Annotated in this window: 38 protein-coding genes (2 of these 38 running past the window's edge); 14 read left to right on the forward strand and 24 right to left on the reverse strand. The window is 69.9% G+C overall.

The features are described from left to right. Positions 1-800, reverse strand: partial view of a penicillin acylase family protein gene (locus AC099J_RS06295; RefSeq protein ID WP_479614363.1) — the 5' end (the start) only. The gene continues 1,525 nt to the left of window position 1, outside the view; 800 of the gene's 2,325 nt are visible here — the first part of the coding sequence; its start codon is at positions 798-800; the stop codon falls past the left edge of the window. A 40-nt stretch (positions 801-840) separates the two neighbouring features. Here AC099J_RS06295 and AC099J_RS06300 point away from each other — a divergent pair, with 40 nt between their 5' ends. Then, positions 841-1,623, forward strand: coding sequence for a GntR family transcriptional regulator (locus tag AC099J_RS06300; RefSeq protein ID WP_479614364.1), 783 nt, complete (start codon positions 841-843; stop codon positions 1,621-1,623). A gap of 7 nt (positions 1,624-1,630) precedes the next feature. Here AC099J_RS06300 and AC099J_RS06305 read toward each other — a convergent pair whose 3' ends face one another. The 6 genes from AC099J_RS06305 to AC099J_RS06330 form a co-directional block, all read right to left on the reverse strand. Then, a complete protein-coding gene (locus tag AC099J_RS06305) occupies positions 1,631-2,620 on the reverse strand; it encodes a transketolase family protein (RefSeq protein WP_479614365.1) in 990 nt (329 codons plus the stop codon). Position 2,621: 1 nt separating this feature from the next. Next, positions 2,622-3,488 (reverse strand): transketolase, encoded by an 867-nt coding sequence (locus tag AC099J_RS06310; protein ID WP_479614366.1) that lies wholly within the window; start codon positions 3,486-3,488, stop codon positions 2,622-2,624. Positions 3,489-3,502: 14 nt separating this feature from the next. Next, positions 3,503-4,144 (reverse strand): class II aldolase/adducin family protein, encoded by a 642-nt coding sequence (locus tag AC099J_RS06315; RefSeq protein WP_479614367.1) that lies wholly within the window; start codon positions 4,142-4,144, stop codon positions 3,503-3,505. Then, positions 4,141-5,445 (reverse strand): 3-oxo-tetronate kinase, encoded by a 1,305-nt coding sequence (gene otnK, locus AC099J_RS06320; protein WP_479614368.1) that lies wholly within the window; start codon positions 5,443-5,445, stop codon positions 4,141-4,143. The genes AC099J_RS06315 and otnK overlap by 4 nt, the downstream gene beginning before the upstream one ends. A 273-nt stretch (positions 5,446-5,718) precedes the next feature. After that, positions 5,719-8,067 carry a cytochrome P450 gene (locus tag AC099J_RS06325; RefSeq protein ID WP_479614369.1) on the reverse strand — a complete coding sequence of 783 codons (2,349 nt, stop codon included), beginning with the start codon at positions 8,065-8,067 and terminating at the stop codon, positions 5,719-5,721. Positions 8,068-8,177: 110 nt separating this feature from the next. Next, a complete protein-coding gene (locus AC099J_RS06330; RefSeq protein WP_479614370.1) occupies positions 8,178-9,149 on the reverse strand; it encodes a Bug family tripartite tricarboxylate transporter substrate binding protein in 972 nt (323 codons plus the stop codon). Positions 9,150-9,271: 122 nt separating this feature from the next. On the opposite strand from AC099J_RS06330, the gene AC099J_RS06335 reads away from it, so the two are divergent. Then, entirely contained in the window at positions 9,272-10,102 is an 831-nt protein-coding gene (locus AC099J_RS06335) for an IclR family transcriptional regulator (RefSeq protein ID WP_479614371.1), read from the forward strand. 25 nt (positions 10,103-10,127) lie between these two features. Here AC099J_RS06335 and AC099J_RS06340 read toward each other — a convergent pair whose 3' ends face one another. The 9 genes from AC099J_RS06340 to AC099J_RS06380 form a co-directional block, all read right to left on the reverse strand. Beyond that, positions 10,128-11,012 carry an alpha/beta hydrolase gene (locus AC099J_RS06340; RefSeq protein ID WP_479614424.1) on the reverse strand — a complete coding sequence of 295 codons (885 nt, stop codon included), beginning with the start codon at positions 11,010-11,012 and terminating at the stop codon, positions 10,128-10,130. A 181-nt stretch (positions 11,013-11,193) separates the two neighbouring features. Further along, complete coding sequence (locus tag AC099J_RS06345) at positions 11,194-11,673, reverse strand: septal ring lytic transglycosylase RlpA family protein (RefSeq protein ID WP_479614372.1); 480 nt, start codon at positions 11,671-11,673, stop codon at positions 11,194-11,196. 106 nt (positions 11,674-11,779) lie between these two features. Next, positions 11,780-13,549, reverse strand: coding sequence for an ABC transporter ATP-binding protein (locus AC099J_RS06350; protein ID WP_479614373.1), 1,770 nt, complete (start codon positions 13,547-13,549; stop codon positions 11,780-11,782). A 75-nt stretch (positions 13,550-13,624) separates the two neighbouring features. Beyond that, on the reverse strand, positions 13,625-15,274 hold the full coding sequence (locus AC099J_RS06355; RefSeq protein WP_479614374.1) for a GMC family oxidoreductase: 1,650 nt from the start codon (positions 15,272-15,274) through the stop codon (positions 13,625-13,627). 116 nt (positions 15,275-15,390) lie between these two features. Continuing rightward, positions 15,391-15,906: a TspO/MBR family protein gene (locus tag AC099J_RS06360; protein ID WP_479614375.1), complete on the reverse strand. Its 516-nt coding sequence runs from the start codon at positions 15,904-15,906 to the stop codon at positions 15,391-15,393. Between the two features lie 49 nt (positions 15,907-15,955). Further along, on the reverse strand, positions 15,956-16,363 hold the full coding sequence (locus tag AC099J_RS06365) for a PaaI family thioesterase (RefSeq protein WP_479614376.1): 408 nt from the start codon (positions 16,361-16,363) through the stop codon (positions 15,956-15,958). Positions 16,364-16,387: 24 nt separating this feature from the next. Then, positions 16,388-17,170, reverse strand: coding sequence for an SDR family oxidoreductase (locus AC099J_RS06370; protein ID WP_479614377.1), 783 nt, complete (start codon positions 17,168-17,170; stop codon positions 16,388-16,390). Positions 17,171-17,318: 148 nt separating this feature from the next. Beyond that, positions 17,319-18,290 carry an aldo/keto reductase gene (locus AC099J_RS06375; RefSeq protein WP_479614378.1) on the reverse strand — a complete coding sequence of 324 codons (972 nt, stop codon included), beginning with the start codon at positions 18,288-18,290 and terminating at the stop codon, positions 17,319-17,321. 9 nt (positions 18,291-18,299) lie between these two features. Continuing rightward, the gene (locus AC099J_RS06380) at positions 18,300-19,292 is read right to left on the reverse strand and encodes an SMP-30/gluconolactonase/LRE family protein (protein ID WP_479614425.1); all 993 of its coding nucleotides are present in this window, start codon (positions 19,290-19,292) and stop codon (positions 18,300-18,302) included. A gap of 454 nt (positions 19,293-19,746) precedes the next feature. On the opposite strand from AC099J_RS06380, the gene AC099J_RS06385 reads away from it, so the two are divergent. The 6 genes from AC099J_RS06385 to AC099J_RS06410 all read left to right on the forward strand — a co-directional run bounded on the left by AC099J_RS06385 (position 19,747) and on the right by AC099J_RS06410 (position 25,761). Further along, entirely contained in the window at positions 19,747-20,541 is a 795-nt protein-coding gene (locus tag AC099J_RS06385) for a DUF2189 domain-containing protein (RefSeq protein ID WP_479614379.1), read from the forward strand. Positions 20,542-20,660: 119 nt separating this feature from the next. Next, positions 20,661-22,007, forward strand: coding sequence for a replication-associated recombination protein A (locus tag AC099J_RS06390; RefSeq protein WP_479614380.1), 1,347 nt, complete (start codon positions 20,661-20,663; stop codon positions 22,005-22,007). Positions 22,008-22,134: 127 nt separating this feature from the next. Continuing rightward, positions 22,135-23,064 (forward strand): branched-chain amino acid ABC transporter permease, encoded by a 930-nt coding sequence (locus AC099J_RS06395; RefSeq protein WP_479614381.1) that lies wholly within the window; start codon positions 22,135-22,137, stop codon positions 23,062-23,064. A gap of 13 nt (positions 23,065-23,077) precedes the next feature. Then, a complete protein-coding gene (locus tag AC099J_RS06400) occupies positions 23,078-24,259 on the forward strand; it encodes a branched-chain amino acid ABC transporter permease (RefSeq protein ID WP_479614382.1) in 1,182 nt (393 codons plus the stop codon). Between the two features lie 18 nt (positions 24,260-24,277). Then, positions 24,278-25,048, forward strand: a complete 771-nt coding sequence (locus AC099J_RS06405) for an ABC transporter ATP-binding protein (RefSeq protein ID WP_479614383.1) — start codon at positions 24,278-24,280, stop codon at positions 25,046-25,048. After that, positions 25,048-25,761 carry an ABC transporter ATP-binding protein gene (locus AC099J_RS06410; protein ID WP_479614384.1) on the forward strand — a complete coding sequence of 238 codons (714 nt, stop codon included), beginning with the start codon at positions 25,048-25,050 and terminating at the stop codon, positions 25,759-25,761. The genes AC099J_RS06405 and AC099J_RS06410 overlap by 1 nt, the downstream gene beginning before the upstream one ends. 84 nt (positions 25,762-25,845) lie before the next feature. Here the strand turns inward: AC099J_RS06410 and AC099J_RS06415 are convergent, their stop codons facing one another. The 3 genes from AC099J_RS06415 to AC099J_RS06425 form a co-directional block, all read right to left on the reverse strand. Then, positions 25,846-26,394: an NUDIX hydrolase gene (locus AC099J_RS06415; RefSeq protein WP_479614385.1), complete on the reverse strand. Its 549-nt coding sequence runs from the start codon at positions 26,392-26,394 to the stop codon at positions 25,846-25,848. A gap of 36 nt (positions 26,395-26,430) precedes the next feature. After that, positions 26,431-27,129, reverse strand: a complete 699-nt coding sequence (locus tag AC099J_RS06420; protein ID WP_479614386.1) for a fumarylacetoacetate hydrolase family protein — start codon at positions 27,127-27,129, stop codon at positions 26,431-26,433. Between the two features lie 193 nt (positions 27,130-27,322). Next, positions 27,323-28,666: an FAD-dependent oxidoreductase gene (locus AC099J_RS06425; protein ID WP_479614387.1), complete on the reverse strand. Its 1,344-nt coding sequence runs from the start codon at positions 28,664-28,666 to the stop codon at positions 27,323-27,325. A gap of 128 nt (positions 28,667-28,794) precedes the next feature. Here AC099J_RS06425 and AC099J_RS06430 point away from each other — a divergent pair, with 128 nt between their 5' ends. The 6 genes from AC099J_RS06430 (at position 28,795) to AC099J_RS06455 (ending at position 38,157) form a co-directional block, all read left to right on the forward strand. Then, positions 28,795-29,451: a YiaD family glycine zipper/OmpA-like lipoprotein gene (locus AC099J_RS06430; RefSeq protein ID WP_479614388.1), complete on the forward strand. Its 657-nt coding sequence runs from the start codon at positions 28,795-28,797 to the stop codon at positions 29,449-29,451. A 143-nt stretch (positions 29,452-29,594) separates the two neighbouring features. Continuing rightward, positions 29,595-30,248 (forward strand): maleylacetoacetate isomerase, encoded by a 654-nt coding sequence (gene maiA, locus AC099J_RS06435; protein WP_479614389.1) that lies wholly within the window; start codon positions 29,595-29,597, stop codon positions 30,246-30,248. Positions 30,249-30,252: 4 nt separating this feature from the next. After that, the gene (gene pgeF / locus AC099J_RS06440) at positions 30,253-31,029 is read left to right on the forward strand and encodes a peptidoglycan editing factor PgeF (RefSeq protein WP_479614390.1); all 777 of its coding nucleotides are present in this window, start codon (positions 30,253-30,255) and stop codon (positions 31,027-31,029) included. A 347-nt stretch (positions 31,030-31,376) separates the two neighbouring features. Next, positions 31,377-33,086 carry a class I poly(R)-hydroxyalkanoic acid synthase gene (gene phaC, locus AC099J_RS06445; protein ID WP_479614391.1) on the forward strand — a complete coding sequence of 570 codons (1,710 nt, stop codon included), beginning with the start codon at positions 31,377-31,379 and terminating at the stop codon, positions 33,084-33,086. Between the two features lie 23 nt (positions 33,087-33,109). Next, positions 33,110-34,288: an acetyl-CoA C-acetyltransferase gene (locus tag AC099J_RS06450; protein ID WP_479614392.1), complete on the forward strand. Its 1,179-nt coding sequence runs from the start codon at positions 33,110-33,112 to the stop codon at positions 34,286-34,288. Positions 34,289-34,485: 197 nt separating this feature from the next. Then, positions 34,486-38,157, forward strand: a complete 3,672-nt coding sequence (locus tag AC099J_RS06455; RefSeq protein WP_479614393.1) for a P-loop domain-containing protein — start codon at positions 34,486-34,488, stop codon at positions 38,155-38,157. A 76-nt stretch (positions 38,158-38,233) separates the two neighbouring features. Here the strand turns inward: AC099J_RS06455 and AC099J_RS06460 are convergent, their stop codons facing one another. From AC099J_RS06460 to AC099J_RS06480, 5 genes are all read right to left on the reverse strand, one after another. Continuing rightward, entirely contained in the window at positions 38,234-39,685 is a 1,452-nt protein-coding gene (locus AC099J_RS06460; protein WP_479614394.1) for a flavin monoamine oxidase family protein, read from the reverse strand. Positions 39,686-39,829: 144 nt separating this feature from the next. Next, entirely contained in the window at positions 39,830-41,398 is a 1,569-nt protein-coding gene (locus tag AC099J_RS06465; protein WP_479614395.1) for a GGDEF domain-containing protein, read from the reverse strand. Beyond that, positions 41,395-55,374, reverse strand: coding sequence for a cadherin domain-containing protein (locus AC099J_RS06470; RefSeq protein ID WP_479614396.1), 13,980 nt, complete (start codon positions 55,372-55,374; stop codon positions 41,395-41,397). Before AC099J_RS06470 ends, AC099J_RS06465 begins: the two co-directional genes overlap by 4 nt. Before the next feature lie 16 nt (positions 55,375-55,390). Next, on the reverse strand, positions 55,391-56,305 hold the full coding sequence (locus tag AC099J_RS06475) for an efflux RND transporter periplasmic adaptor subunit (RefSeq protein ID WP_479614397.1): 915 nt from the start codon (positions 56,303-56,305) through the stop codon (positions 55,391-55,393). A 31-nt stretch (positions 56,306-56,336) separates the two neighbouring features. Beyond that, positions 56,337-57,671, reverse strand: partial view of a preprotein translocase subunit SecA gene (locus AC099J_RS06480; RefSeq protein ID WP_479614398.1) — the 3' portion only. The gene runs 669 nt beyond the window's last position; 1,335 of the gene's 2,004 nt are visible here — the last part of the coding sequence; its start codon lies beyond the right edge, outside the window; it ends in the stop codon at positions 56,337-56,339.

Genomic DNA, 57,671 nt, shown 5'->3' on the forward strand with positions numbered 1-57,671 from the left:
TTCTGGATGTACATGCCCGGCATCTCGAACTGCCGGTGCGGGTCGCCCGCCAGCAGCGGCCGGCCGGTGGCCGTGCGCGTGGGCCCGACCACCCAGTTGTTGCTGCCGCCGCCGGTCGCGTCCGGCGCGCCCAGGCCGGCCAGGGCTTCGATGGCGGGCGCCAGGTCCTGCAGCGTGGCGATCCAGCGCTCGGCCTCGACGCCGGGCGGGATGCACAACAGGTCGCCGCCGCCGTCGTCGTAGCGCAGCTTGGCGATCTGCTCCGGGCCGATCGCGTTCAGCGCTGCGGCGCGCCAGAGCTTGAACCAGACCGAGCCCATCAGAAAGCCGCGCCAGCGCATGACCGCGATGCAGTGCCAGGGCTCCCAAGCCTCGGGCGCGGTGCCGAGCAACGCGTATTCCATCGGCAGCGGCCGGCCTTCGGCCAGGAAGGCGTTCACGCCGTCGGTGTAGGCCTGCAGCATCTGCCGCGCTGCATCGCCAAGGGCTGCGTGGTCGCGCTGCGAGGCCGCGCTGCCGCCCAGGCGCCGTGCGAGCGTGTCGCCGGCCACGGCCGAGGGGCCTGCCCACTCGGCCCAGCGGCCCGCCATGCGCAGGCGGCAGGCATCCATCTGCCACAGACGGTCTTGCGCATGCACATAGCCCTGGGCGAAAAACGCGTCATGGTCGCTGCGCGCGCGCAGGTGCGGGATGCCCCAGGCATCGCGGTGCACGGTCACCACATGCTGCAGGCCGGCCACGGTCAAATCGGCTTGGCTCGCAGGCGATGCAGAGTCTGAAAACGCTTTGGCTTGATGCATGATATATCTCCCATTTGGACAACAACAACGGACCGCCGCCATGGCAACTTCTCCCGGCCTGTCGTCACCGCAGGTTCGCTCGATCGGGCGCGAGAGCCTGACGACCAAGGTCTACGACGAACTGCGTGCAGGTCTCATGGAGGGCCGCTACTGGCCCGGCTACCGCTTCAAGATCCGCGACCTGGCGGCCGCGATGAACGTCTCGGAAACGCCGTGCCGCGAGGCGCTGATGCAGCTCGTGCGCGAACGTGTGCTGGACATGGACGCAGGCCGCTCGATCTCGGCCGCGCCCTTGAGCCTGGCCCAGTACCTGGAGCTGCGCGGCATCCGCCTGCAGCTCGAGGGCATGGCCGCCGAGGCCGCGGCCAAGCACATCACGCCGGCCCAGCTGCGCCGGCTCGAAGAGCTGCACAAGGCGCTGATGAAAGCCACGGCGCAGGCCGACTGGCCGGCTGCGGTGCGGGTCAACTGGCAGTTCCACCACGGGGTCTACTCGGCCGCGCGCATGCCCGAACTGCTGGCGCTGATCGAAGGCATCTGGCTGCGCAACGGCCCCATGCTGAACCTGCAGTACCCCGATGCCGCGCCGAGCTACGACGGCGAGCACCAGCACCTGGCCGTGATCGAAGGGCTGCGCCAACGCGACCCGGCCAAGGTGCGCCAGGCGATCCAGGACGACACCATCGAAGGCGGCCGCAGCTTCGTCGCGCTGCTCGAGCGCATCGACCGCGGCGAGGTGCCGTACCCTGAGCACGGGGTCGAGCCCGCCGCGCCCACCCCGGCGGCGGCGGCGCGCAAGCGCAGCGCGGCGCCACGCCGCTGACACTGGCTCAGCCGCGCCGCGCATGCGCGCGGTGAAAGGCCGCCACGATGGCCGGCACATCGAGCCCGTATCGTGCCAGCAGGTAGGGCGTGGAGCCGCCTTCGGCAAACACATCCCGCACGCCCACGCGCTCGAAACCCACGCGCACGCCGGCCTCCAGCAGGCATTCCGCCACGGCCGATCCCAGCCCGCCGATCACCGAATGGTTCTCGGCCGTGACCACGGTGCCGCAGCGTGCGGCCAGTGCCTTGACGCCGGCCTCGTCCAGCGGCTTGAGCGTGGACACGTTGGCCACGGCGACCGACAGGCCCTGCCCGGCCAACTGCTGCGCCGCAGCCTGGGCGGCGGCGCACATCAGCCCGCACGCGAAGATCACGCCGTCCTGCCCGCCCTGCAGCAGGTCGAGCTGGCCCCGCACAAGCGGCGTGGGCTGCAGCGGCTCGGGCGGCGGGCCCTCGGGCCGGCGCAGGCGCAGGTAGACCGGGCCGTCGTGCGCGGCAGCGGCCTGCACGGCAGCCGGCACCTGGCGTATGTCCGCCGGCTCGATGATGGTCATGTTGGGCAGCGCGCGCATGAGCGCGATGTCGTCGATGGCCTGGTGGCTCGCGCCCAGCATGGTGGTCAGGCCCGGGATGAAGCCGACGATCTTGACGTTGCTGCGCGGGTAGGCCAGCTGCATCGCGATCTGGTCGTAGCAGCGGCGCGTAGCGAAGACGCTGAACGTGTGCACGAAGGGAATGTCGCCCTGGCGTGCCATGCCGCCGGCGATGCCGATCATGTTGGCCTCCGCGATGCCGACCTGGAAGAAGCGCGCGGGCAGTGTGTCGCGGAACAGATCGGTCTCGGTGGCGGCCGTGAGGTCGGCGCTGAGCACGACGATGCGCGCGTCGTCGCGGGCGGCCTGCAGCAGGGCCTCGCCGTAGACGCGGCGGATCGGGCCGGGGGCGTTGCGGGTGTTGAAGTCGCCGACCTTCAGGTCCTGGGCGGTGGTGGTCATCTCAAGCATCTCCCTGCAGTTCGGCCAGTGCGCGCTCGGCCATGGCCGGCGGCAGCTTCATGGTGTGGCCCAGCACGCCCTCCAGGCTGGGTGCGCCCTTGCCGGCCAGCGTGCGGGCGATGATGCAGGTGGGCTTGTCGGTGGTGGCGCGCGCCCGGTCCAGCGCGGCGAGCAGGGCGTCCATGTCGTTGCCGTCGATGGTCTCGACATGCCAGTGGAAGGCCCGCCATTTCGCGTCGACCGGCTCCATGGCCAGCACCTGGTCCACATGGCCCTCGACCTGCATGGCGTTCCAGTCGATCAGCATGCACAGATTGGAGAGGCCATAGCTGCCGGCGGCCAGCGCGGCTTCCCAGACCTGGCCCTCTTGCAGCTCGCCATCGCCGAGCACCACGTAGACGCGCGACGCGCGCCCGTGCCGCCGTGCGGCCAGCGCCATGCCGACGCCCACCGACAGGCCCTGGCCCAGCGAGCCGCAAGTGGCCTCGACCATGGGGCCGACGCGCTCGGACGCGTTGATCTCCAGCACCGAGCCGTCGTGGCAGTAGGTGGCCAGCAGCGCCGGGTCGATCAGGCCGCGCGCCGCCAGCGTGGCGTAGAAGATCGCCGTGTTGTGGGCCGTGGACAGCAGGAAGCGGTCGCGCGCCAGCCAGCGCGGGTCGGCAGGGTCGAGCCGCATCTCGGCGAAGTACAGCGCCGTGAACAGGTCGGCCGCGCCCAGGCCTTGCTGCACATAGCCCTGGCCGGTGGGCGCCACCAAGCGGATGACCTGGCGGCGCAGTTCGCGTGCGATGCGGCGCAGCTCGGCCACATCGCGTATGCGCGGTGCGGCCTGGTCGGCAAGAGGGGGCGTGACGGGGTGTGACATCGTGGGGAACTCCTTCATCCGGCCATGCGCGCGCGGCCGTAGTGCTGGTAGCGGGTGGCGACCTCTTGCATCTCTACGTCGGACAGCAGCACGGGCGGGCCGAGCTGCCGCGTCATCCAGTAGTGGCGGGCCAGGGTTTCGAGCTTGATGGCCGTGAGCACGGCTGCGGGCAGGTCGCGCCCGCGGGCCAGCATGCCGTGGTTGGCCAGCAGGCAGGCGCTGCGGTCCTGCAATGCTTGCGCTGCCGCATGGGCCAGCGCGGCCGTGCCGAAGGTGGCGTAGGGCGCGCAGCGGATGTCGTTGCCACCGTACCCCGCCACCATGTAGTGGAAGGCCGGGATGCCCTCGCGCTGGCAGGACACGGCCACGCAGGCGTCGGCATGCGTGTGGACCACGGCGTGGGTTTCCGGAAAGCGGCGGTAGATCTCGGCATGCATCTGCCATTCGCTGGAGGGGATGCCATCGCCGCGCGCGCTGCCGTCCAGGCCGAGCTCGACGATGCTCTCGGCCGTGATGCGCGCAGCGTCGATGCCGGTCGGCGAGATCAACAGCCCGTCCGCGCCACTGCGCACGCTGACGTTGCCGCTGCTGCCGCGGTTCAGGCCCTCGCGGTCCAGCCGCGTGTAGGCGTCGACGATTTGTTCGCGGGGCGTCATGGCCGAGCGCCCGGGCCTGGGGCCGGCGGGCTGCCGGTGGCCATGCGGTCCAGCGCCACGGCGAACGCGTCCAGGCCGGCAAGCTTGCCCGACTTGAGGCACAGCACCAGCGGGTCGGACGGGTCGCGCGTGTCCAGCGCCAGTGGCAGCGAGGGGCCGGCGAACGGCCCCACCTGCAGCCGCGTGACGCCCAGGTGCGACAGCACGGCGCCGGAGGTTTCGCCGCCTGCGACCACGAAGCGCCGCACACCGGCTTCTCGCAGTCCGTTGGCGATGCGGCCGAGCAGCTCCTCGGCCAGCGCGGCGACGCCGCCCACGCCCAGGCGCGACTGGATCTGGGCCACCTCGTCCGGTGTGGCGGCGGTCGACAGCGCGACGGGCCCTGTGTAGATGCGCGAGCGTGCCCAGTCCAGCGCCATGGCCACCACGTCGTCACCGCGTGCATAGGCTTGCACGTCGAGCGCCATCACGGGGTGGGTGCGTCCGAATTCGGCGAGTTGTCGGCGCGTTTGCTCGGCACAGCTGCCGACCAGCACCACGCCGGGGCCGCACACGGGCCGCAGCGCTGCCGGGGCTGTGCCGTGGCCAAGCCAGCCGCGCGCGCGCCACAAGGGCGGGTAGTGCGCTGCCAGCGACGAGCCACCGGTCATGAGCGGCCAGTCCACTGTGGCGTCGGCCAGGTGCGCCAGGTCCTCGTGCACGGCGGCATCGGCGATTGCGCACTGCACGCCCTCGGCCGCCAGGGCCGCGACGCGCCGGACGATCGCGGCGGCACCGGCCCGCACATCGGCCTGAGCGATGAGGCCGACCCGCTGCGTCGTCTGCCGCTGCAGCACGCGCACGAGGTCGGGGTCGCGCATGGGCGTGACCGGGTCGTCGCGCTTGGGCGATTCGCTGACGAGCCGGTCGCCGACGAACAGATGGCCCTGGAACACGGCGCGCTGGTATTCGGGGAATGTCGGGCAGCAGGCCGTGAACGTGCTGCCGGTGCGTGCGGACAGCACCTCGATGCAGGGGCCGATGTTGCCGGCGTCGGTGGAATCGAAGGTGGCGCAGTACTTGAAGAACAGCTGGCGCGCGCCGTGGGCCAGCAGCACGGCTGCGCCCGCATCGAAGCAGGCGCGCGCTTCGGCCGAAGGCGCGATGCGCGTCTTCTGCGCAATGACGACGGCGGCGGCACCGCCGACTGCATCCGCCGCGTCGGCCGATGTCGCCAACAGGGTCGGCACGCCTTCGGCCACGAGCATGGCGGCCAGCTCCAGCCCGCCCGTCAGGTCGTCGGCAAGTCCTCCAAGGATCATGGCTCTGCTCCAGTCGGTGACGGCGCGCAGCGAAGAGATCGCCTGCGGTCCGTGCTGAAAGACTATATATCATATAACGTGAATCGGGACGAAAGCGGGCCTGCTTGCGCTGTGCGGCCCGTCCTCGCGCTGAGGCAGCGGCGCTGCCGGCTGGCACCCGATCAGCGTCCGGCCGACGGCGCCGTGGTCAGCCAGGCAGCGTGCCGCTCAGGCGATGGCGCCGGTCACGGGGGTGTGCGGGGCGGGGTCAGACGGCGGCGCCGTCGCGGCCACTCAGAGCTCCAGCACCACCCGCTGCCCGCGCGCACGCGAGCAGCAGCTCATCATGCGCTGGCCGGCATCGCGCTCGCTGCGCGTGAGCACCATGTCGCGGTGGTCCACGGCGCCGTCCAGCACCCGTACCTCGCACGAGCCACACAGGCCTTCTTCGCAGTCGCTCTGGATGTCGATGTTGGCGGCGCGCAGTGCGGCCAGCAGGGTCTGGTCGGCGCGCACCGCAATGAGCAGGCCGGAGTCCTTCAGCTCGGCCTCGAAGGCATGCTCCTTGGCCGGGTCCAGCGTGCCCAGCGTGGACTCGAAGTGCTCCACGCGCAGCGTGTCGTCGGGCCAGTGGGCGCAGGCCGATTCCAGCGCCTGCAGCATGCGCAGCGGGCCGCAGGCGTAGACCTGGGTGCCGGCCTCGGGCTGGGCCAGCAGGGCCGGCACGTCCAGCCGAGTTCCCTCGTCGCTCAGGTGCAGGTGCAGGCGCTCGTCGTGCCGGGCCTGCAGCTCGTCGACCAACGCCAGCGCGGCGCGGCTGCGGCCGCAGTAGTGCAGCTGGTAGTCGATGCCCAGTTCGCGTGCGCGGCGGGCCATGGCCGCGATCGGCGTGATGCCGATGCCGCCGGCCACGAAGATCACCTTGCCCGCGTCCTCGTCCAGCCGGAAGTGGTTGCGCGGGCCGCGGATGCGCAACCGCTCGCCGGCCCGCAGGTGGTCGTGCAGCCAGGCCGAGCCGCCGCGGCTGTGCGGGTCGCGCAGGACGGCGATCTCCAGCACCGAGGCCTCGGCCGGGTCGCCGCACAGCGAATACTGGCGCGACAGGCCGGTGTCGCCGCATTCGACGTCGATGTGCGCGCCCGGCGCCCAGCGCGGCGCGGGCTGGCCGTCGGGCGTGGCCAGGCGCACGCGCACGATGCCCTGCGCGACGGGCGTGACGCTCTGCACCACCATGGGTCGCGTGATGGCGTGCGCCGAGGGCTCGCCGATGCGCACGGCGGCACGGGCCTCGCTGCGCAGCGCCGGGGTGTGGCGCTCGGGATTCAGGGCCGGGTCCCACTGCACCCACAGGTGCTCGGGCCCGCGGAACGAGGTGTTGGGCACGTAGCTGAAGGTCTGCGGCGCCAGCGTCATGTGCGGCAACCGGCGCGTGAACTCTTCCAGGAACACCTGCATCTCCATGCGCGCCAGGTTCTTGCCCATGCACTGGTGCGAGCCGTAGCCGAAGGTCAGGTGGTCGCTGGCGTTGTCGCGGCGGATGTCGAACAAGTCGGCATCGGCAAAGTGCCGCTCGTCGTGGTTGGCCGACGAGGTGACGATCAGGATCTTGCCGCCGGCCGGGATGGCGACACCGCCCACCGACACGTCGCGCGTGGCGATGCGCCGCCAGGCTGCCACCGAGCCGTTGTGGCGCAGGCATTCCTCCACGGCGTTGGGGATCAGGGCCGGGTCGTCGCAGATGTCGCGCCAGGCCGTGGGGTGCTGCAGCAGCAGCTTCATGGCGTTGGCCGTGGCGTTGGCCGTGGTCTCGTGCGCGGCCACGATGCCGGCCATCATCATCGAGTGCAGGTACGAATCGGTGACGACCTCGGGCAGCTCCTGCTGCTTGCGAATGCCGTATTGCATCCAGCCGGGTGCGTCCGGCTCCAGCCGCAACTTGGCCAGCACCTGGCCTGCGTACTGCCAGAAGTTGCCCACTGCATGCGCCACCGCCACCTGCTCGTCGGGCCGGGGCCGGCCCCAGGTGTTGACGGTGTGGGCAATGCTGTACTGGCGCAGCGTATCCATGTCTTCCTCGGGCACGCCGAGGAAGTGCAGGGCGACGGTGAGCGGCACCTCCCACAGCATCTGGTCGACCAGGTCGGCGCGGCCGTCGTCGATGAAGCGGTCCAGGTACTCGCGCGCCAGCTGGCGCACCAGCGGCTCGTGGTGCTTCAGCGCCTCGGGCGTGAAGGGCTCCATCAGCGCGCGGCGGCGCGGCATGTGGGCCGGCTCGTCCTCGTTGACCAGCGTGCGGTTCAGCGCGAAGCCGTAGGAGGCGAGCACCGCGTTCGCCTCGTCGCCGGTGGGCGTGATCTTCTCCAGCGCGATCGAGGGGCTGAAGGTGATGTTGTCGCGGAAGATGGCCTTGATGTCGGCAAAGCGCGTGACCACCCAGTAGCCCAGCTGCGGGCTGTAGAACACCGGCTCCTGCTCGCGCGCCCAGCGCACGTAGTCGGGCGGGTCTTGCTGGTAGCCGTCGCTGAAGGGGTCGAAGGCGGCGGCACCGGCGCTGATCGGGCAGCCGGTGGGCGACAGCGCAGCGGGTGGCCCGCCATGGGCGAACGGGCAACCGGCGGCGGTGGGCGGTGATGCAGTGGTCATGGGGTTCCTTCGGCTTCGCCTGCGGTGCGAGCGTCTTCGGGCGGCGGGCGCCACGTATGCGGGCGCCGGCCATGTGCGAGGGCCGGGCCCGCGCCGGGCCCGTTCGCAGGTCAGTCGAGCGTGATGTTCAGGTCGCGGATCAGCTTGTGCCAGCGCACGGTCTCGCTCCTCAGCAGTTCAGCGAACTGGGCCGGGCTGTTGCCCACGGGCTCGACGCCGAAGTCGACCAGCTTCTTGTGCACCTCGGGCGCGTGGATGGCGGCCACCACCTGCTTGTTCAGCGCGGCCACCACATCGGCCGGCGTGGCGGCGGGAACCACCATGCCCACGAGCGCGGCCGCTTCCACGTTCTTGATGCCCAGCTCGGCGAAGGTCGGCACGTCGGGCAGCTGCGGCAGGCGCCTGGCGTTGGCCACCGCCAGCGGGCGCACCTTGCCGCCCTTGATGAAGCCGGCCCCGGCCGCCATGTCGACCATCATGGCCGGCACCTGGCCGCCGGCCACGTCGGCCAGGGCGGGCGCCGCGCCACGGTAGGGCGCGTGCGTCATCTTCAGGCCGGCTTCGGTCTTGAGCAGTTCCATGGCCAGGTGGTGCGGGCTGCCGGCGCCGGCCGAGGCGTAGTTGATGCCATCCGCCATGGCCTTGACCTCGGCGATGAACTCGACGGCGCCCTTGGCCTTCACGGCCGGGCTGACCACCAGGATCATGGGGAAGCGGCCCATCAGCGTGACAGGCTTGAGGTCTTTGGTGGGGCTGTAGCTCAGGCTCTTGTAGAGCGCCGGGTTGAACACCATGGTGCCGTTGTCGGCCGAGAGCACGGTGGCCCCGTCGGCCGCAGCGCGCGCCACCTCGGACGCGGCGATGGCCGTGTTGCCACCGGGCTTGTTGTCCACAACGACCGGCTGGCCGATCTGGGTTGAGAGCTGCTGGCCGATGGTGCGGGCCAGGAAATCCGAGCCACCGCCGGCCGGATAGGGCACCAGCCAGCGCACCGGCTTGGCCTGCGTGGCCTGCGCGTGGGCCAGGGGCGCAGCGGCCAGCAGCGGCAGGGCAGCGATGCAGGCAGCGATCAACTTGTTCATCGTGGGTCCTTGCGTTAGATCAGAGGGAATTCATGCATTGCGTAAGTTTCATCCGCAATGCGTAATGCCAACATCCGGGCTAACCCGGCCACAATCCGCTGCATTTTTTGCGTCCTGCCCTGATGTCACCTGCCGACCACACCACCCCAAAGCCGCGCCCGCGCGAGCGCCGCCAGCGTGTGCAGGCGGCTGAAACCGGCATGGCCGTGCTCAAGGGGCTGGCCACCCTGGGCGGGCGTGCCAGCCTGACGGCGTTGTCGGCCCAGGTGGGCGAGGCGCCGGCCAAGGTCCATCGCTACCTGGCCAGCCTGAGCGAGCAGGGCCTGGTGGCGCAGGACGCCGGCTCGCAGCAGTACTTCCTGGGGCCGCAGGCCATCCGCATCGGCGTGGCCGCCATGCGCCAGGCCGACCCGATCCGCCAGGCCGAGCCGGCGCTGGTGCGCCTGCGCGAGGCGCTGGAGGTGACCTGCTTCATCGCCGTCATGGGCAACAAGGGCCCGACCATCGTGCGCTTCGAAGAGCCCGGCTTGCCGGTCACGGTCAACGTGCGCGTGGGCTCGGTGCTGTCGCTGCTGTGGTCGGCGACCGGCCAGGCCTTTCTGGCCTATCTGGACGACCGCGCCCTGCGGGCCATGGCAGAGCAAGAGCTGGCCGCGGCCTCGGCCGATCTGCGCGCGGTGCTGGCGCCACAGGACCCGATCGACACGCTGCGCCGCCAGGTGCGCGCGGCGCGCTGCGCCTGCGTGCGCGACACGAACCTGCGCGGCATCAGCGCCGTCTCGGCGCCGCTGTTCGACCACGCCGGCAAGGTGTGCGCCGTCATCACCGCCTTGGGCGCGACGGGTGGATTCGATGCCGACGTGGATGGCCCCATTGCGAAGGCGGTGCGGCGCGAGGCGGATGGGCTGAGCGCGGCGTTGGGGTTCGGCGGGGATAATGTCGCAACAAGGTGATTGACGATGCGGTGGCGCCTCCCGCTCAACGCGCCCCAGGCTGCGCCTCGATGAACGCCTGCACATCGTCCAGCACCGGTGCTACCCAGCGCAGCGGCCACGCGAACGCGCCGATCAAGGTGGTGTGCGAGGCGCCGCCGTAGAACTTCAGCGTCACCGGCACGCCCGCCGCCTGCAGCTTGCCGGCCAGTTGGCGGGTGCTGCGTTCAGGGCTGACCAGCGGGTCTTTCACCGGCGCGGCGAGAAAGCTGCGCGGTGCGTCTGGCGGCGTGAACTCGATGGGCTGCGCCTGCGCGGGGTAGTTCGGGTGGAAGAAAACAGGCTGCGCGTCGGGGTTGCCGGTCGGGAAGAAATCGTACGGCCCGGCCAGGCCGATCCAACCGGCCAGCTCGCGCGGTGCATGGCCGGTGGCCTGCAGCCAGCGTGGGTCCAGCGCCAGCATCGCCGCGTTGTAGCCGCCGGCACTGTGGCCCATGACGAACACACGCTGTGCATCGCCGCCCAGCCGCGTGGCGTGCGCAAGGCCGTAGGCCAGCGCCTGCGCGCTGTCGTGCAGGAAGTCGGGAAAGCGCACCTCGGGGTACAGCCGGTAGTCGGCCACCAGCGTCAGCACACCACGCGCGGCCAGCGCCTCGCCGACGAAGCGGTAGTCGCCGCGTGCGCCGGTGTTCCAGGAGCCGCCGTAGAAGAACACCACCACCGGCCAGCCCTTGGCGGGCGCGGCGGTGCCCGGGGTGTAGATGTCCAGCCGCTGGCGTGGCAGCGGGCCGTAGGCGATCCCGGTCGTCGCGGTGTTGCCGCTGGCGGCGCTCAAGACATTCAGCATGCCGGTGGCGGAACAGCCGGCCAGCAGCCCGGCCAGTGCCAGCACGGCGGCAAATGGGGTCAGACGGCGGAGCAGAAGAGGGATGGGCAAACGGACCTCGTGGAATCGCCCGCAGGCCCGGGCTGACGGCAGGCCACGGATACACGCCGCCTTGGGTGACTACGCAACCGGCGGCGTGTCGGATGCAGCCGCGCGCGAGGTGCCGTTCCTCGGGCGTCGGCCCTCAAGCGCCGGCGCGCACGCGTCTGCGCTCACGCGTCTGCGCTCAAGCGCCGGGGCGGGGTCGGGCCGATCCGTCGCTGTCGGTGCCGACCACTTCGAAACGGGCCTTCACGACGCCGGCGCCCAACATCTTCAGCCGCCGCGCGGCGGCATGCGACACGTCGGCCAGGCGGCTGCGGACGGCGGGGCCGCGGTCGTTCACGCGCACCACCACACTGCGCTGGTTGGCCAGGTTCGTCACCTTGACGAGAGTGCCGAAGGGCAGGGTCTTGTGCGCCATCGTCAAGTCGTCCGGATCGAAGCGCTCGCCACTGGCCGTCTTGCGGCCTCTGAAATTGGCACCGTAGTAGGCCAGCCGCCCCTCGGTGGATTTGGTGCTGGGCGCGTCCAGGGTCGGGGCGGGTGCAGGAGCTGCGGCAGCCGCCGCCGGCTCGGCGGGCGTGGGCGCCTCTTGCTGGGCCACGGCCGTCATGGCACAGGTCAGCAAGAAGATGGCGGCCGCGATGGTGCAACGGACGGACATGGTGTGCTCCAGAGGGTGTGTGTTGTTGGGCTGCAGGAACGGGCCGGGCGCCAAGCGCGGGGGCCGCGCGCATTGTGGCGCGCCAGGCCGGTCGGGTGCGTGCCCTTCAGGGCGGGGCGGCCGGGCGTTGGGCGGCGGCCTGTGCCAGCTGCGGCTGGCGCGCCAGCACGGCGTCGCGTGGGCCGGCGTCGCGCACGCGGCCGTCCTGCATCAGCACCACCGTGTCGAAGTGCGACAGCAACGCCATGCGGTGGATGGAGGCGACCACGCAGGCCTGTGGAAAACGCGCGGCGATGCGGTCCAGCACGCGGGCTTCGGTGGCCGGGTCCAGCGCGCTGGTGGGCTCGTCCAGCAGCAGCAGCGAGCTGCCTTGCGCGGCCAGCACGCCGCGCGCCAGGCACAGCCGCTGGCGCTGCCCGCCCGAGAGGTTGAAGCCGCGCTCGGCAAGGGGCGTGTCCAGGTCGCCCTGCATGGCGACCAGCACCTCGTCGAAGGCGCTGGCATGCACGGCGGCCAGCAGCGCGGCCTCGTCGTGCGGGCGGCCGAACGAAAGGTTCTCGCGCACGCTGGCCTCGAACACTTCGGTTTCCTGCGGGATCAGCGTGGCCAGCCGGCGCAGCGCAGCGGCGCTTTGGACCTGGCCGTCCAGCAGCACCTGGCCGCTGGCGGGCAGGTACAGCCCGGCCAGCACGCGCAAGAGCGTGCTCTTGCCGCCACCGCTGGGGCCGACGAGGGCCACGCGCTGGCCGCGCATCAGGCGCAACGTCACGTCGCGCAGGCCGCCGCCACGCGTGGTGTCGGCGTAGGCCCAGTGCAGATCGCGCAGCTCCAGTTGCTGCCAGCGGGCATCTGCATCCAGCGCCTCGGCCGCTTCGTCGGCGCGCTGTGGCGCGGCCAAGAGCGGCTCGGCGCTGCGGTAGTCGGTGTGCATGCGCGCAAAGCTCTGGAAATTGCCGGCCATGGAGCCGATCACAAGGGCCGTCTGCTGCGCGTACTGGTAGACCATGAACACGCCGCCCAGCATCACGGCCTGGCCGGGCGTGCGCGTCTGCCATACGTACAGCACCACCAGGCCCCAGGTCAGGCCCAGGCCCATGATGTCTACCGCAAACCACTTGCCTTCGCCCACCAGCGTGGCCCTCTTGAGCGGCAGCGACACGGCGCGCATGCGCCCGCGCATCAACGCACGCGAGGCCGAGGCCAGGCGCAGGCCGATCACGGTCGAGGCGTTGCCGATGAAGTCCACCAGCGCGGCCACATAGCGGCGGTCGGCGTCGTTCTCCTGGCGGGCCAGCAGCATCAGCGCGCGGTCGAAGCGCAGCACCACGATGGCGATCAGCACATAGCCGCCCAGCGCCAGCCCGCCGCTGGTGCGCGACAGCAGCGTCAGCGCGATCAGCGGGCCGAAGAAGTTGACGAAGTTCTGCAGGTAGACGAACTGGTTCTGCGCAAAGTCCGCCAGCGCGCGGCTGGCCTGGTGCACGCGGTGCTGCAACTCGCCGGAGTGGTGGCCGCCGTGCCAGGCCAGTGGCGCACCGGCGATGCGCGCGTACAGCCGGTCGGCCAGCGTCTCGCGCACGTGCACGGCGACGTTGCGCTCCAGGATGCGGCCCGGCCCGTGCATCAGCCAGGACACGAGGTAGACGCCCATCAGCGCCGCGATCCAACGGGCTGAGCCCTCGAGTTCTCCGCGCTGCAATGCGTTGATGGCCTGGGCCGCCAGCCAGGGCATGGAAAGGCGCACCAGCTGCGCGCCGCCGAGCAAGGCGATGGCCCCGGTGAGCTGGCCGCGCGCGCCCTCGGCATGGCGCCACAGGGCTGCGTACAGCTCGCGCGCGGCGTGGGCGGGGGTGCTGGGGGTGGGTGGGGGCGTCAACGCGCAGGGCCGGGCAGAGGGGGCGGCGCGCAGTATCGCGCAGGCGCGCACGCGTTTCGCCCGCCCCGTGCGCCGCTACGCTGCCGCGTCCGCGATCACCCAGGCGGCAGCCTTCTCGGCCATCATCAGCGTCGGGCTGTTGGTGTTGCCGCTGGTGATGGTGGGCATGGCGCCGGCATCGACCACGCGCAGGCCGGCAATCAGGCCGCCCTGGCCATCGCGCACGCGCAGCCGGCTGTCCAGCACCGCCTGCGGGTCGCCGTCGCGGCCCATCGCCGTGGTGCCCACGGGGTGGAAGATGGTGGTGGCGATGTCGCCTGCCAGGCGCGCCAGGTCTTCATCGGTCTGGTACTGCGGGCCCGGCTTGTATTCCTCGGGCCGGTAGGGCGCCAGGGCTGGCTGGGCGGCGATGCGGCGCGTCACCCGCAGTGAATCGGCGGCCACCTGCCGGTCCTCGGGCGTGCTGAGGTAGTTGGGCGCGATGGCCGGCGCATCGGCAAAGCGCGGGCTCTTGATGCGCACGCTGCCACGGCTGGTGGGGTTCAGGTTGCAGACGCTGGCGGTGAACGCCGGAAAGCTGTGCAGCGGCTCGCCGAACGCATCGAGCGACAGCGGCTGCACGTGGTATTCGATGTTGGCGTAGGGCTGGCCCGGGTCGCTGCGCGTGAAGGCGCCGAGCTGCGAGGGCGCCATGCTCATCGGCCCGCTGCGCGCGACCAGGTATTCCAGGCCGATGCGCGCCTTGCCGAACAGCGTGGAGGCCAGCACATTGAGCGTGGGGGCGCCGTCGATCTTGTAGACGGCGCGGATCTGCAGGTGGTCCTGCAGGTTGGCGCCCACGCCCGGCAGATCGGCCTGCACGGCGATGCCGTGCTGCTGCAGCAGCCCCGCCGGGCCGATGCCCGAGAGCTGCAGGATCTGCGGCGAGCCAATGGCGCCGGCGCACAGCAGCACCTCTTGCGCTGCTTGCACGGTGACCATTTCGCCGCCCGTCCAGACCTCGGCGCCGGTGCAGCGCAGGCTGCCGTCGGGCTGCCTCGCCAGCAGCAGCCGGGCAACCTGGGCGCCCGTCCACAGTTCGAAATTGGGCCGGCCGAAGCAGGTGGGCCGTAGAAAGGCCTTGGCCGTGTTCCAGCGCCAGCCGGCCTTCTGGTTGACCTGAAAGTAACCCACGCCCTCGTTGTCGCCACGGTTGAAGTCGGTGGAGTGCGGCACGCCGGCCTGCTGCGCGGCGGCGGCGAAGGCGTCCAGAATGTCCCAGCGCAGGCGCTGCTTTTCCACGCGCCATTCGCCGCCGGCGCCGTGCATGGCGTCGGCGCCCAGGTAGTAGTCCTCGTGCTGTTTGAAGGCGGGCAGCACGTGGTCCCACTGCCAGGTGTCATCGCCGGTGGCCTGCGCCCAGCTGGCGTAGTCGCGTGCCTGGCCGCGCATGTAGATCATGCCGTTAATGCTGGAGCAGCCGCCCAGCGTCTTGCCGCGCGGGTAGCGCAGCGTGCGGCCGTTCAGGCCGGCGTCGGGCTCGGTCTGGTAGAGCCAGTCGGTGCGCGGGTTGCCGATGCAATACAGGTAGCCCACCGGAATGTGAATCCAGTGGTAGTCGTCCTTGCCGCCGGCCTCGATCAGCAGCACGCGCTGGCGCGGGTCTTTGCTGAGCCGGTTGGCCATCAGGCTGCCGGCCGTGCCGGCGCCGATGACGATGTAGTCGAACCGGTGGTCTCTGCTCACTTGCGCCAATCTGGTCTCCTGGTGGTGTGCCAGACCTGCGGTCTGGTTGCGTGGACGCGAGTGTGCCGTGTGCCCGCAGCCACGACGCGATGCGCTTGTCTCAAGTACTCGCGTTGTCAGCCCAGCAGCGCAGGGTTCATCCGCCACAGCGCGGCGTTGAGCGCGGTGGCAAAGCTGACCCAGGCCAGGTAGGGCAGCAGCAGCACGGCAGCGCCCCGGTGCAGGCGCCAGAACGCGACGATGGTCGCGGCGATCAGCAGCCACATCAGCACCACGTCCACCAGCGCAGCGGCGCCCATCTGCCAGCCGAAGAACAGCCAGCTCCACAGCGCGTTGACGGCCAGCTGCACGCAGAACAGTGTCAGCGCCTTGCCGGCCCCGGCCCAGCCATGGCGGCGCCAGACCAGCCAGGCGGAGAGCGCCATCAGCGTGAAGAGCAGGGACCATGCGGGCCCGAACACCCAGGGCGGCGGCGCCCACGCAGGCTGCACCAGCTGACCATAAAACGACGGGGCGTTGACCGAGGCCAGCCCCCCCAGCGCTGCGGTGGCGTAACACAGCACCGCCCAGCCCAGCAGGCCGAGGACTTGTGCAAGAAGCGAGAGCGGGCGCGATCGAGGTAGTGAGGACATGGTGCGGGAGTATCGGCGCGCCGACCGTCGGCCGGCGCGCGGCTGGCCCTCAGCCGGCCGCCAACACCAGCTGCGTCTGCGTGACCTGGGCGCACAGCCGGCCCTCGGCGTTGCGAATGCTGGTCTGCCAGACCATGGTCGTGCGGCCGCGGTGCAAGGCCACGCTTTCGCCGGTGACCACGGTGTCGACCTTCGCGCCGGCCATGAACTTGGTGCTCGAATCCGTTGTCGTCGTGCGCTGGCCGGGCGCCAGCTGGATGAAGGTGCCGATGGCACCCAGCGTGTCCGCGAATGCCATGTAGGCGCCGCCGTGCAGGATGCTGCCGGCCGTGCACAGGTCGGGCCGCACACGCATCTCGGCGACCACGCGGTCGGGCGCTAGCGCTGTCAGGCGCACGCCCATCAGGCCGGGGAACAGGGGGTCGAGTCGGGCCTGGACGGCGGCGAGGTCGGGCATGGCTTAGTTCCTTCGCAACGTTGTTCAGCTGTTGGCCATGTGCCGCGCGTGCATCTTCTGCATGCCGCCCAGCCAGCGCTCGTAATCTTGTGCCTTGTTCAGGAAGTACTTCGCCACCTCGGGGTGCGGCAGCACCAGGAAGTGCCCGTCGTGCATGGCCTGCATCACGTCGCCAGCCACCTGGTCGGGCGAAAGAATGCCGTCGTGCGCGGCCGAGCTGTCCTGCTCGCCGGAGGTCATCGCCGTCTGCACCGACTGCGGGCACAGGCACGACACGCGGACGCCGCGCCGGCCGTAGGCAATGCGCAGCCATTCGGCAAAGGCCACGGCCGCATGCTTGGTGACGGCGTATGGCGCCGATTCGACGATGCTGAGCAGCCCGGCGGCCGAGGCCGTGACGAGGAAGAAGCCTTCGCCGCGCTCGACCATCTCGGGCACCACAGCGCGCGCAGCCCACACATGCGCCATGCCGTGGATCTGCCACATCGCGTCCCACAGCGGGTCTTCCAGCTCGATGCCGCCCTTGCGGCCCAGGATGCCGGCGTTGGAGAAGTAGGCGTCGACCTGGCCATGGCGTTCGCGCGCGGTGGCCACCAGGGCTTGGATGTCGGCCTCCTGGCTCACATCGCAGCGCATCGCCTGGCCGACGCCGCCGGGCAGCGCGCGCGCCACCTCTTCGGCCGCGGCCAGTTGCACGTCGGCGACCAGCACGGCGCGCGCGCCATCGGCTGCGCAACGCTGGGCCAGGCTGCGGCCGATGCCGCTGGCGCCGCCGGTGACGATGGCGACCTTGCCTTGGATGTCCATGGATCTTTCCTCCTTCGTGTCGGGTGTCGGAGCCGCGCTCTGCGGCGGTGCGGGCGACCATACGCGCAACGCGGCGCGCTGCGGGCGAGGGCTATCCCCAGGGCGACAAGGCGATGGCCTGCGAACGGCCCCTACGGTACCTAGGCCCCTACGGCACCGGCGCACCGCGCGCGGCGGTTAGCAGCGCATACCACTCCTCGCGCGACAACGCGACAGCGTCGGCCTGGCAGCAGGCCGCCAACCGCGCGGCATCGGTGGTGCCCACCACGGGCTGCAGGCCCGCCGGGTGGCGCAGCAGCCAGGCCAGCTGGATGGCTTCGGGCGCCACGCCTTTCGCGTCGGCCATCTGCTGCAGCAGCCGCGCGGTCTCCTGCACCGCCGGGCTGGCCGAAGCGGCAGGCGCGGCCAGGCGGCCACCGGCCAGCGGCGACCAGGCCTGCACGCGGATGTCGTGCAGGCGGCAATAGTCCAGCGTGCCGGCGTCGCCTCGGGCATCGTCCCGGTTGGCGGTGATACCGGCATCGATCAAGCCGTGGTGCAGCAGGCTCAGCTCGACTTGATTGGCCACCAGCGGCTGGCGCAGGTGGCGCTGCAGCAGCGCCATCTGCCCGGCCGTGTGGTTGCTGACGCCGAAGTGCCGCACCTTGCCGCTGCGCTGCAGCTGGTCGAACACCTCGGCCACCTGCTCGGGCTCGGCCAGCGGGTCGGGCCGGTGCAGCAGCAGGATGTCCAGGTAGTCCGTGCCCAGCCGGGTGAGGATGCCCTCCACCGCCGCCGTGAGGTGCGCGGGGCTGAAGTCGTAACGCGCCGGCACACCGGGCTGCGGATCACCGGCGAAACGGATGCCGCACTTGGACTGCAGGACCATGCGATCGCGCAGGCCGGGCGTTGCGCGCAGCAGGCCGCCGAACAGCCGCTCGGACTTGCCATGCGCATAGATGTCGGCATGGTCGAACAGCGTGATGCCGTGCGCCAGCGCGGTCTCCACCAGCCGATGCGTCTGGCGCTGCTCGGCATCGCTCGGCGGCGTGGCGTCCCAGGCCCGGCTCAGGTGCATGCAGCCGTAGGCGATGCGCGAGGCGGTCAGGCCGCCGGCTGCGGTCAGGGCGTAGGTCTGCACGGGTGCGCCTCAGCTCGGTGACGCGCCCTGTGTGGCGGTATAGACCGCGTAGACGGACTGGCTGGCGATCATGAACAGCCGGTTGCGCTTGGGCCCGCCGAAGGTCAGGTTGCCGCAGACCTCGGGCAGGCGGATGCGGCCGATCAGCTTGCCCTCGGGGTTCCAGACCGTTACGCCGTTGTAGCCCACGGCGCGGCCGGCGTTGCTGGCCGACCAGATGTTGCCGAACACGTCGGCACGCAGGCCGTCAGGCCCGCACTTCACGCCGTCGACCATGCAGTCGGTAAATACCTTCTGGTTGGACAAGCGGTTGTCTGCGCCCACGTCCAGCACATGGATGTCGCCCTTGCCCGCCGGGCCGGTGCTGGCGACGTAGAGCTTCTTGAAATCCGGCGAGAAGCACAGGCCGTTGGGGTTGGGGACTTTGTCATCCGGGATCACCACGTCCAGGCGGCCACTCGGGTCCCAGCGGTAGACCTGCGTGGGCAGCTCCTGCCGCGCATCGCTGACGCCCACAGGCTGGCCGACGCGGTTGTTCAGCTTGCCGGCGCGGTTGCTCTTGCCGCCGGCCGGGTCGGGCGTGCCCTCGTACAGCTGCGCGCCATAGGGCGGGTCGGTGAACCAGATGCTGCCGTCGGTGTGCGGCACGGCATCGTTCGGTGAGTTCAGGCGCTTGCCGTTCCAGCGGTCGGCCAGCACGGTGATGGAACCATCGAGCTCGTAGCGCACGACCCGCCGCGTCAGATGCTCGCAGGCGATCTGGCGACCCTGGAAGTCGAAGCAGTTGCCGTTGCTGTTGTTCGACGGCGAGCGGAACACCGTGACGCGGCCATCGTCCTCGATCCAGCGGTGCTGGCGGTCGGCCGGGATGTCGCTCCACAGCAGGAACTTGCCGACCGAATTCCAGGCCGGCCCCTCGGCCCAGGCGGCGCCGGTCCATAGCCGCTGGATCGAGGCGTTGGGCTGCGCCAGGTCATTGAACGATGGGTCCACGGCGATCACGTCCGGGTCCCAGAAATAGGTGGTGGGCGGCGCGCCGGGACCGAAGTCGCGCGGCGGCGTGGTGACGGTGCTGGGCGGCCCCGGCGTCTTGCCCTGCGCGTAGGCACCGGCCGTGGCCAGCGCCGTCAGGCCCGCGCCGGCCTGGGCGAGGAAGCGGCGCCGGGCGGGCGGCGCTGTGGATGGGGACGGGGCGTCGGCGTGCGGCTGCCAGGCGTGACGTTCAAGGCCATGCGATGTCTCCTCTTTGTTGGACTGCCTCGGTGCGAGGCACGACACGATAGGGGACGTCAGGTCATCACACAAGTCAGTGCGTACAGCGTTACAAACGGATGCGTGTCGTTGCGCCAGCGTTGGCCCACACGCTCCGGCGACCGGGGCTTGCACCGATGGACGGGCACATCGGCGGCGGTGAGCATCGCGGCACCGCCCCTGTGGCGCCATACGAGCCTGCCCCGTGACCGATACCCCCTCTCCCGCCGATGCCGCAGGCAACACCCGGCCACTGCCGCCACTCGATCTCGCGGGGCTGGGCTGGTCCTCGCCCTTCCATTGGCTGGCCGGGGGCCTGCGTGACCTGGGCGGCGCGTGGCGCCAGTCGCTGTTCTTCGGCGTGTGCTTCTGGGTCATGGGCGCGGTGCTGATGCGGGTGTTCATCGGCAGCCCCGAGTACACGATGACCATCATCTCGGGCTGTTTCCTGGTCGGGCCTTTTCTGGCGATGGGGCTCTACGACATCAGCCGGCGCCGCGCGCTGGGCCTGCCGCAGGACCTGGGTGCCTCGCTGATGTGCTGGGACCGCCACCTGGGCAGCATGGGCCTGCTGGTGCTGGTGCTGATCGTGCTGGAACTGTTGTGGGGCCGCGCCTCGCTGGTGGTCTTCGCGGTGTTCTTCGACACTGGCATGCCGTCTACGGCCGGCGTGGTCGATGCCATCTTCAACCCGCGCAACCGTGCCTTCGTGGGCGTCTATCTGGTGGTGGGCGGCGTGTTCGCGGCGCTGGTGTTCTCCACCTGCGTGATCTCCATCCCGATGATTCTGGACCGCGACACCGACGCCATCACCGCCGGGCTGCGCAGCATCCAGCTGGTGCTGGGCCGACCCGGCGTGTTGCTGCTGTGGGGCGCGCTGATCGTGCTGCTGACGCTGGCCGCCTTTGCCCTGCCGTGGGCGCTGGGCACGCTGATCGTCGTGCCCTGGCTGGGGCATGCGACCTGGCACGCGTACCGGCAGGCGATGCCCGGCGCGTGATGCCGGGGGGTGGATGCCCCGCTCGTGATGCACGGCTCATGATGCCGGGCGCCTGAAGCCGGGCGGCCGATCTCTGGCTGCGGGGAAGGGCGCGGCAGTCCCGTTGGACAATCTCCCCCATGCCCCGTGTCCCCCGCCCGCCCTCCGCCCCGCACCAGCCCCTGGCCGAGCGCCTGCGCCCCAAGACCTTGGGCGAGGTCGTCGGCCAGCAGCAGCTGCTCGGCCCTGGCATGGCGCTGCGCATCGCCTTCGAATCTGGCCAGCCGCATTCCTGCATCCTCTGGGGGCCGCCGGGCACCGGCAAGACCACCATCGCGCGGTTGATGGCCGACGCGTTCGAGGCACAGTTCATCGCCATCAGCGCGGTGCTGGGTGGTGTCAAGGAGATCCGCGAGGCGGTGGAACTGGCAACCGTCGCGCGCGATGGGCTGGAGCAGCGCGGCACCATCGTCTTCGTCGACGAGGTGCACCGCTTCAACAAGAGCCAGCAGGATGCGTTTCTGCCGCATGTGGAAAGTGGCCTGTTCACCTTCATCGGCGCGACGACGGAGAACCCATCGTTCGAGGTCAACTCGGCATTGCTGTCGCGCGCGGCGGTCTATGTGCTGCAGCCGTTGGGCGAGCCCGAGCTGCGCCAGATCGTCGCCAAGGCCCAGGCCCTGGACGCGCTGCCAGCCGTCGAGGATGCGGCGCTGGCCCGCCTGGTGGCGTATGCCGACGGCGACGCGCGCCGCCTGCTGAACACGCTGGAGACACTGGCCGTCGCGGCGCGGCAGGAGCAGCTGGCGCAGATCGACGACGCCTGGCTGCTGCGCGTGCTGGGCGAGCGCATGCGCCGCTACGACAAGGGCGGCGACCAGTTCTACGACAGCATCAGCGCGCTGCACAAATCGGTGCGCGGATCGGACCCGGACGCCGCGCTGTACTGGCTGGTGCGCATGCTCGACGGTGGTGCCGAGCCGCGCTACATGGCGCGCCGCCTGGTGCGCATGGCCAGTGAGGACATCGGCCTGGCCGACCCGCGCGCGCTGCGCCTGGCGCTGGACGCGGCCGAGGTCTACGAGCGCCTGGGCTCGCCCGAAGGCGAACTGGCGCTGGCCGAGTGCGTGGTCTACCTGGCCGTGGCGCCCAAGTCCAACGCCGTCTACAAGGCCTACAACGAGGCCCGCGCCTTTGTGAAGCAGGACGGCACGCGCCCGGTGCCGCTACACCTGCGCAATGCGCCGACCAAGCTCATGAAGAACCTGGATTTCGGCAAGCACTACCGCTACGCGCACGACGAGCAGGACGGCTTTGCCGCAGGCGAGCGCTACTTTCCCGATGGCATGGACGCACCCAACTTCTACCGCCCGGTGCCGCGCGGCCTGGAGCTGAAGATCGGCGAGAAGCTGGCCGCGTTGCGCGAAAAAAACCAGTCGCACGAGGACGCGAAAACGCCCCTGGACGCAGAGGGTAAACCCCGCTGAAACCGCCCCAATGCGGTGCAGGGCCGTGGCTACAATCCCGCCGAAACCCGCTTGCGCATTGGCGTGGCGGGTTTTTTGCTAGGCAGGTTGGAGCCTGAAAACGCGGCGTGCCGGAACGGAGAAAACAATGGAAATCTTGCTACAGCAGATCATCAACGGTCTGGTCATGGGCAGCATGTATGCGCTGGTGGCCTTGGGCTACACCATGGTGTACGGCATCATCAACTTGATCAATTTTGCGCACGGCGAAGTGCTGATGGTCGGCGCGCTGACCAGTTGGACATCGATCGGCCTCATGCAGCAGGGCATGCCCGGTGCGCCGGGATGGGTCATCCTGATCCTGGCCATGCTGATCGCCTGCATCGTGGCTGCAGCGCTCAATTTCGTGATCGAGAAAGTGGCCTACCGGCCGCTGCGCAACAGCCCCAAACTGGCGCCGCTGATCACCGCCATCGGCGTCTCCATCTTGCTGCAGACGCTGGCCATGATCATCTGGAAGCCCAACTACAAGGCTTACCCCACGCTGCTGCCCAGCGACCCCATCCACATCGGCGGCGCCGTGATCTCACCCACGCAGGTGCTGATCCTCGGGCTCACCGCGGTCTCGCTGGCGGTGCTGATGTGGCTGGTCAACTTCACCAAGCTGGGCCGCGCGATGCGCGCCACGGCCGAGAACCCGCGGGTCGCCGCATTGATGGGCGTCAAGCCCGACATGGTGATCTCTGCCACCTTCATCATCGGCGCCGTGCTGGCGGCCATTGCCGGCGTGATGTACGCCTCCAACTACGGCACGGCGCAGCACGCCATGGGCTTTCTGCCGGGCCTGAAGGCCTTCACGGCTGCGGTGTTCGGCGGCATCGGCAACCTGGGTGGTGCGGTGGTCGGCGGCATCCTGCTGGGGCTGATCGAGGCCATCGGCTCGGGCTACATCGGCCAGCTGACGGGCGGTGTGCTGGGCAGCCACTACTCGGACATCTTCGCCTTCATCGTGCTGATCATCATCCTCACGCTGCGGCCCTCGGGCCTGCTCGGCGAGCGGGTGGCGGACCGGGCTTGAGGGGCAGCGCATCATGAACAAGAAGACCTTGACCACGGTGGTCTGCGCCATCGTGCTGCTGGCCTTTCCACTGGTGCTGCAGAACTTCGGCAACGCCTGGGTGCGCATCGCCGACATGTCGCTGCTCTACATCATGCTGGCGCTGGGGCTGAACATCGTGGTGGGCTACGCCGGCCTGCTGGACCTGGGCTTCGTCGCGTTCTTCGCGGTCGGCGCCTACATGTTCGCGCTGATGGCCTCGCCGCACCTGACGGACACCTTCGAGGCCTTCAAGGCCATGTTCCCGAATGGCCTGCACACCTCGCTGTGGTTGATCATTCCGCTCGGGGCGGGGCTCGCGGGGCTCTTCGGCATGCTGCTGGGGGCGCCCACGCTGAAGCTGCGCGGCGACTACCTGGCCATCGTGACGCTGGGCTTCGGCGAGATCATCCGCGTGTTCCTGAACAACCTGGACCACCCCGTCAACATCACCAACGGCCCCAAGGGGCTGAACCAGATCGACTCGATCAAGCTGTTCGGCCTGGACTTCGGCCGCTCGCTGAAGATCGGCGACTTCACGCTGCCGTCCGTCACGCTGTACTACTACCTGTTCCTGGCGCTGGTGGTGCTGAGCGTGATCATCTGCCACCGCTTGGAGCTCTCACGCATCGGCCGCGCCTGGATGGCGATCCGCGAAGACGAGATCGCCGCCAAGGCCATGGGCATCAACACGCGCAACATGAAGCTGCTGGCCTTCGGCATGGGCGCGGCCTTCGGCGGCGTGGCCGGCACCATGTTCGGCGCGTTCCAGGGCTTCGTGTCGCCCGAGTCGTTCAGCCTGATGGAGTCGGTCATGATCGTCGCCATGGTGGTGCTCGGCGGCATCGGCCACCTGCCGGGCGTGATCCTCGGCGCGGCGCTGCTGTCTGCCATGCCCGAGGTGCTGCGCTACATCGCCGGGCCGCTGCAGGCCATGACCGATGGCCGGCTGGACGCGTCCATCCTGCGCCAGCTGTTCATCGCGCTGGCCATGATCATCATCATGCTGACGCGCCCGCGCGGCCTGTGGCCGTCGCCCGAGCACGGCAAGTCGCTGAACAAGAAGATGGCACCCGACCCGGTGCCGGGCTCGGCACAGGCCATCACGCCGGGCGTGGACACGCCGGCCGACGCGGTGCCGGGCAAGCCCGGCCGCCCGATGTCCATCAACCCCTGAGCGACGGAGCAGCACACCATGGCAGACATCGTCCTCAACGTCAGTGGCATCTCCAAACGCTTCGGCGGGCTGCAGGCCCTGTCCGATGTGGGCCTGAAGATCGAGCGCGGCCAGGTCTATGGCCTGATCGGCCCGAACGGCGCTGGCAAGACCACCTTCTTCAACGTCATCACCGGGCTGTACACGCCCGACAGCGGCAGTTTCGAACTCGCCGGCAAACCCTACAAACCGACCGCCGTGCACGAGGTCGCGCAGGCCGGCATCGCACGCACCTTCCAGAACATCCGCCTGTTCGCCGAGATGACGGCGCTGGAGAACGTGATGGTCGGGCGCCACGTGCGCACTTCATCGGGCCTGCTGGGCGCCATCTTCCGCACCCCCGGCTTCAAGGCCGAGGAGCTGGCGATCGCCAAGCGCGCGCAGGAATTGTTGGATTACGTGGGCATCGGCAAACTGGCCGACTACAAGGCCCGCACGCTGAGCTATGGCGACCAGCGCCGGCTGGAGATTGCCCGCGCGCTGGCGACCGACCCGCAACTGATCGCGCTGGACGAACCGGCCGCCGGCATGAATGCGACCGAGAAGGTCATGCTGCGCGAGCTGATCGATCGCATCCGCAAGGACAACCGCACCATCCTGTTGATCGAGCACGATGTGAAGCTGGTCATGGGCCTGTGCGACCGCGTGACGGTGCTGGACTACGGCAAGCAGATCGCCGAGGGCACGCCCGCGACGGTGCAGAAGAATGAAAAAGTGATCGAGGCCTATCTGGGCACGGGGGGCCACTGATGACGGTATTGCTGAAAGTCAAGAACCTGCAGGTCGCCTATGGCGGCATCCAGGCCGTCAAGGGCATCGACTTCGAAGTGCACGAGGGTGAACTGGTCTCCCTGATCGGCTCCAATGGCGCCGGCAAGACGACCACCATGAAGGCCATCACCGGTATCTTGCCGGCCAGCGGTGGCGACATCGAGTACCTGGGCAAGAGCATCCGCGGCCAGGGGGCGTGGGACTTGGTCAAGCAGGGCCTCGCGATGGTGCCGGAAGGGCGCGGCGTGTTCGCGCGCATGACCATCACCGAGAACCTGCAGATGGGCGCCTATGTGCGCAACGACACGGCCGAGATCGCCAAGGACATCGAGAAGATGTTCACCATCTTCCCGCGACTGCGCGAGCGCAAGGACCAGCTGGCCGGCACCATGTCCGGAGGCGAGCAGCAGATGCTGGCCATGGGCCGCGCGCTGATGAGCCGGCCCAAGGTGCTGCTGCTGGACGAGCCGTCGATGGGCCTGTCGCCGATCATGGTGGACAAGATCTTCGAGGTCGTGCGCGACGTGTACGCCCAAGGCGTGACCGTGCTGCTGGTCGAGCAGAACGCCAGCCGCGCGCTGGCGATTGCCAACCGCGGCTACGTGATGGAGTCCGGCATCATCACCATGAGCGGCGACGCCAAGGTCATGCTGAACGACCCGAAGGTGCGGGCCGCCTACCTGGGCGAGTGAGCGGCGCGCCGGGCGGCTGCATGCCTGCTCGCAGCGCCTGCCAGGGTTGAGGTTCGACGGGGTCGGCGTTGGCGGCGCAAGCCGTCAGGCGATGTCGAGCTGGTGCACACGGAACTGCCCGGCCTTGCGGTCGGCAAAGTAGGCCAGCAGCGTTTCGCGCACCGTGCGGAACGCGATCTCGTCCCAGGGGATCTCGTGCTCGCCGAACATGCGGGCCTCGATGGTCTCGTAGCCGGGGTTGAACCGGTCGTGCAGCAGCTGCGCCCGGTAGAACATGTGGACCTGGCCCACACGCACCACGCTCATGATGCTGAACAGCTCGCCGATCTCGAAGGCTGCACCGGATTCTTCATCCGTCTCGCGCGCAGCGCCCTGGGCCGTGGTCTCGTTCAATTCCATGAAGCCGGCCGGCAGCGTCCACTTGCCCCAGCGCGGCTCGATGTTGCGCTTGCACAGCAACACCTTGTCGCCCAGCACCGGCACCGTGCCCACCACGACCAGCGGGTTCTCGTAGTGGATGGTGGCGCAGGCCGGGCACACCGCGCGGTGCTTGGTGTCGCCATCGTCGGGCACGCGGTAGACCACGGCGGCGCCACATTCGCGGCAGTGCTTGATGGGGGGGCGTAGGCTCATGCGGGGCAGTGTAAAGGGGGCGCTGCGCTCAGGCTTTCAACCGGAAATCCTGACTTTCAGTCCTTCCAATCCGGCCACGCCGCCGACCAGCACGTCACCGGCCACCACGGCGGCCACGCCCTCGGGGGTGCCGCTGTAGATCAGGTCGCCGGGCTTGAGCTCCCACGCAGCGGACAAATGCTCGATGGTCTCGGCGATGTTCCAGATCAGCTTGGACACGTTGCTGCGCTGGCGGTCTTTCTCATTGACCTGCAACCAGATCTCGGCCTTCTCGATGTCACCGGCCTGCGCCTTGGGCGTGATCGGGCCGATCGGCGCCGAGTGGTCGAAGCCCTTGCCGATGCACCAGGGGCGGCCCTGCTTCTTCATGTCGGCCTGCAGGTCGCGGCGCGTCATGTCCAGGCCCACGGCGTAGCCGAAGATGTGCTGGTGCGCATCCGCCGCCAAGATGTTCTTGCCGCCGGTGCCGATCGCCACCACCAGCTCGATCTCGTGGTGCAGGTCACGGGTCAATGGCGGGTAGGGCATGGATCCAGTCTCGCCGGCCGGCACCACGACGATGGCGTCGACCGGCTTCAAGAAGAAGAACGGCGGTTCACGGCCTGTGAAGCCCATCTCTTTGGCGTGCTCTTCGTAGTTGCGGCCGACGCAGTAGACGCGGTGCACGGGGAAGGCCGCGCTTTGGCCGACGACCGGCACGCCTACCGTGGGGGTGGGGGGGAAGACGAAGCTCATGGAGGCCTTTCGGGGGTGGTGGGTGGTCCGCCGCGCAGGCACCGGACTATCGGTGAATCGGCGTGCGCCAACGTGGCGGGCGGTGCACGGCGGGCAGTGTGCCATGGGTCGGCAGCGCGCCGGGGGTGTTGCCGGCCCGCCTCACCAGCCAGGATCGCCAGTGCGCGTGACAGTTGAGCGTGACCGGTGCGTGTCACCAGCGCGTACCGAGGTAGGCGCCTGCCTGCTCCAGCCGCTGCTGCAGTTGCACGGTGTCCACGTTGTCTGCGTTGCAGCCCGTTGCCAACGCCAGATCCGCCGCCGTGCCCGCCGCCTGCCCCATCACGAAGCACGCACCCGTTACGCGCGCGGCCGACTGCGCCTCGTGGCTCATCGAGGCGCAGCGGCCGGCCACCCAGAGGTTGTCCAGGCCCAGCGGCACCGTCATGCGGTAGGGCAGCTGGTTGAAGCCACGACTCTCGGGGATCTTCGGCCAGCGGAATTCCACGTCGCCGGCCAGGTGCAATTCCAGCGGCCAGCCGTTGACACCGATGGTGTCGTCAAAGCTCGCGCAGTCCAACACGTCGCGCTCGGTCAGCTCGTAGTGGCCCTGCACGCGGCGCGTCTCGCGGATGCCGACCTGCGGCGCGATGTCGACGATGTAGGACTGCTCGAAGCCCGGCACTTCTTTCAGGAACTGCGCCACGCTGGCAATCTGCGCGCGGCCCAGCGTCTCGGCGTCCGACAGTTCCTGCGCGTCCACGCCGTTCATGGCCAGGCCCTGGGCGTTGGCCAGCTGCGTGAGGTTGACGCGCCATTCGATCGGGTTCTTCTGCGGCCGCACGATGGGCGTCTTGCGCGGAAAGTGGTAGCGGCCGCTGGCTTCGGCCTCCAGCATCATGCGGCCGATGCGGCCCCAGTCTTCGTTGGCGCGCAGCGGGTCCACGCCGTTCAAACGGAACATGGTGGAGGGGTAGAGCATGTTGCCCGCGCCGTCGCCGAGAACGTAGCGCGCGCCGGCCCAGACGCACAGGTCACCATCGCCCGAGGCGTCGATGAAGCACTGGCCGGCGATGGCGCCACGACCCGACTTGGTTTCCACCAGCAGCGCCCGCACGCGGGTGGGCGTGGCCATCACCGCGCCGGCGCCCAACGCATGGAACAGCACGCGCACGCCGGCTGCGGCCAGCAACTGGTCGGCGGCGATCTTGTAGGCCCCGGTGTCGTAGGCCTGGGCCCAGGTTTTGCCGAACACCGTGTGCGGCGCGTTCAGCCCGCCCAGCTGGTCGATGCGCGCCAGCAGGTCGCTGGCCACGCCATGCACGACCTGGCGCACCTCGCCGTGTACGTTGGCGTGCAGGCCGCAAAAATTGGTCACGCCCGCCGCAGTGCCCATGCCGCCGAGAAAGCCGTAGCGTTCCACCAGCAGGGTGCTGCGTCCCGCGCGTGCTGCAGCGACAGCGGCGGCGATGCCGGCGGGGCCGCCACCCAACACGACCACCTCGTACTCTCCGAGCAAGGGTGTTTGACGCTGTGGCTCTGTCAGATAAGGGAGCATGGAAAAGTAGTCCTTTGGCTTGAACTGTGCAGCGTAACGATTAGTCGCAAGGTTTGACGATTAGGTCACGATCTGAGGGCTTCGGTTAGGTTGCAATGCGCGCTTCTTTCACGCAACAGGAACTCGCCATGTCCAAGACCACTCACCCCACCGCCCGCATCGCCACGCGCACCGGCATCGCTGCCGCCGCCTTGGCCCTGCTGCTGTCCGGCTGCGCCAACATGACGGAGACGCAGCGCAACACCGGCATCGGCGCGGGCGTCGGCGCCGTGGCCGGCGCTGCCTTGGGCAAGGGCACAGGCGCGGCCATCGGCGCTGGTGTCGGCGCCTTGGGCGGCTACATCTGGTCGCAGCACATGCAGACCAAAAAGGCCGAGATGGAGCGGGCCACCGCTGGCACCGGTGTCGAAGTCACGCAGACCGCCGACAACCAGCTGAAGCTGCAAATCCCCAGCGATGTTTCGTTCGACACCGGCCGCGACGAGATCCGGCCGGCACTGCGGCCCATCCTGGACCAGTTCGCCAGCGGCCTGCGTGATCAGCCCCGCACCGAGGTGCGCATCATCGGCCACACCGACAACACCGGCTCGGATGCCGTCAACGACCCGCTGTCGATGCAGCGTGCCGCCAGCGCGCGCGACTATCTGAGCGCGCGTGGTATTGACGCCGGTCGCATCCTGATCGCCGGCCGCGGATCGCGTGAGCCGGTGGCCGAGAACGGCACCGATTCCGGCCGCGCTCGCAACCGCCGCGTCGAGATCTTCCTGGCCGAGCGTCAGGGCTGATCCGGCACGGGGCGGGCGCCGGCCGAGCGCGCCTCAGGCCTGCCGCGGGCAGGTTGCGGGCCTGCCGGAAGTGGCGGGGAGGGTCGCGGTGAAGGCGGCAGGGCTGCCGATAATGGCCGCCCGACCGCTCTCTCCCCGACGCCATGAAGCTGTACAACTACTTCCGTTCCTCCGCCTCGTTTCGCGTGCGCATGGCGCTGGCGCTCAAGGGCCTGGCGTACGAATACGTGCCCGTGCACATCGCCAAGGGTGAGCACAAGCAGCCGGCCTACGCCGAGGTGTCGGCTGATCACCTGGTGCCGGTGCTGGAGGTCGACGGCGTGCGGCTGTCGCAGTCCATGGCCATCATCGAGTACCTGGACGAGACCCATCCCACGCCGCGCCTGCTGCCGGCTGACCCCGTGGGCCGCGCGCAGGTGCGGGCGCTGGCGCAGTCCATCGCCTGCGAGATCCACCCCATCAACAACCTGCGCGTGCTCAAGTACCTGGCGCGCGACTTGAAGCTGGGCGACGAGGCGAAGAACGCCTGGTACCGCCACTGGTGCCGCGACGGCCTGGAGGCGTTCGAGCGCCAGTTGGCCGCGTTGCGGCCGGCCAGCGCGGCGGCGTCCGGCTTCTGCGTGGGCGACAGCCCCACGCTGGCCGATTGCTGCCTGGTGCCGCAGATCTTCAATGCCCGCCGCTTCGACACCGACCTCAGCGGCCTGCCGCTGACCATGGCCGCGTTCGACGCCTGCATGGCTTTGCCGGCGGTGCAGCAATCCCAGCCCTCGGCCTGCCCCGACGCCGAGGCCTGATCCCTTGGCCTTCGATCCGGATTGGCTGGTCCCCGACTGGCCGGCGCCGGCCTCGGTGCGCGCCGTGCACACCACCCGCGCCGGCGGCGTCTCCACCGCTCCCTATGACCGGCTGAATCTGGGCGACCACGTGGGCGACGCGCCAGCGTTTGTGGCTGCCAACCGACAGCGCCTGGCGCAGGCGCTGGGCGCTGTGCCCGTGTTCATGCAGCAAGTGCACGGCACCGAGGTGGCGGCGCTGGCGGGGCCAACGGAAGGCGTCGTGGCCGATGCTTGCACCAGCACCGCGCCCGGCATCGCCTGCACGATCATGGTGGCGGACTGCCTGCCCGTGTTGTTCACCGACCGCAGCGGCAGTGTGGTGGCGGGCGCGCACGCAGGCTGGCGCGGCCTGGCTGGGCTGGGCGGCGTGGGCGTGCTCGAGGTCACCGTGCGCGCCCTGCTGGCCGCGCTGGGGCCGCGCGGCACGGCGGCCGATCTGCTGGCCTGGCTCGGCCCCTGCATCGGCCCGCAGGCCTTCGAGGTGGGCGGCGAGGTCAAGGCCGCGTTCGAAGCGCACGATGCACAAGCGGCGCACTGCTTCGCCCCGCAGGGCGCCGGCAAGTGGCTGGCCGATCTGCCCGCCCTGGCCCGCCAGCGGCTGAGCGCGCTGGGCCTGTCGCACGTGTACGGCAACGACGGCGGGGCCGCCTGGTGTACTGTCGGCAACCCCTCAAGGTTCTTTTCGCACCGGCGCGACCGGGTCAGCGGGCGCATGGCCGCCTGCATCTGGCGCGGCTGATGCGGCCGGTGCTGCTGATGCGGCTGAGGCGCCAGAAGCGGCAGAGGCGGCCGCCGCGACCGCAGCTTCGCGCTCTGCTGCCTCGCGCTGCAACTGGGCCCTGCGGCGGCCGGGCGCGCCCATCAGGTAAACCACCAGTGCCAGCGGGCCGACGCCATAGAGTAAAAAGGTCACCGCACCACCCAGCACAGAGCCTTGGGTGCTCGTGGCCTCTGCCACAGCCATCAGGAGGGCCACGTAGGTCCACGCGATCACAACCAGGTACATAAACGTAAAAAAAGTTGCAGCCGTGTTGAGCGGCTGCTGTAATCAGGGGTTACCCCAATAACCGAGGTTGAGGAGACGCAATGAATTCTGAATCAAGCTGGCAGCAGTCCGCCCAGCAATTCCAACAGATCATGGGTGAGATGCTGGGCAGCGCGATGCGCAGCGGCACTTCCCCGTTCGCAGGCATGACCACGATGGCCCCGGGTGCGGCCACGGCACCCGCCTTGAAATTCTCTGCCGACAAGCTCAAGGAGCTGCAGCAACAGTACATGAGCGAGGCCGCTGCGCTGTGGAATGCCAGCGCCAAGCAGTCGCTGCAGACCGACCGCCGCTTTGCCGGCGAGGCCTGGGCCAAGAACCCGCTCGCCTCGTTCTCTGCCGCCAGCTATCTGCTGAATGCGCGCACGCTGATGGGCCTGGCCGAGGCCGTCGAGGCAGACGAGAAGACCCGCTCGCGCATGCGCTTTGCCGTCGAGCAGTGGATGGCCGCCTCGGCGCCCAGCAACTTCCTCGCATTCAATGCCGAGGCGCAGGCGCTGGCGGTGAAGACCAAGGGCGAGAGCATCTCCAAGGGTCTGCAGAACCTGATGAAGGATCTGCGCCAGGGCCACGTTTCGATGACCGATGAGTCGCTGTTCGAAGTGGGCCGCAACGTCGGCACCACCGAGGGCGCCATCGTCTTCGAGAACGATCTGTTCCAGCTCATCGAATACAAGCCGCTGACCGCCAAGGTCTACCAGCGCCCGCTGCTGCTGGTGCCGCCGTGCATCAACAAGTTCTACATCCTGGACCTGCAGCCCGAGAACTCGCTGATCCGCTACGCCGTGGAGCAGGGCCACCGCACCTTTGTCCTCAGCTGGCGCAACCCCGATGCGTCGATGGGCACCACGACCTGGGACGACTACATCGAGGACGCCGCCATCCAGGCCATCCACTTGGTGCAGGAGATCGGCGGCTCGGACACCATCAACGCGCTCGGCTTCTGCGTCGGCGGCACCATCCTCACGACCGCGCTGGCCGTGTTGGCCGCGCGCGGCGAAGAGCCCGTGGCCTCGCTCACGCTGCTGACCACGCTGCTCGACTTCACCGACACCGGCATCCTGGACGTGTTCATCGACGAGAACATGGTCAAGTACCGCGAGATGCAAATGGGCAAGGGCGGTCTGTTGCCTGGCGGCGACCTGGCCTCCACCTTCAGCTTCCTGCGGCCCAACGATCTGGTCTGGAACTACGTGGTGGGCAACTACCTGAAGGGCGAGACGCCGCCGGCCTTCGACCTGCTCTACTGGAACAGCGATTCCACCAACCTGCCCGGCCCGTTCTACGCCTGGTACCTGCGCAACACGTACCTTGAGAACAAGCTGATTCAGCCCAACGCGCTGACCGTCTGCGGCGAGAAGATCGACCTGAACAAGCTGAAGCTGCCGGCCTACATCTACGGCTCGCGCGAAGACCACATCGTGCCGATCGGCGGCGCCTATGCGTCGACCCAGCACCTGCCGGGCAAGAAGCGTTTCGTGATGGGCGCCTCGGGCCATATCGCCGGTGTGATCAACCCGCCGGTCAAGAAAAAGCGCAGCTTCTGGACAGGCAGCGACACCCGCTTCCCGGCCAAAGTGGAAGACTGGATTGCCGGCTCCAAGGAGAACCCAGGCAGCTGGTGGACCGATTGGGCCGCGTGGCTGGAAGGCCAGGCTGGCAAACAGGTCGCTGCACCGCGCACGTACGGTCGCGGACAATACAAAGCCATCGAAGCGGCACCGGGCCGCTACGTGAAGGCGAAAGCTTGATTCATCGACAAAGGGACAACACCATGGAAGACATCGTCATCGTCGCAGCCGCCCGCACCGCCGTCGGCAAATTCGGCGGCAGCCTCGCCAAGATCCCGGCACCCGAGTTGGGCGCCGCCGTGCTGAAGGAACTGCTCGTCCGCGCCAAGCTGAGCCCAGAGCAGATCAACGAAGTGATCCTGGGCCAGGTGCTGGCCGCAGGCTCCGGCCAGAACCCGGCGCGCCAGTCGGTCATCAAGGGCGGCCTGTCGCAAGGCACCCCCGGCCTGACGATCAACGCCGTGTGCGGCTCTGGCCTGAAGGCCGTGATGCTCGCCGCTCAGGCCGTGGCCTATGGCGACAGCGAGATCGTGATCGCCGGTGGGCAAGAGAACATGAGCGCTGCCCCGCACGTGCTGCTGGGCTCGCGCGACGGCCAGCGCATGGGCGACTGGAAGATGGCCGATTCCATGATCACCGACGGCCTGTGGGACGTCTACAACCAGTACCACATGGGCATCACCGCCGAGAACGTGGCCAAGAAGCACGGCATCACCCGTGAGCAGCAGGACGCCTTCGCGCTGGCCAGCCAGCAAAAGGCCACGGCCGCCCAGGAAGCCGGCAAGTTCAAGGACGAGATCGTGCCCTTCACGATCCCGCAGAGGAAGGGTGACCCCATCGTCTTCGCCAACGACGAGTTCATCAACAAGAAGACCACCGCCGAAGCGCTGGCCGGCCTGCGCCCCGCCTTCGACAAGGCCGGTGGCGTGACGGCGGGCAATGCCTCCGGCTTGAACGACGGCGCCGCCGGCGTGGTCGTCATGACCGCCAAGAAGGCAGCAGCCCTGGGCCTGACGCCGCTGGGCCGCATCGCCAGCTTCGCCACCGTGGGCCTGGACCCGGCCATCATGGGCATGGGCCCGGCCCCAGCATCGCGCAAGGCGCTGGAGCGTGCCGGCTGGAAGGCCGCCGACCTGGATCTGCTGGAAATCAACGAAGCCTTTGCCGCCCAGGCCTGCGCCGTCAACGCCGACATGGGCTGGGACACCAGCAAGATCAACGTGAACGGTGGCGCGATTGCCATCGGCCACCCGATTGGCGCGTCCGGCTGCCGTATCCTGGTGACGCTGCTGCACGAGATGGGCAAGCGCAATGCCAAGAAGGGCATTGCCTCGCTGTGCATCGGCGGCGGCATGGGTGTGGCACTGACGATCGAACGCTGACCCGCGCGGCGGCCACGCGCCGCCTGCCAAACCCCGATCAACGCCGCGCTCTGCGCGGCGTTTCCATTGGTGCGTGCTGCAGCCCAACCGTTGCGGCAAGCGCGCACGCTGACCGCAGGCACTTGCGCCCGCCCGTCACTGCCGGTTACAAGTGCTGCATCGGCGCCACGCGCCATCTCACACAAGCGGGGTGCGTCATGGCAGAAGACGGACTGGGCGACGGCGTTCTAGGCATGGCGGGCGATCTGGCGCTGGAGCTGATCGGCAGCCGCGCCCGCGGTGTCGCCAAGCTGGTGCTGCAACACTACCGTGCTCCCCGGGAGGCACCACCCGAGACCATGCGCCTGGCGCTGGAGATGCGGCGCAGCCAGCTCGACGCGCTGGAAAACGTGCGGCTGGGCCACGCGCAGTTGCTGCAGACGCTGACCTCTTCGGCCCACCAGGGCAAATATGCCGATGAGCTGGCCTTCAATGCCCTGCTGGCGCGCTACGTGCAAGACCGCCGTCAGCCCCTGCGCGACGGTCTGGTCGACGTTGCAGCGCTGAGCGACCGAGACGTACGTGACCTGCTGCGCTGGGCGGTCCACCAGGCGCAGGCCGGTGCAGACGTGGCCGAGTCGCGCGCCGCGAGCGAGACGCAGATGCTGGCCGAGATCACGGCCGAGGTGCAGCCCACCGTTCCAGGCCATTTCGAGCGGCGCTTTCGCGACCCGGCGGTCGGCTGGCATGTGTTCTGGACCAAAGGCTTTCAGCTGCAGCTGGACGAAGACCGCGCTCTGGCCGACCAGCTCCTGCGCGCGCAGGGCGCCGCCGCGCTGATCCAGGGCGACCAGATCCAGCGGCAGCTGCAGGAGGTCATCGATCGCCTGCCACCGCCGGCCCCCGCGCCCGCCGCGCTGCCGCAGGCGTTCAACTTCACCCAGCTGCTGGAGGCCAAGACCCGCCACTTCCACGGCCGGCGCCGGCTGCTGGCCGAGATCGAGGCCTGGGTCATCGACACCTCCGCCCGTGAGCGCGTGCTGGCGCTGCATGCGCCCTTCGGCATCGGCAAGTCCGCGTTGATGGCCGAGTTGTGCCGCAGGCGCTTGCAGCAGCACGGCACGGCAACAGTAGTCCACTTCTGCCGCTGGGACCAGGAACGCACGCTGGAGCCCGGCCACATCGTGCGCAGCCTGGCCGCACAGTTCGCGCGCAACCTGCCTGGCTATGGCGCCCGGCTGGCGCGCGAGCCCGCGCTGCGTGATCTGCTCGACGAGCGCGCCGCATTGCTGCAGCCGGCCCACGCCTGGCAGAGCGGGGTAATCGCGCCTCTGTCGGAGCTGACCGGTGCGGACGCGCCGCGTCCGGGCGAAGTCCATCTGATGCTGATCGACGGCCTGGACGAATCCACCGAACGCACGCAGGCCGGTGAATCCCTGCTGACGCTGATCGGCAAGGCCGCGCACGGGCGCCAGTTGCCGCCGTGGCTGCGCGTGGTGCTGGCCTCGCGGCCGGACGAGCGGCTGGCCGCGCTGGGCTCGGCTGTGCGTGTCGTTGACCTGATGAACACCACGGCCAGCGACCAGCAGGCCGACCTGCAGGGCTTCATCGCTGCGCGCTGCGAGGCGCTGGCGGCCGGGCCGCTGGCCCAGGCGACGCTGGACGCGCTGGGCCGCGACCGCAAGCAGTTGGTCGACGCCGTGTGTGCGATGTCGGACGGCCGCTTTCTGGTCGCCGAGCAGGTGTTCGATTTCATCGAGTCGCGCGACTTCTCGCCAACGGCGCTGGTCCAGTTGCTGGATCGGGCGCGGGCCGTGCCCGGCATCGAGAGTTTTCTGGACTGGTCGTTCCGCGAACGCGTGCGCCGCCAGGGCCATGACGTGGCGCTGACGCGCGACGTGCTGGGCGTCGTAGCGGCAGCACGCGACCCGCTGACCACGCCGGCGCTGGCGGCCGTGCTGCGCGGCGACGGCCCTGCCACGCCCCACACCGACACCGCCGCCGTGCGCCAGGTGCTGCAATCCCTGGGCGGCCTGGTGTTCGAGCGCCCGCCCGTCAGCGGGCAGGGCCTGTCGGGCTGGACCTTCGCGCACAAGTCGATCGAGGATTGGCTCGACCCGAACAGCGCGCACAACCGCGCGGCGCTGCGCCGGCCTGCGGGCGACTACGCCATCGACCGCCCCCAGTCCCTGCGCCGCATCGAGGCGCTTTGCCTGTCGTTGGCCCGCAGCGAGGAGCCGCGCGGCGCCGCCGGTGATTTCTGGCCCTACCTGCTGCGCTGGGGTGTGCGGCACCTGACGCAGGGTGGGCATCTGGCTTCGGCCGTCCGCCTGCTGGCCCACCAGCTGGACGCCCAGGACGATCTGGCGCAGCCCGGCGGCGCCTACCGGGTGCTGGAGGCCGAAGTGATCGAGCAGCTGCGCCTGCGCTTTCGGCGCCTGGACGAACCCTTCTCGCGGCCGGACGCGGAACTGGCCCGGCTGGACAGCGCGTCGTTGCAGCAGCTGCTGCTGGCGCGCGAGTACGAGACCGGCAAGTACCAGCCGCTGATCCGCGCCATGGCCCAGTACCACGCGCCACACTGGCAGGCCTTGCGCGACAGCCTGCTGCTGCACGACAACGACCTGGTGCTGCGCAACGACATCGGCGTGGCCATGGCGCGGGCCTGGCATGCCGCACCGCAGGCGGCTGCACAAGCCCTGTTCGCGCAGATCCTGGAGCTGTCGCAGCAGGCCGAAGGCAGCCCGCAGCGTGAGATTGCCGGTTACGCCATCAAGCACATCTGCCAGCGCATCGAGCCGGCGCCCTGGTGGCAGGCGTCCGCGGCGCTGCAGCAGGACATCCGCACGCTGCTGGCGCGCAATGCCGCCAGCAGCTCTGCCACCGACCGCATGGTGGCTGGCGAGGCGCTGCTCGCACTCGCCGTGCAGGGCGTGGATGTGCGCGACTGGGTGGCGCCCGAGGTCGGCGTGTTCTGGCAGCCGCGCTGGCCCAATTTGCAGGCCGATGTCGACGCCATCCACGCGCTGCTGGCCCCGGGCGATGCCGCGCCACCCGGCGCATCGCCGGGCCTGGCCTCGGTCCTTGCCCAGCACGCGCTGGCCGCTGCGCTGGGGCAGGCGCTGCGGGGTGACGCCATGTTCGCGGCCGGCGCCGTGCTGGCCGAGCAGCAGGATCTGCGCGAGACGCTGTGGCCGATGGCGCACCAGCAGTGCGGCAAGGAATACGTGGGTGATGCACTGCGCGAGCTGCTGGCGCTGGGCGACGCACCGCAGGGCTTCGCGTTCGACCTCGTGCGCCTCTTGATGCTGCACCCGCTGTGGGACGTGGGCGAGTGCGGCGCCAACCTGCTGGCCGACCTCATCAAGCAGAGCCAGGGGCGTTGCATGTCCTGGGTGGACCAGCTCATGGCCAGCGAGCCGGCGCACTGGCGGCTGCGCTATGGCGCGGTCGACGCAGCCTTCACCGCCGGCACGGTGGACGGCTACGCCAAGTTCCGCGCGGTGGTGGTGGCCGCCGGCATGGGGCCTGCCGCGCACGACCCGTATGGCCGCGTGCGCGGCATCTGCGCCGACGACCTGTGCGCCTACCTGGAGCGCCAGGACCGCACGCAGCGCCGGCAGCTGCTGGCCCCCGGCCAGCCCCTGGCCGGCCTGCTGCAGCACTGGCTGGCCACGGCCGACGACATCTGGCTGCTCGAATACCTGCACACGCTGATGCGCATGCTGGCCACCGACCGCCACAAACTGCCCGAGGTGGTCGACCAGCTGATGCACACCACGCTGGCGCCCGCGCTTCCCAACGAGCCGGCCCGGCCGTTCTACGTGCTGGACAACACCGAATTCCTGCAGACCGTCGAAGACCGGCGCAGCCGCATGCTGGGCCGCTGAAGCTGGGAGCTGTGCCCCCACACCCGCGCGAGGCCCCCCATGCGCCGTGGCGCCACCCGCGTGCGCTTGTGCGCCGTTACGAGGCCCGCCGCAGGATCGCCAGCGCCGCCTCGCGCCCGGTCTGCACCGCCCCGTCCATGTAACCCTGCGAGCCGGTGGCGCAGTGCTCGCCCGCGAAGTGGATGGGGCCGACCGCCGGCGCCTCGTCACCGCCCAGGGTGGTCCACTGCCCGGGCCGGTAGCAGGTGTAGGAGCCCAGTGCGAACGGCTGGCCCGGCCAGTGCACGCGCCGCACGAAGCCGGTGAGCGCGGCCTCGAACCCGGGGTACACGCGCTCGGACTGCGCCGCGAAACGGGCCAGCCAATCTTCGGCGCGGCCCTGGCCCACGGCCTGGCCCATGCCACCGCCCAGGTAGTAGGTGAAGACGGCCGGGTCCGCCTCGCGCAGCCGCGAGCAATCCCAGGTGCTTTGGTAGTCCAGATCGGCAAAGCCGCCGCCGTCGAAGCCGTGGCGGCGCCACACCGGCGCGTTGAGCCCGGCCATCAGCTTGCTGTTGCCGCCATAGCCCAGCTGTGCGATGGCGCGGCGCTTGGCCGGCGGCAGGCAGTCGCCGGTGTCCACGGCGCGCAGCAGCGTGAAGGGCAGGGCCAGCACCACGGCATCGGCATCGACCTCGGCCGCCCGGCCGCCCGGGCGGTCCACCGTGCAGCGCACGCCCGCGCCCTGCCGGCACAGGCGCACCAGGCGGTGCTCCGGGTAGATTGCATCGGCCAGGGGGCCGGCCAGCGCGTCCGTCACCGCCTGCGAGCCAGCCCGCAGCTTGTAGCGCTCGTCGCTGTCGCCAAAGATCGAGGGCGTGCCGCGCATCAGCGTCAGCAGGTTCAGGCTGCTCTGCTCGCCGGCGTCCAGGCCGTAGACGGTGACATACGCCGTCTCCACCAGCCGGCGCACCCAGGGCTCGGTGTCCAGCGACTGCAGGTAGGCGGCGATCGAGATCTGGTCGAAATGCGCGTCCACCGCCGTGTGCCGCCGCCGCTGGGGCCGCGCACTGCAGCGCCGCGCGTCCGCATCCACCTGGGTGGCCAGCAGCGCCAGGGCCGTGTCGAACGCCTGCTCGCTGCGCACGCTGCCGCAGGCCTGGTAGGCCTCGTGCAGGCCCGGCTCGGGGTCGGCGCCGGTGTCCAGCAGCGCCAGGCCCAGATGGCGCACCAGCGCCAGCATGTCGACATGCTGGGTGTCGATGAACTCGCCCCCACATTCGACGACCGGGCTGCCAGGGCCGGCCACGCGCTCGGTCCAGACACGCCCACCGACGCGGGTGTCGGCCTCGAACACCGCCACCTCGCAGCCGCCGGTGCGCAGCAGCGTCGCTGCCGTCAGGCCGGCCAGCCCGGCCCCGACGACCACCACGCGCGGTGCAGTGCCGCGCGCCCGCGGCAGCCCTTCGCCGCGATACAGCGCGCGCAGCCGGCGCTCGCGTGGCGTGGGCGCAGGCCCACCGTCAGGGGGCAGGGGGGTCTCGTGCATGCGGGTCTCCAGAGCGGTCAGACGCGAGGCAAATTCTAGGAGGCAGACCGCGTGCTGGGGCGCTGGCATGCGCCCCTTTGCGGGCCCCTGCGCGCAGCCCGGGCAGGCCCGATGCCGGCCTGTTCTGGCGTCCGTCAGGCCCGCTCAGCCCACTGCCACCGTCGCTGTGAGGTCGGCCCGCCAGACGGTGACGCGGTTGCGGCCGTTCTTCTTCGCGTGGTAGAGCGCCTGGTCGGCCAGGTCGATCAGCGCGTCCACATCGGCCACGTGCGGTCCGATCTCCGAGACGCCGAAGCTCATCGTCACACGCACGCCGGGGTGGTCGCGCAGGGCCGCGCCCAGGTTCGCCTCGATGTCGGCACGGATGCGTTGCGCCACCTCCAGCGTGTAGCCCGCGCTGCGGCCCGGCAGCACCAGGCAGAACTCCTCGCCGCCGTAGCGGCCCGCGAAATCATCGCCCGCCAGACCGCGCTGCAGGGCTTGGGCGGCGCCGTGGATCACCTGGTCGCCGCCGCCGTGGCCGTACTTGTCGTTCACCGACTTGAAGTGGTCGATGTCGCACATGATGCAGGCCAGCGGCGTGCCGTGCGCGCGGGCTTCGGCAAAGCGCTGTTGCGCCTGCTGCATCAACGAGCGGCGGTTGAAGATGCCGGTCAGCGCGTCACGCGTGGCCAGGATCGTCAGCTCCTCGTTCTTGCGTTCGATCTCCTGCTGCGAGGCGCTCAACTCCTGCAAGGTCACGCGCAGCCGCTCGGTGCGGTGGTGCAGCTCGGTCACGTCGGAAAACGTCGCCAGGCACCCGCGCACGCGCCGCCCGTCGACGATGGGCGCGCAGTTCATCACCAGTTCGCGCCGCCCGTCGATGGCCTCGATGCTCAGCGCAATGCCAAGCTGCGCCTGCTGCGTGTCCTGCGCCCGGCGCCATGGCGGCACCTTCGCGTCGTCCATCGGCAGCGCCTGCGTCAGCCACTCCAGGCGCTTCACATCGGTGCCCGTCAGCGATTCGGGCAGGTGGCCGCGCAGCGCGCAGAAGGCGTGGTTGGCCAGCATGATGCGGCCGTGCTCGTCCAGCACCAGCACGGACTCGGTCAGCGTGTCGAAGGCGTCACGCACGCGCTCGGGCACGGCGGCGTTCGGGTCCAGATGGCGCAACATGCGGCGCAGGTACAGGCTGAACCCCAGCCAGCCCAGCAGGCCCACCAGCACCAGCCAGCGCAGCGCCGGCTCCTGCAGCCAGCCCACCAGCGTGCGCGGCCAGATGGTGTCGAACACCAGCTGCACCTGGCCCCAGGGCTGGCCGTCGGCCAGCAGCGGCACGCGCATGTTCTCCAGCGTCGAGGCGTCCTGCGGCCCCAGCCGCCACAGCCGCGCGTGATCGCCCACGCTGGCGACCGGTCGGCCTCGTTCATCGAGCACCGCGATGGCGTGCAACGACGGATCGAGCCGGCGCGCCTCGCCCAGCGCCCGCTGCACGGCCAGGCCGTCGTCGGCACCGGAGCGCAGCGCGTCGGCCACCCGCCCGCCCAGCACGGAGGCCACCTGCGCGCGGTGCTGGCGGGCCGCGCGCTCCCGGTCCGGGGGGAAGCCCGTCAACAGCTCGGCCACCATCATCAGCAGCACCATCAGCGACACCAGCCCCATGGCGATGCGCGTGGCCGGGCTGAACAGGCTGCGCCGTGAATGGCGCCACAGGGCGCGCCAGAGATCCTTCATCGCTTGTCTTTCGCGTCGTCGCGCGCCATGCGTTCTTCGTCATGGTCGTGCAGGTCGTGCAGCTCTGCGGGCTGGCTGTCCGGCACCAGCGAATCCAGCGCGTCATCTTGCGGGGACGCTGGCAACTGCGGCTCCCGCGATGTGCGCCGCGCCGCGCGGCGCAGGACCGGCAACGGGTCGAAGTTCTGCCAGGCCGGCGTGGACGCCAGCAGGCTGGCCAGCAGCACGCCGGTGCGGCTGGCCCAGACCACCACGCCGAACGTGACGGCTGCCGTGCCCACGGCCGTGGCGTCGATGCGGATGCCGGCCAGCTCGGCCCTGGCATCCGGCGGTGCCGCCACCGGCAGCGCGGTGATCCGCGCGCTGCGCTCGCCCACGGTGAGGCCGGCATCGGCGCGCGCCGTGAAGTTCGACTCCAGCGTCAGCAGCGATGTGATGTCCAGCGCCATCGGCTCGCCTGCCGGGCGCTCGCCCTGCCATGACACGCGGTCCGGCGCCCACATGCCGCCCCGTGGCGCGCCTGCATCGGCCCGCAGATGAGCAGACACATCGGGCGCTGGCCCGCCCGCCCGCAGCGCGCCGGGCGCGGTGCCCAGCACGTCGGCGCCCGCCTGCGCGCCGTCTTCGGCACTGCCGTCGCCAGTGCCTGCGTCCGCACCGTCGTCGCCGGGCGCTGCGTCCGTGGTGCCAGCACCGGCTTGACCGGCCGCTGGCAGGGCGGCAGCGGTCGGCAGCGTCGGCGTGACCGCCACCGGCACCGTGGGCAGATCCGGGGCGGGCACCACCACCATCAGCCGCTTGGTGCGCGAGGCGCTGCCGTTGTCGGCCTGCACCACCACCTCGTAAGCGTTGTCGCGGTCGGCATCGGCCGGCGCGTCGTACTGCGGCGGCACCATGAACGACAGCGCGCCGGTCTGCGCGTCGATGGTGAAGCGGCCGGCATCGGCGCCGCCGACGACGGCATAGACCAGCGGCAGGTTGGCCGGGTCGATGGCCTGCACCGTGGCCACCTGCTGATGGGCCGAAGCGCCGGGCACGGTGGCATCGTCATTGCCTCCCACGAAGTCCGGCGGCATCGTCTGCGCCGCGTGCAGCACCCGCACGTTGAGCGCGATGCGGTCCGACTGCTGGCCATCGCTCACCGCCACCACCACCTGGTAGACGTTGTCGCCATCGGCGTCGCCGGCCGGCTGGCCCTGCGGCGCCACGGTGAACTGCAGCAGCCCGCTGGCCGCATCGAGCGTGAAGCGCGCGGCGTCGGCCCCGCCGTCCACGCTGTAGACCGGCGCCTGCGCCGGCAGGTCGGCATCGGCGGCCGACACCGTGCCCACGGCCGCCTGTCCGCTGTTCACCTGCAGCGCGGCGCTGTCGCCGCCGCCGAATGCGGTGATCACCGGCGCGTGGTCGTTCACCGGCTGCAGCGCCACGGTGAAGAAGGCGCTGCTGGTGCTGCCGTCCTGGCTGGTGGCCAGCACCTCGACGCGGTGGCTGGTGGCGCCCTCGTAGTCCAGCCGCGCGCTGTCGGCCACGGTGACCACGCCACTGGCCGCGTCGATCGCGAAGCGCCCGCCCGCGTCGTCGCGCAGCGTGTAGGTGACGCCGCTCTGGGTGCCGTCCTGGTCCTGGTCCTGGTCCTGGGCAAAGGCGGTGATGCCCACCGCAGTGCCGCTTGCGGCGTGTTCGGCCACGCTGTCGGGCCCAGCATCGGCATCGGTGATGGGGCCCACGTCGAACTCGTTCACACCGCCGACCTGCACCGTGAAGCTGAGCGCCGTGGTGGATCCGTCCGTGCTCTCGGCCTGTACGCGCACCGTGTGGCTGCTCGCGGCCTCATGGTCCAGGCGGCTGCCGTCGGCCACCGTCACCAGGCCGGTGACGGCATCGATCGCAAAGCGGCCACCGGCGTCGTCCAGCAGGCGGTATTGCACGCTGGCGCTGGCGTCCAGGTCGGTGGCCAAGGCCACCAGCCCCACGGTGCTGCCGTTGGCGGCGTTCTCGGGCACCGTGTTGTCCGCCGGGTCGTTGTCGCGCACCGGGCCGATCGCGGCTTCGTTGACATCGCGCAGCGCGATGCTGAAGCTGCGCGTGCTGGTCGACCCATCGCTGCTGCGCGCCTGCACGGTCAGGCCGTGCGCGGTGGCCGTCTCGTAGTCCAGCCGCGTGCCATCGGCCACCGTCACCACGCCACTGGCGGCGTCGATCGCGAAGCGGCCGGCGGCATCGTCGAGCAGGCTGTAGGTCACGGTGTTGTTCGTCACGTCCGCATCCACGGCCCACGCCGTCACGCCGACAGCGGTGCCGGTGGCGGCGTTCTCGTCCACGGCGTCGACCGCGCCGTCCAGGTCGCTGATGGGGCCGGTGTCGAACTCGTCCACATCGCCCACCGCCACCGCGAGCGTCTGCGTGGTGGCCAGGGTGCCGTCGCTGGCCTGCACGGTCACCTGGTAGACGTTGTCGGCATTGCTGTCCTGCGGGTTCTCGGCATCGCGCGCGCTGGTGAACGCCAGCACACCGGTGCCAGGGTCGATCGTGAACCACGCGGCGTCCGCGCCGCCCGCGATGCTGTAGGTGACGGCCGGCCCGTCCACATCCACGGCCGTGACGGTGGTCACCAAGCTGGTGTTTTCCAGCACGGTGGCCGTGCCGCTCGCGCCGCCGCCATTGCTCGTGATCTGCGGTGCGTTGTCGTTCACGTCCGCCACCGTGACGGCGATCGTCTGTGTTTCGGTCAAGCTGCCGTCGGTCGCCTGCACCGTCACCTCGTAGACGTTGTCGGCGCCGCCGTCCTGCGGATTGTCGAAATCCGGTAAGGCGACGAAGCGCAGCGCGCCCGTGCCACTGTCGATCTGGAACAGCGCGGCATCGGCGCCGCCGCCGATGCTGTACGTGAGGATCGGGCTGTCGGCATCGGTGGCCATCACGGTGGTCACGGCGGCGCTGTTCTCCACCACGTTGACCGCGGCCGTGGCACCCCCGCCGTTGCTGGTGATGATCGGCGCGTTGTCGTTCAGGTTCGTCACCGTCACGGCCAGGGCCTGCGTGTCCGCGAACGTTCCGTCGCTCACCTGCACTTGCACGTCGTAGACGTTGTCAGCACCCGCGTCCTGCGGGTTCTCGAAGTCCGGCGCGGCGACGAAACGCAGCGCGCCGGTGCTGGCGTCGATCTGGAACAGCGCCGCATCCGCGCCGCCGACGATGCTGTAGGCAAGCGGCGAGCCGTCGGCGTCGAGGGCGGTCACCGTGGTCACGGCCACGCCGTTCTCGGCCCGGCCCACCGATGCCGACGCGGCCCCCCCGTCACTCGTGATCACCGGCGCGCTGTCGTTGAGGTTGCGCACGGTGACGACCAGCGCCTGCGTGTCGGCCAGCAGACCGTCACTGGCATGCACCGTCACGTCGTAGACGTTGTCGGCGCCTGCATCCTGCGGGTTTTCGTGGTCCGGCGCGCTGGCGAACTGCAAGGCACCCGTCGCGCCGTCGATCTGGAACCACGCCGCGTCGGCGCCACCGACAATGCTGTAGGTGAGCGACGGGCCGTCCACGTCGGTTGCCGCCACGGTCGTGACCGCAGTGCTGTTCTCGTCGATGGAGATATTGGCCACGGTGCCGCCACCGTTGCTGGTGATCACCGGCGTGTTGTCGTTCACGTCCGTCAGCGTCACGGCGATGGCCTGCGTATCGGCAAAGCTGCCATCGCTGACTTGCACCACCACGTCGTAGACATTGTCCAGGCCGACGTCCTGCGGGTTTTCGAAATCCTGTGTGACCGCGAAGCGCAAGACGCCCGTGCTGGCGTTGAGCGTGAACAGCGCTGCATCCGCTCCGCCGACGATGCTGTAGGCAAGCGCAGAACCGTCGGCATCCGTCGCCGTCACGGATGTCACGACCGAGGCATTCTCGGCCACGTTGTCCGAAGCCGAGGCCCCCCCGCCGTCGCTGGTGATCACCGGCGCGTTGTCGTTCAGGTTGGTCACCGTGACGGCGATGGCCTGGGTGTCGGTGGCGCCGCCGTCGCTCACCTGCACCGTCACGTCATAGACGTTGTTGGCACCGGCGTCTGTCGGGCTCTCGAAGTCCGGCGCGCTCACAAACGTCAGCACGCCGGTGCTGGCATCGATCTGGAACAGCGCCGCATCCGCGCCGCCCGCGATGCTGTAGGCGGGCGCGGGCCCGTCCACATCGCTGGACGTCACCGTCGTGACGGCGGCACCGTTCTCGGCCATGGAGATGGCCGCCGTGGCGCCGGCGCCGTTGCTGGTGATCACCGGTGCGTTGTCGTTCACGTCCGTCACCGTCACGGCCAGGTCCTGCGTGTCCGCCAGGCTGCCATCGCTCACCCGGACCTGCACGTCGTAGACGTTGTTGCCACCCGCGTCCTGCGGGTCCTCGAAGTCCGGCGCCACCTGGAAGCTCAGCACGCCGGTGGTGGCGTGCACCTGGAACAGCGCCGCATCGGCACCGCCCACGATGCTGTAGCTGAGCGCAGAGCCGTCCGCGTCGGTCGCCGTCACGGTGGTCACCGCCGTGCCGTTCTCTGCCGTGCTGACCGAGGCGGTGGCCGCGCCGCCGTTGCTGGTGATCACCGGCGCGTTGTCGTTCAGGTTGGTCACCGTGACGGCGATGGCCTGGGTGTCGGCGAGCAGGCCGTCGCTCACCTGCACCGTCACGTCGTAGACGTTGTTGGCGCCCGCGTCCTGCGGGTTTTCGAAGTCCGGCGCGCTGACAAACGTCAGCACACCGGTGCTGGCGTCGATCTGGAACAGCGCCGCATCGGCGCCGCCCGTGATGCTGTAGACCGGCGTGGGGCCATCCACATCGGTGGACGTGACTGTCGTCACCGCGGTTGCGTTCTCGGCCATGGACACGCCGGCCGTCGCACCGCCGCCGTTGCTGGTGATCACCGGCGCGTTGTCGTTCACGTCCGTCACCGTCACGGCGATGTTCTGCGTGTCCGCCAGCAGGCCGTCGCTGGCCCGCACCTGCACGTCGTAGACGTTGTTGGCGCCCACGTCCTGCGGGCTCTCGTGGTTGGGCGCGGCCAGGAAGGTGAGCACGCCGGTGTTGGCGTCAACCTGGAACAGCGCTGCGTCCGCGCCACCGCTGATCGAATACGTCAGGGTCGGGCCGTCGGCATCGCTGACCGCCACGTTGGTCACGGCCGTGGTGTTCTCGGCCACGTTGATCGACGCCGTGGCGCCGCCACCGTTGCTGGTGATCGTAGGCGCGACGTCGTTCACGTCCGTCACGGTCACGGCCAGGTTCTGTGCGTCCGTCGCGCTGCCGTCGCTGACCTGCACCTGCACGTCGTAGACGTTGTTGGCGCCGACGTCCTGCGGGCTCTCGAAGTTCGGCGCGGCCACGAAGCGCAGGGCACCGGTGCTGCCGTCGATCTGGAACAGCGCGGCGTCGGCACCACCGCTGATCGAATACGTCAGCGCAGAACCATCGGCGTCAATGGCCGCCACGGTTGTCACGGCCGTGCCGTTCTCGGCCACATTGACCGAGGCCGATGCACCGCCGCCGTTGCTGGTGATCTGCGGCGCGTTGTCGTTCAGGTTGGTCACCGTGACGGCGATGGCCTGGGTGTCGGCGAGCAGGCCGTCGCTCACCTGCACGGTCACGTCATAGACGTTGTTGGCGCCGGCGTCCTGTGGGCCCTCGAAGTCGGGCGCGCTGGCAAACGTCAGCGCGCCGGTGCTGGAATCGATCTGGAACCGCGCCGCATCGGCGCCGCCCGTGATGCTGTACGTCAGTGACGGCCCGTCCACGTCGGTTGCCACCACGGTGGTGACAGCCGTTCCGTTCTCGGCGATGGAGACGCCCGCCGTGGCACCACCGCCGTTGCTGGTGATCACCGGCGCGTTGTCGTTCACGTCCGTCACCGTCACGGCGATGTTCTGCGTGTCCATCGCAATGCCGTCGCTGGCCCGCACCTGCACGTCGTAGACGTTGTTGGCGCCGGCGTCCAGCGGGTTCTCGAAATTTGGCGCGGCCACGAAGCGCAGGGCGCCGGTGCTGCTGTCGATCTGGAACAGCGCAGCGTCAACACCGCCGCTGATGGAATACGTGAGCGAAGAACCATCGGCATCGGTGGCAGCCACGGTGGTCACGGCCGTGCCGTTCTCGGCCACGTTGACGGAGGCCGTGGCACCGCCGCCGTTGCTGGTGATCACCGGCGCGCTGTCGTTCAGGTTGGTCACGGTGACGGCGATGGCCTGGGTGTCGGCGAGCAGGCCGTCGCTGGCCTGCACGGTCACGCCGTAGACATTGTTGGCGCCGGCGTCCTGGGGGTTCTCGAAGTCCGGCGCGCTGACGAACGTCAGCACGCCGGTGCCGGAATCGATCTGGAACCGCGCGGCATCGGCGCCGCCGGTGATGCTGTAGGTCAACGACGGCCCGTCCGCATCCAGGGCCACCACGGTGGTGACAGCCGTTGCGTTCTCGGCGATCGACACGCCCGCCGTGGCACCGCCGCCGTTGCTGGTGATCACCGGCGCGTTGTCGTTCGCGTCCGTCACCGTCACGGCGATGTTCTGCGTATCGGCCAGCACGCCGTCGCTCACCCGCACCGTCACGTTGTAGACGTTGTTGGCGCCGGCATCCACCGGGCTCTCGAAGTCCGGCGCTGCAATAAAGGTCAGCGCGCCGGTGCCGGCGTCGATCTGGAACCGTGCGGCATCGGCCCCCGCGCTGATCGAATAGGTCAGCGACGACCCATCGGCGTCAACGGCCGCCACGGTGGTCACGGCCGTGGTGTTCTCGGCCACGTTGATGGAAGCCGAAGCACCGCCGCCATTGCTGGTGATCACCGGCGCGTTGTCGTTCAGGTTGGTCACGGTGACGGCGATGGCCTGGGTGTCGGCGAGCAGGCCGTCGCTGGCCTGCACGGTCACGTCGTAGACATTGTTGGCGCCGGCGTCTGTCGGGCTCTCGAAGTCCGGCGCGCTGACGAACGTCAGCACGCCGGTGCTGGAATCGATCTGGAACCGCGCGGCATCGGCGCCGCCGATGATGCTGTAGGTCAACGACGGCCCGTCCACGTCGCTGGCCACCACGGTGGTGACAGCCGTTGCGTTCTCGGCGATCGACACGCCCGCCGTGGCACCGCCGCCGTTGCTGGTGATCACCGGTGCGTTGTCGTTCACGTCCGTCACCGTCACGCCCAGCGTCTGGGTGTCGGTGAAGGTGCCATCGCTGACGTACACGGTCACGTTGTAGACGTTGTTGGCGCCCGCATCTGCCGGGGCTTCGAAGTTCGGCGCGCTCACGAAGCGCAGGGCGCCGGTGCTGCTGTCGATCTGAAACAGCGCCGCGTCGGCACCGCCGCTGATCGAATAGGTCAGGGCCGAGCCATCCGCGTCAACGGCCGCAACCGTGGTCACGGCGGTGCTGTTCTCCGCCACGTTGATGGAAGCCGAAGCACCGCCCCCATTGCTGGTGATGATGGGCGAGCTGTCATTGGCATTGGTCACCGTCACGGTGATGGCCTGGGTGTCGGCCAGGCTGCCGTCGCTGGCCTGCACCGTCACGTTGTAGATGTTGTCGGCGCCAACGTCTGTCGGATTCTCGAAATCCCGTGCGCTCACGAAGCTCAATGCCCCGGTGCTGCCGTCGATCTGGAACAGCGCCGCATCGGCGCCACCCACGATGCTGTAGAGGGTCGCCGGGCCGTCTGCATCGGTCGCGGTGACGGTGGTGACCGCCGCCGTGGTCTCCGACAGGGAGATGCCCGCCGTGGCGCCGCCGCCGTTGCTGGTGATCACCGGCGTCACGTCGTTCACGTTCGTCACCGTCACGGCAATGGCCTGCGTGTCGGTCAGGCTGCCATCGCTCACCCGCACCGTCACGTCGTAGACGTTGTTGCCGCCTGCGTCCTGCGGGTTCTCGAAGTCTGGCGCGACCACGAAGCTCAGGGCGCCGGTGCTGGCGTTGATCTGAAAGCGCGCGGCGTCGGCGCCGCCGCTGATGCTGTAGGTCAGCGACGGCCCGTCGACATCGCTCGCCGTCACCGTGGTGACCGCAGCACCGTTCTCTGCGTGCGAGATGCTTGCCGTCGCACCGCCGCCGTTGCTGGTGAGCACCGGCGCGTCGTTGACGGCGGTCACCGTGATGGCCACGTTGTCCGCATCGCTGCCGCCCGTACCGTCGCTGGTGGACAGGGCCAGGGTGTCGCTGCCGTTGTAGTGGGCCGCGCCGGTGTACTGCAGCGTGGCCAGCGCCGCGTTGACCTGGGCCACCGTGCCGGCGAGCGTCAGCGTGGCGCTGCCATTGCTGCCGGCGCTGATGCTGGCACCACCGGCCAGGCTGACCTGCAGCGTGCCATTGGAGACGGCCAGTACGGTGCTGAGGGCCGAGGCAAAGGGTGCGGACACCGAGATGCCGGCGATGGCCGTGCCCACGTCTTCCACGATGCTCTGCGCGCCCGGCACGGTGTGCACCACCGGGCCGGTGGCCACCTGGTTGGCGGAGAACTCCGAGGTGTCGGTGAAGGTCGCGTAAGCCGCGTCGCTCTTCGTGGCCGTGGCCGAGATGGCGTAGCCCAGGGGAACGCTGACCGACAGCGTGGTCGAGAAGCTGGCGTTGCCCGAGCCATCGGTCGCGACGTTGACGAAGCCCAGGTAGACCTGCCCCTCGCCGTGTCCGCTGCCATCGGCTGTGGGCGATGCGAAGAACTCCAGCCGGTAGTAGCTGCTGGCCGTGCTGTTGAGTGTGCCGGCCACCAGCAGTTGGGTGCTGGTGTTGGTGCGGGCCTGGCTCAGCACCGGAAAGTTCTGCAGGTTGTTGGCGCCGGTGTCCGCGTCGCCCGCATCGTTGGCCGTGACGCCGTTGGCGCCCAGGTCGATGCCCAGGCCGGTGTTGGCGAACACCAGGTTGCCCAGAAACGACATGCTGGTGCTGGACACCGCCACGATGCCCCTGGCGTTGTAGGCCACGGTGTTGCCCTGGCCGGCCGTGGTGCCGCCCACCACCGTGCCGCCGGCCCCGGCGCCATTGCCCAGGTTGATGCCGTCGCCGGAGTTGCCCAGCGCGGTGCTGCCGTCCGCCGCGACGCCGATGAGATTGCCGCGGATGATGGTGCCCGTGCTGGTGCCGATGGTGTTGCCGATGTACAGGCCGTGGGCGTTGTTGCCGGACACCACGTTGTCCAGGATCTGGTTGTTCAGCGAAGATTCCCACAGGTCGACGCCGTCGCTGGTGTTGCCCAGGTCGAGCTGGCCGGTGACGTCGGTGCCGATGTAGTTGTTCCGGATCAGATTGTTGTTGGCGCTGCCCGAGGTGTGGCCCACCTGGATGCCATCGGAGTTGCCGGAGATCACGTTGCGGTGGGCGCTGGTGGCGCCGCCCACAGTGTTGCCCGAGGCCCCGCCGATGAGCTGGACGCCGTCTTCCGTGTTGCCGAGCACAGCCGTGCCTGCGGCGGTCAGGCCGATGAAGTTGCCCGCGATCACATTGCCGGTGGCGCCAGCGCCATCCACCACGATGCCGATGGAGCCGTTGCCCGCCACCACGTTGCGGTCGGCGGCGGTGGTCCCGCCGATGGTGTTGTTGGCGCCCCCGACGTACACGCCCCGCGCGCCATTGCCTTCGCCGGCACCCGCGTCGGTGCCGGAGGTGTTGAGGCGGCCGATGTAGTTGCCCACGATGCTGTTGCCATCCGAACCGGCGTCGATTCGGATGCCATCGGTGCCGAAGTCGCGGATGACGAAACCGCGCACCGTGCTGCCGTCGGCCGTGCTGGTCAGCGTCAGGCCGTTCCCAGCCAGGTTGTTGCCGTCCAGCACGATCGCTGGGCGGCTGCCGTTGGCCGCGAAGCTGTCGTCGGTGGTGGCGTCCAGGATGACTGCGCCGGTGATCGAGGGCAACGCGCTGAGGGGGGTGATCGTGTGCACGCCCGTGCCGGAGATGCCAAAGGTGATGCGGTCGGCCCCGCCCGTGCCGTTCGCCGTGTTGTTGGCCGCCGTGATGGCCTCGCGCAGCGAGATGAAGCCGTCGGCCCCCTTGTTGGCCAGCAGCGTGGACAGGCTGGTGGTGTCGCCGTCGTTGGTATCGGCGGCGGTGTCCACCACGATGCTGCCCTGCACAGACGAGATCGCCTGCACGTTGCGCGCGAACTCCGAGGTGTCGGTGAAAGCGTCGAACGTCACAGTGCTCTTGGTGGCCGTGGCCGTGATGACATAGCCCACCGGCACCGCGGCCGCGAGCGTGGCCGAGAAGCTGGCAGTGCCGCTGGCGGTCGTCACATTGGTGAAGCCCAGGTAGACCTGCCCCTCGCCGTAGCCGTTGGCGTCGCCGGTGGGCGAGGCAAAGAACTCCACGCGGTAGTAGTTGGTGCCGCTGTTGCTCGTGAGCGTGCCACCTACGACGACCTGGCCCGCGCCGTCGGTCTTGGCCAACGTGAGCACGGGGAAGTTCTGCAGGTTGTTGGCGCCGGTGTCGTTGTCGTTCGCATCGTTGGCCGTGACGCTGAAGTCGGCGCCCAGGTCGATGCCCAGCCCGACGCTGGAATACACCACGTTGCGCAACAGCGGATTACCGCTGCCGCCGGTGTTCGAGATCCGGATGCCACTGGTGAAGCTGTTGCCCTGGCCGCTGAAGGCCACGATGTTGTCCGCAACCTGATTGGACGAAGGGGTGCCGCCGCCAAACGTGTTTTCGATCAAGATGCCGTTCTGCTGCGTGCCCCAGTTGGCGGTGCCGGCCAGGTCGGTGCCGATGCGATTGCCCTGGATGGTGGTGCCGGTGGTCGGCCCGTCGATTTCCACGCCGATCAGACCAGCGCCGCCGATCCAGTTGCCATCGTTGACGCCTGCGCCACCGACCACCGTGTTGTCGGCGCCCGCGCTGATGTAGACGCCGTTGGCGCCGGTACCCAGCCGTGTCGTGCCGTCGGCGCCGACGCCGATCCAGTTGCCCTTGATCGTGTTGCCGTCGCTGGCGTCGCCGTCGATCTGGACCCCGTCGCCACCGTTGCCGGCGATGACGTTGCGCTGGTTGGTGTTGCTGCCGCCCACCGTATTGCCGGTGGCACCTGAGGCGACGCGGATGCCGTCGAAGGTGTTGGCGATGGCCGTGGTGCCGGCCAGGTCGGTGCCGATGTAGTTGCCGACCACCTGGTTGCCGCTGGCGGAGACACCGCTGATGACAATGCCGTTGGCGTTGCCCGCAATGATGTTGCGGTCGGCTGCGCTGGTGCCCCCGATGGTGTTGTTGGCACTCAGCACGAACATGCCCGCGGCGCCGTTGCCCACGCCGCCGCTGCTGCCAGTGGCGGCCAGGCTGCCGATGAAGTTGCCGGCGATGGTGTTGCCTTCCGAGCCCGCGTCGATCTGAATGCCTTCCTGGTCGAAATTGCGGATCACCAGGCCACGGATGGTGGAGCCGCCCGAGCCGCTGGCCAGCAGCAGGCCCTCGGCGTTCAGGCTGTTGCCGTCCAGCACAATCGCCGGCCGGCTGCCGTTGACCGCAAAGCTGTCGTCGGTGCTGGCGTCGATCACCACAGCGCCGGTGATGCTCGGCAGCGCCGAGCCCAGCGTGATGGTGTGCACGCCGGTGCCGGAGATGGCAAAGGTGATGCTGTCGGGCTGTGCGCCGGTGCCCGTGTTGTTGGCTGCAATCAAGGCCTCGCGCAGCGAGACCAGACCGTCGGTACCCCGGTTCGCAGCCAGCCAGCTCAGTGTGTGGCTGGCGTTGCCGGCCGTGATGCCGGCATCGTTGTTGTCGGCCGCCGTGGTGACAGCGACCGTGTTCACGCTGGCGACCACTGCTGCAGAAAACTCCGAGGTGTCCGAGAACGTGCTGAACCCCACGTTCGACTGCGTGGCTGTCGCGGTGACCAGATGGCCCGCCACGACGGTGGCCGACAGCGTGACGGAAAAGCTCGCCGTGTTGCCGCTGGTGGTGACGTTCGTGGAACCCAGGAACACGCGTCCGTCGCTGCTGCCGCTGGGCGAGGAAAAGAACTCGATCCGCAGCGGCGTGCCGGCCGTGCTGTTGAGCGTGCCGGTGACGATGGTCTGCGCGCCGCTGATCGTCGCGGCTAAGAGCACCGGAAAGTTCTGCAGGTTGTTGGCGCCGGTGTCCGCGTCGCCGGCGTCGTTGGCCGTGACGCCGCTGGTGCCCAGGTCGATCCCCAGGCCGCTGGTGCCGGCCAGCGTGCCGTAAATGCTGTTGCCCAGGATGGCGTTGCCGGTGCCGCTGGTCACCGCGATACCGTCGTAGGTCGAGGCGGCCTGGTTGCTGTTGGCAATGATGTTGCCCTGGCCGCCGCCGGTGCCGCCGATCACGTTGTTGCTGCTTGCGATCTGGATGCCATTGCGCTGCATCCCCCAGTTGGCCGTGCCCGCCGCGTCGGTGCCGATGCGGTTGCCCTGCACGGTGACGCCACCGGCCGACGCATCCAGGCGGATGCCGTGCAGCGTAGCGCCCGCGATCACGTTGTTGGTGATCACCGTGTTGGCACCCACCAGCAACGCCAGGATACCGGTGTCGGGCGTGCCGGCCCGGGCGGTGCCGGCCGCGTTGGTGCCGATCAGGTTGTTGTGCACCACCGTGCCTGCGCCGATGGTGCTGATGTACACGCCGTCATTGGAGGTGGCCCCGCCGGCCGCGATCACGTTGCCTTCAACGCGGGTGCTGGCGGCGCCGGACGCGATCGTGACCCCTTGTTGCTGGCCCGCGAAGGCCGTTGCGCCGTCTGCGCCGATGCCGATGTAGTTGCCCAGGATCTGGTTGCCCGAGGCGGTGGCGCCCGTGACCAGCACGCCGTACACGTTGGAGCTGCCCTGGGTGCCCATCACATTGCGGTCCGCAGCCGTGCTGCCGCCCACGATGTTGTTGGCACCCTCGACGAAGAGGGTGTAGGAAGCATCGGCCTGCACCACGTGGGTGCCGGCCGCGCTGACCGAACCCAGGTAGTTGCCCACGATGGTGTTGCCGTCGGAGCCTGCGCCGATGTGGATGGCAGCGCTGCTGAGGTTCTGGATCACCAGGCCGCGGATGGTGGAGCCGTCGGCCGTCGAGGTGAGCGTCAGTCCAGCGACATTCAGGCCGTTGCCGTCGATCACGATGGCCGGCCGGCCACCGTTGGCTGTCACGCTGGCCGCATCGGTCGTGCCATCGATGACCACCGTGCCGGTGATGTCGGGCAGCGCGCTGGCCAGCGTGATGGTGTGCACGCCGCTGCCGGCGATGTTGAAGCTGATGTTGTCCGTGCCGCCATTGGCGTTGGCATCGGTGATGGCCTGGCGCAGCGAGCCAGCGCCGCTGTCGGCCGTGGTGGTCACCGTGTATGTGGCCAGCACGCCCTGCCATTGCGCCTGCGTCTGCAGCCCGAAGGCCAGCTGGGCCTCGATGGCGCCGGTCTGCATCTCCAGCGTCCAGTTGCCGCCCAGCGCGGTGGCGCCGGTGCGGTCGGTGGAGGCGGCGACGTCGGCGCCGGTCAGCTGCGACAGGCCGGCCACCAGTGCGCGCCCGGCGTCGGTGGAGGCGACGTCGCAGCCGTACAGCAGGATGTCGGCCTCGGCGCTGAGCTGCCCGCCCCAGCCGGCGATCTCGTGCGCGCGCATGAGCAGGGCGTCGCCATCCAATGCATCACGGCCCAGCTGCAGCTGGCCGGCGCCGCCGTGGCTGACGATGTGCAGCGCGGCCACGTCTTGCCGGCCGGACAGCGCGGTGGTGATGGCGTTGACGCCGTCCTCGTCGGCCGCGACACGGATCAACTCGATGTGGCGTCCTTCGCCCAGCTGCGCCGCCACGCCGGCGAGCAGCGTCGTCACGTCTTCGACGCGCGCGTCGACGAACACCAGCTCCACCGCGGCCTGGGTGGGGGCGGGGGGCGTTGCGAGCGCCTGCTCTGTGACTGGCGCGTCCAGGCGCGGCAGCGCAGCGGCCAGCGCCGCGCCCGGCGTGTCGGCCGAGTAGAGGATGCGCGGCTCGAAGTCTTCGAGCAGGGGGCGCTGGCGGCGGGCGTGCGGCATGCGGGCGGGGCGATGGTCAGGGGCGTGCGGCCGCTCCCGGTGGCGTCGCGTTGGCCGGGGTGGCGGCGCGCTGGCCCAGGTCGACCCGGCAGCGCAGGCCGGCCGGCAACGCGTGGTCGGGGTTGGGCAGCTCCAGGCGCAGGCGGAAGGTGTTGCTGGCCGGGTCCAGCACGCGGTCGATCTGCGTGATGCGGGCCGTGCGCGGCCGCGCCCCGGGCAGCTCGGGCTGCACAGTCACCTGGCGGCCCAGCTGCAGCGTGCCGAACAGCGCAGTGGGCGCGACCACTTCCACGCGCAGCTGCGAGATGGCGGCGATCCGCAGCAGCGGCTTTTCTTCGTAGCGTTCACCGACGTTGGCGTAGCGCTCGACGACCACGCCGTCGAATGGTGCGCGCAGCACGCGCTGGGACATTTGGGCGTCGGAGACGGCGACCTCGCGCGAGGCGGTGCGCAGCGCGTCGCGCACCTGGCCCACGCGCTCGTGCGCCACCTTCAGCTCGGCGTGGGCCTGCTCCACAGCCTGGGTGGAAACGAAGTTCTGCTCCTTCAGCGTACGGGCACGCTCCAGGCGCAGCTGGGCCAGGTCGCGTGCGGCGATGGCGGCGCGCAGCTCGGCCTGGCTCTGGGCGCGCGAGCGCACGGCATCGGTGCTGGCGCGCTCCACGTCGGAGCGCAGCCGGGCCAGCACCTGGCCCTTGCGCACGCTGTCGCCGCGCTCGACCTCGACCGACTCGACCACGCCGATCACGGCGCTGCCGATCTCGGCGACGCGGGCCGGCTGGATCAGGCAGGCCAGCGCCTGTGTCGGGGTGGGTGGCGATGCTGGTTGTGCGGCCGCGCCCAGCGGGGCCAGTGCGAGTGCGCACAGCGCCAGGTGCAGTGCGGCTGGCGGCCGTGCGGGCGGCGGGTGGTGGGTGGTGTGCAGGATCATCGGTGGGGATCGGAGTTCGTGTGTCATGGGCTCAGAGCGGGCCGGTGAAGCACAGGCCGGCGTCCAGCGCCAGGTCGTGCTGGAACAGCCGGCGGCGCTGGCGCGCCTGGCGCCGTTCGCCGCCGAGCTGGGCCAGCCGCAGGGCCAGCAAGGCGAGCCAGGGCGCCAGGGCGATGCGGCCGGTGGCGTCTGCGCCGCGGGGCCACCAGCGCGCCCCCTGGCGCAGCGCGGACAGGCGCGGCGCGGTGGCGGGCGCGTCGGTGTCCAGCGCGATCCAGCATTCGTGGCTGCCCGGCTCGCCGTGGCGGGCTGCGCGGCCGGCGAGCTGGCGGTCCAGCCGCCGCGAGCCGTTGCGCTGGCAGCTCAGCACGTGCAGGCCACCGGCGGCCAGCGCGGCTGCGTCGAGCTCGATGTCGGTGCCCCGGCCGGCCATGTTGGTGGCCACCGTGACCTGGCCACGCCGGCCGGCGCGCGCCACGATGGCGGCCTCCTCGGCGTCCAGCCGCGCGTGCAGCACCTGGTGGTCGATGCCGGCCTGCTGCAGTGCTTGCGCCATCGCCTGCGTGGCGGCGACCGAGTCGCAGCCGATCAGCACCGGCCGGCCGGTGGCCGACAGTGCGCCGGCCCGCGCGACCACGGCGCTGCGGCGCGCCGCATCGTCGGTGTAGCAGCGCGTCGGCCAGGCGGTGCCGCGGTAGGGCAGGCGCAGCGGCACGTGTTGCAGCGTGCAGCCGTACAGGGCGCGCAGCTCGGCGCGGCCCTCGCGCAACGTGCCGCTCATGCCGCACACATGGTGGTAGCGGCGAAAAAAGCGCTGGAAGGTGATCTGCACCAGCGTCTCGACCTGCGCCGGCATGGGACAGCCTTCCTTCAGCGCCACCAGCGCGTGCAGGCCGCGCGACCAGCGCCGGCCCTCGGCGATGCGGCCGGTGACGCGGTCGACGATGGCGATTTCCTCACCGCGTGCGGGGTCGGTGGCGGGCACGCACACGTAGTCGCGGTCGCGCTGCAGCAGGTGGCGCGCGGTCAGGGCGGTCTGCACGGTCTCGTCGCGGTGGCGCCCGTTGAGCCACAGCGGGCCCAGTCCCTGTGCCAGCGCGGCCAGGCGGGCGCGGCCGCTCTCGCGCAGGGCGATGCGCTCGGGCACGTCGAGAAGGTCGAAGTCGGTGCCAGCCGACAGCCGCGCCGACAGCGCCCACGCCTGCCACAGAAAGGCGCGGCTGGCGGCGTCGCGCACTTCGCGCGACAGCACCAGCGGCATCTGCGCTTCGTCGATCAGCACGCTGTCGGCCTCGTCGATCACGGCCATGCACAGGCCGCGCAACACGGGCTGGGGTCCGGCGGCGTGGCCCAGCGCGGCGGCGCG

The organism is Rhodoferax sp. RT4P68, assembly GCF_056521305.1.

Excerpts from the sequence above, each read along its gene's own strand:
- AC099J_RS06315 (WP_479614367.1), bottom strand. The coding sequence starts at position 4,144 with ATGACGCCCCGCGAACAAATCGTCGACGCCTACACGCGGCTGGACCGC.
- AC099J_RS06335 (WP_479614371.1), top strand. The coding sequence starts at position 9,272 with ATGTCACCTGCCGACCACACCACCCCAAAGCCGCGCCCGCGCGAGCGC.
- otnK (WP_479614368.1), bottom strand. The coding sequence starts at position 5,445 with ATGATCCTTGGAGGACTTGCCGACGACCTGACGGGCGGGCTGGAGCTG.
- AC099J_RS06455 (WP_479614393.1), top strand. The coding sequence starts at position 34,486 with ATGGCAGAAGACGGACTGGGCGACGGCGTTCTAGGCATGGCGGGCGAT.
- AC099J_RS06330 (WP_479614370.1), bottom strand. The coding sequence starts at position 9,149 with ATGAACAAGTTGATCGCTGCCTGCATCGCTGCCCTGCCGCTGCTGGCC.
- AC099J_RS06430 (WP_479614388.1), top strand. The coding sequence starts at position 28,795 with ATGTCCAAGACCACTCACCCCACCGCCCGCATCGCCACGCGCACCGGC.
- AC099J_RS06370 (WP_479614377.1), bottom strand. The coding sequence starts at position 17,170 with ATGGACATCCAAGGCAAGGTCGCCATCGTCACCGGCGGCGCCAGCGGC.
- AC099J_RS06390 (WP_479614380.1), top strand. The coding sequence starts at position 20,661 with ATGCCCCGTGTCCCCCGCCCGCCCTCCGCCCCGCACCAGCCCCTGGCC.
- AC099J_RS06460 (WP_479614394.1), bottom strand. The coding sequence starts at position 39,685 with ATGCACGAGACCCCCCTGCCCCCTGACGGTGGGCCTGCGCCCACGCCA.
- AC099J_RS06420 (WP_479614386.1), bottom strand. The coding sequence starts at position 27,129 with ATGAGCTTCGTCTTCCCCCCCACCCCCACGGTAGGCGTGCCGGTCGTC.
- AC099J_RS06310 (WP_479614366.1), bottom strand. The coding sequence starts at position 3,488 with ATGTCACACCCCGTCACGCCCCCTCTTGCCGACCAGGCCGCACCGCGC.
- AC099J_RS06360 (WP_479614375.1), bottom strand. The coding sequence starts at position 15,906 with ATGTCCTCACTACCTCGATCGCGCCCGCTCTCGCTTCTTGCACAAGTC.
- AC099J_RS06450 (WP_479614392.1), top strand. The coding sequence starts at position 33,110 with ATGGAAGACATCGTCATCGTCGCAGCCGCCCGCACCGCCGTCGGCAAA.
- maiA (WP_479614389.1), top strand. The coding sequence starts at position 29,595 with ATGAAGCTGTACAACTACTTCCGTTCCTCCGCCTCGTTTCGCGTGCGC.
- AC099J_RS06470 (WP_479614396.1), bottom strand. The coding sequence starts at position 55,374 with ATGCCGCACGCCCGCCGCCAGCGCCCCCTGCTCGAAGACTTCGAGCCG.
- AC099J_RS06365 (WP_479614376.1), bottom strand. The coding sequence starts at position 16,363 with ATGCCCGACCTCGCCGCCGTCCAGGCCCGACTCGACCCCCTGTTCCCC.
- AC099J_RS06395 (WP_479614381.1), top strand. The coding sequence starts at position 22,135 with ATGGAAATCTTGCTACAGCAGATCATCAACGGTCTGGTCATGGGCAGC.
- AC099J_RS06400 (WP_479614382.1), top strand. The coding sequence starts at position 23,078 with ATGAACAAGAAGACCTTGACCACGGTGGTCTGCGCCATCGTGCTGCTG.
- AC099J_RS06305 (WP_479614365.1), bottom strand. The coding sequence starts at position 2,620 with ATGACCACCACCGCCCAGGACCTGAAGGTCGGCGACTTCAACACCCGC.
- AC099J_RS06405 (WP_479614383.1), top strand. The coding sequence starts at position 24,278 with ATGGCAGACATCGTCCTCAACGTCAGTGGCATCTCCAAACGCTTCGGC.
- AC099J_RS06425 (WP_479614387.1), bottom strand. The coding sequence starts at position 28,666 with ATGCTCCCTTATCTGACAGAGCCACAGCGTCAAACACCCTTGCTCGGA.
- AC099J_RS06415 (WP_479614385.1), bottom strand. The coding sequence starts at position 26,394 with ATGAGCCTACGCCCCCCCATCAAGCACTGCCGCGAATGTGGCGCCGCC.
- phaC (WP_479614391.1), top strand. The coding sequence starts at position 31,377 with ATGAATTCTGAATCAAGCTGGCAGCAGTCCGCCCAGCAATTCCAACAG.
- AC099J_RS06345 (WP_479614372.1), bottom strand. The coding sequence starts at position 11,673 with ATGTCCGTCCGTTGCACCATCGCGGCCGCCATCTTCTTGCTGACCTGT.
- AC099J_RS06410 (WP_479614384.1), top strand. The coding sequence starts at position 25,048 with ATGACGGTATTGCTGAAAGTCAAGAACCTGCAGGTCGCCTATGGCGGC.
- AC099J_RS06300 (WP_479614364.1), top strand. The coding sequence starts at position 841 with ATGGCAACTTCTCCCGGCCTGTCGTCACCGCAGGTTCGCTCGATCGGG.
- AC099J_RS06325 (WP_479614369.1), bottom strand. The coding sequence starts at position 8,067 with ATGACCACTGCATCACCGCCCACCGCCGCCGGTTGCCCGTTCGCCCAT.
- AC099J_RS06475 (WP_479614397.1), bottom strand. The coding sequence starts at position 56,305 with ATGATCCTGCACACCACCCACCACCCGCCGCCCGCACGGCCGCCAGCC.
- AC099J_RS06465 (WP_479614395.1), bottom strand. The coding sequence starts at position 41,398 with ATGAAGGATCTCTGGCGCGCCCTGTGGCGCCATTCACGGCGCAGCCTG.